This window comes from Agrobacterium tumefaciens (assembly GCF_005221325.1).
Taxonomy (GTDB): Bacteria; Pseudomonadota; Alphaproteobacteria; order Rhizobiales; family Rhizobiaceae; genus Agrobacterium.
The window spans coordinates 172,540-220,025 of sequence record NZ_CP039893.1 but is presented as its reverse complement, the minus strand read 5'-3'; the positions used below and the strand labels follow the sequence as shown (position 1 = coordinate 220,025).

At 54.3% G+C, this 47,486-nt stretch carries 37 protein-coding genes and 3 pseudogenes (1 of these 40 running past the window's edge); 26 read left to right on the top strand and 14 right to left on the bottom strand.

Annotated elements, in window-relative coordinates; all coding sequences use genetic code 11:
* Positions 1 to 365 precede the first annotated feature (365 nt).
* The 13 genes from CFBP5499_RS29820 (at position 366) to CFBP5499_RS29760 (ending at position 12,323) form a co-directional block, all read left to right on the top strand.
* On the top strand, positions 366 to 1,004 hold the full coding sequence (locus CFBP5499_RS29820) for an acyl-homoserine-lactone synthase (RefSeq protein WP_080830769.1): 639 nt from the start codon (positions 366 to 368) through the stop codon (positions 1,002 to 1,004).
* Positions 1,001 to 1,972: a P-type conjugative transfer ATPase TrbB gene (trbB, locus tag CFBP5499_RS29815; protein WP_080830770.1), complete on the top strand. Its 972-nt coding sequence runs from the start codon at positions 1,001 to 1,003 to the stop codon at positions 1,970 to 1,972. The genes CFBP5499_RS29820 and trbB overlap by 4 nt, the downstream gene beginning before the upstream one ends.
* Positions 1,962 to 2,366, top strand: coding sequence for a conjugal transfer pilin TrbC (gene trbC / locus CFBP5499_RS29810; protein WP_080830771.1), 405 nt, complete (start codon positions 1,962 to 1,964; stop codon positions 2,364 to 2,366). The genes trbB and trbC overlap by 11 nt, the downstream gene beginning before the upstream one ends.
* Positions 2,359 to 2,658, top strand: coding sequence for a conjugal transfer protein TrbD (locus CFBP5499_RS29805; RefSeq protein WP_080830772.1), 300 nt, complete (start codon positions 2,359 to 2,361; stop codon positions 2,656 to 2,658). Before trbC ends, CFBP5499_RS29805 begins: the two co-directional genes overlap by 8 nt.
* 10 nt (positions 2,659 to 2,668) lie before the next feature.
* Positions 2,669 to 5,137 carry a conjugal transfer protein TrbE gene (locus tag CFBP5499_RS29800; protein ID WP_080830773.1) on the top strand — a complete coding sequence of 823 codons (2,469 nt, stop codon included), beginning with the start codon at positions 2,669 to 2,671 and terminating at the stop codon, positions 5,135 to 5,137.
* Between the two features lie 16 nt (positions 5,138 to 5,153).
* Positions 5,154 to 5,918 carry a P-type conjugative transfer protein TrbJ gene (gene trbJ, locus CFBP5499_RS29795; protein ID WP_371507051.1) on the top strand — a complete coding sequence of 255 codons (765 nt, stop codon included), beginning with the start codon at positions 5,154 to 5,156 and terminating at the stop codon, positions 5,916 to 5,918.
* The gene (gene trbK / locus CFBP5499_RS29790) at positions 5,915 to 6,124 is read left to right on the top strand and encodes an entry exclusion protein TrbK (protein ID WP_080830775.1); all 210 of its coding nucleotides are present in this window, start codon (positions 5,915 to 5,917) and stop codon (positions 6,122 to 6,124) included. The genes trbJ and trbK overlap by 4 nt, the downstream gene beginning before the upstream one ends.
* Positions 6,118 to 7,305, top strand: coding sequence for a P-type conjugative transfer protein TrbL (gene trbL, locus CFBP5499_RS29785; RefSeq protein WP_080830776.1), 1,188 nt, complete (start codon positions 6,118 to 6,120; stop codon positions 7,303 to 7,305). Before trbK ends, trbL begins: the two co-directional genes overlap by 7 nt.
* 14 nt (positions 7,306 to 7,319) lie before the next feature.
* On the top strand, positions 7,320 to 7,982 hold the full coding sequence (locus CFBP5499_RS29780) for a conjugal transfer protein TrbF (RefSeq protein ID WP_080830777.1): 663 nt from the start codon (positions 7,320 to 7,322) through the stop codon (positions 7,980 to 7,982).
* Between the two features lie 17 nt (positions 7,983 to 7,999).
* Positions 8,000 to 8,854, top strand: coding sequence for a P-type conjugative transfer protein TrbG (gene trbG, locus CFBP5499_RS29775; RefSeq protein ID WP_080830797.1), 855 nt, complete (start codon positions 8,000 to 8,002; stop codon positions 8,852 to 8,854).
* The gene (gene trbH / locus CFBP5499_RS29770) at positions 8,854 to 9,330 is read left to right on the top strand and encodes a conjugal transfer protein TrbH (RefSeq protein ID WP_080830778.1); all 477 of its coding nucleotides are present in this window, start codon (positions 8,854 to 8,856) and stop codon (positions 9,328 to 9,330) included. Before trbG ends, trbH begins: the two co-directional genes overlap by 1 nt.
* 11 nt (positions 9,331 to 9,341) lie before the next feature.
* Positions 9,342 to 10,643 carry an IncP-type conjugal transfer protein TrbI gene (gene trbI, locus CFBP5499_RS29765; RefSeq protein WP_080830779.1) on the top strand — a complete coding sequence of 434 codons (1,302 nt, stop codon included), beginning with the start codon at positions 9,342 to 9,344 and terminating at the stop codon, positions 10,641 to 10,643.
* Between the two features lie 582 nt (positions 10,644 to 11,225).
* Entirely contained in the window at positions 11,226 to 12,323 is a 1,098-nt protein-coding gene (locus CFBP5499_RS29760) for a LacI family DNA-binding transcriptional regulator (protein WP_080830781.1), read from the top strand.
* Between the two features lie 415 nt (positions 12,324 to 12,738).
* Here the strand turns inward: CFBP5499_RS29760 and CFBP5499_RS29755 are convergent, their stop codons facing one another.
* The 6 genes and pseudogenes from CFBP5499_RS29755 to CFBP5499_RS29730 form a co-directional block, all read right to left on the bottom strand.
* Positions 12,739 to 13,395: a methionine ABC transporter permease gene (locus CFBP5499_RS29755; protein WP_080830782.1), complete on the bottom strand. Its 657-nt coding sequence runs from the start codon at positions 13,393 to 13,395 to the stop codon at positions 12,739 to 12,741.
* Complete coding sequence (locus CFBP5499_RS29750; protein WP_137066569.1) at positions 13,376 to 14,446, bottom strand: methionine ABC transporter ATP-binding protein; 1,071 nt, start codon at positions 14,444 to 14,446, stop codon at positions 13,376 to 13,378. Before CFBP5499_RS29750 ends, CFBP5499_RS29755 begins: the two co-directional genes overlap by 20 nt.
* A 77-nt stretch (positions 14,447 to 14,523) precedes the next feature.
* Positions 14,524 to 15,357 (bottom strand): MetQ/NlpA family lipoprotein, encoded by an 834-nt coding sequence (locus tag CFBP5499_RS29745; RefSeq protein WP_080830638.1) that lies wholly within the window; start codon positions 15,355 to 15,357, stop codon positions 14,524 to 14,526.
* A gap of 313 nt (positions 15,358 to 15,670) precedes the next feature.
* Positions 15,671 to 16,727: pseudogene (locus CFBP5499_RS29740) on the bottom strand (aldo/keto reductase).
* A 67-nt stretch (positions 16,728 to 16,794) separates the two neighbouring features.
* The gene (edd, locus tag CFBP5499_RS29735; protein WP_080830639.1) at positions 16,795 to 18,609 is read right to left on the bottom strand and encodes a phosphogluconate dehydratase; all 1,815 of its coding nucleotides are present in this window, start codon (positions 18,607 to 18,609) and stop codon (positions 16,795 to 16,797) included.
* A gap of 28 nt (positions 18,610 to 18,637) precedes the next feature.
* Complete coding sequence (locus tag CFBP5499_RS29730) at positions 18,638 to 19,384, bottom strand: SDR family oxidoreductase (protein WP_080830640.1); 747 nt, start codon at positions 19,382 to 19,384, stop codon at positions 18,638 to 18,640.
* Between the two features lie 210 nt (positions 19,385 to 19,594).
* Between CFBP5499_RS29730 and CFBP5499_RS29725 the strand changes: the two genes are divergently transcribed.
* The 7 genes from CFBP5499_RS29725 to CFBP5499_RS29695 all read left to right on the top strand — a co-directional run bounded on the left by CFBP5499_RS29725 (position 19,595) and on the right by CFBP5499_RS29695 (position 26,760).
* Positions 19,595 to 20,485, top strand: a complete 891-nt coding sequence (locus CFBP5499_RS29725; RefSeq protein ID WP_158523314.1) for a GntR family transcriptional regulator — start codon at positions 19,595 to 19,597, stop codon at positions 20,483 to 20,485.
* A 280-nt stretch (positions 20,486 to 20,765) separates the two neighbouring features.
* Complete coding sequence (locus tag CFBP5499_RS29720) at positions 20,766 to 21,815, top strand: ABC transporter substrate-binding protein (protein ID WP_080830642.1); 1,050 nt, start codon at positions 20,766 to 20,768, stop codon at positions 21,813 to 21,815.
* Between the two features lie 86 nt (positions 21,816 to 21,901).
* Positions 21,902 to 23,035 (top strand): ABC transporter ATP-binding protein, encoded by a 1,134-nt coding sequence (locus CFBP5499_RS29715; RefSeq protein WP_233284303.1) that lies wholly within the window; start codon positions 21,902 to 21,904, stop codon positions 23,033 to 23,035.
* Positions 23,032 to 23,928: an ABC transporter permease gene (locus tag CFBP5499_RS29710; protein ID WP_080830643.1), complete on the top strand. Its 897-nt coding sequence runs from the start codon at positions 23,032 to 23,034 to the stop codon at positions 23,926 to 23,928. The genes CFBP5499_RS29715 and CFBP5499_RS29710 overlap by 4 nt, the downstream gene beginning before the upstream one ends.
* Positions 23,925 to 24,740: an ABC transporter permease gene (locus CFBP5499_RS29705; RefSeq protein ID WP_080830644.1), complete on the top strand. Its 816-nt coding sequence runs from the start codon at positions 23,925 to 23,927 to the stop codon at positions 24,738 to 24,740. Before CFBP5499_RS29710 ends, CFBP5499_RS29705 begins: the two co-directional genes overlap by 4 nt.
* 71 nt (positions 24,741 to 24,811) lie before the next feature.
* Positions 24,812 to 25,795 carry an SIS domain-containing protein gene (locus tag CFBP5499_RS29700; protein ID WP_080830645.1) on the top strand — a complete coding sequence of 328 codons (984 nt, stop codon included), beginning with the start codon at positions 24,812 to 24,814 and terminating at the stop codon, positions 25,793 to 25,795.
* Positions 25,796 to 25,920: 125 nt separating this feature from the next.
* The gene (locus CFBP5499_RS29695; RefSeq protein WP_080830646.1) at positions 25,921 to 26,760 is read left to right on the top strand and encodes a PfkB family carbohydrate kinase; all 840 of its coding nucleotides are present in this window, start codon (positions 25,921 to 25,923) and stop codon (positions 26,758 to 26,760) included.
* Between the two features lie 1,641 nt (positions 26,761 to 28,401).
* Here the strand turns inward: CFBP5499_RS29695 and CFBP5499_RS30980 are convergent.
* The 3 genes and pseudogenes from CFBP5499_RS30980 to CFBP5499_RS29680 form a co-directional block, all read right to left on the bottom strand.
* Positions 28,402 to 28,618 (bottom strand): annotated as a pseudogene (locus CFBP5499_RS30980) (IS3 family transposase); the annotation flags it as partial.
* A gap of 99 nt (positions 28,619 to 28,717) precedes the next feature.
* Positions 28,718 to 28,930, bottom strand: a complete 213-nt coding sequence (locus CFBP5499_RS30975) for a hypothetical protein (protein WP_371507042.1) — start codon at positions 28,928 to 28,930, stop codon at positions 28,718 to 28,720.
* A gap of 725 nt (positions 28,931 to 29,655) precedes the next feature.
* Positions 29,656 to 30,948: an SDR family NAD(P)-dependent oxidoreductase gene (locus CFBP5499_RS29680; RefSeq protein WP_080830648.1), complete on the bottom strand. Its 1,293-nt coding sequence runs from the start codon at positions 30,946 to 30,948 to the stop codon at positions 29,656 to 29,658.
* A gap of 912 nt (positions 30,949 to 31,860) precedes the next feature.
* Between CFBP5499_RS29680 and CFBP5499_RS29675 the strand changes: the two genes are divergently transcribed.
* Positions 31,861 to 32,898, top strand: a complete 1,038-nt coding sequence (locus tag CFBP5499_RS29675; RefSeq protein ID WP_158523315.1) for an SIS domain-containing protein — start codon at positions 31,861 to 31,863, stop codon at positions 32,896 to 32,898.
* Between the two features lie 482 nt (positions 32,899 to 33,380).
* Here the strand turns inward: CFBP5499_RS29675 and CFBP5499_RS30970 are convergent, their stop codons facing one another.
* The 4 genes from CFBP5499_RS30970 to CFBP5499_RS29655 all read right to left on the bottom strand — a co-directional run bounded on the left by CFBP5499_RS30970 (position 33,381) and on the right by CFBP5499_RS29655 (position 40,134).
* Entirely contained in the window at positions 33,381 to 33,908 is a 528-nt protein-coding gene (locus CFBP5499_RS30970; RefSeq protein WP_158523316.1) for a RolB family protein, read from the bottom strand.
* Positions 33,909 to 34,466: 558 nt separating this feature from the next.
* On the bottom strand, positions 34,467 to 35,432 hold the full coding sequence (locus CFBP5499_RS29665; RefSeq protein ID WP_233284557.1) for a RolB family protein: 966 nt from the start codon (positions 35,430 to 35,432) through the stop codon (positions 34,467 to 34,469).
* Between the two features lie 479 nt (positions 35,433 to 35,911).
* Positions 35,912 to 36,610 (bottom strand): RolB family protein, encoded by a 699-nt coding sequence (locus CFBP5499_RS30965; RefSeq protein ID WP_080830652.1) that lies wholly within the window; start codon positions 36,608 to 36,610, stop codon positions 35,912 to 35,914.
* A gap of 3,023 nt (positions 36,611 to 39,633) precedes the next feature.
* A complete protein-coding gene (locus CFBP5499_RS29655) occupies positions 39,634 to 40,134 on the bottom strand; it encodes a LysR substrate-binding domain-containing protein (RefSeq protein WP_272869006.1) in 501 nt (166 codons plus the stop codon).
* Between the two features lie 3 nt (positions 40,135 to 40,137).
* Between CFBP5499_RS29655 and CFBP5499_RS30750 the strand changes: the two are divergent.
* A pseudogene (locus CFBP5499_RS30750) lies at positions 40,138 to 40,466 on the top strand (glutathione ABC transporter ATP-binding protein GsiA); the annotation flags it as partial.
* Positions 40,467 to 40,871: 405 nt separating this feature from the next.
* The gene (locus CFBP5499_RS29650; RefSeq protein ID WP_080830654.1) at positions 40,872 to 42,431 is read left to right on the top strand and encodes an ABC transporter substrate-binding protein; all 1,560 of its coding nucleotides are present in this window, start codon (positions 40,872 to 40,874) and stop codon (positions 42,429 to 42,431) included.
* A gap of 74 nt (positions 42,432 to 42,505) precedes the next feature.
* On the opposite strand, the gene CFBP5499_RS29645 is transcribed toward CFBP5499_RS29650, so the two are convergent.
* Complete coding sequence (locus tag CFBP5499_RS29645; protein ID WP_080830655.1) at positions 42,506 to 43,408, bottom strand: LysR substrate-binding domain-containing protein; 903 nt, start codon at positions 43,406 to 43,408, stop codon at positions 42,506 to 42,508.
* 436 nt (positions 43,409 to 43,844) lie between these two features.
* Between CFBP5499_RS29645 and CFBP5499_RS29640 the strand changes: the two genes are divergently transcribed.
* The 3 genes in view from CFBP5499_RS29640 to CFBP5499_RS29630 are tightly spaced (each overlapping or abutting the next) and all read left to right on the top strand, a layout consistent with a single transcriptional unit that may run on beyond the window.
* Positions 43,845 to 44,786 (top strand): ABC transporter permease, encoded by a 942-nt coding sequence (locus CFBP5499_RS29640; RefSeq protein WP_080830656.1) that lies wholly within the window; start codon positions 43,845 to 43,847, stop codon positions 44,784 to 44,786.
* Positions 44,783 to 45,661, top strand: a complete 879-nt coding sequence (locus tag CFBP5499_RS29635; RefSeq protein ID WP_080830657.1) for an ABC transporter permease — start codon at positions 44,783 to 44,785, stop codon at positions 45,659 to 45,661. The genes CFBP5499_RS29640 and CFBP5499_RS29635 overlap by 4 nt, the downstream gene beginning before the upstream one ends.
* A protein-coding gene (locus CFBP5499_RS29630; protein ID WP_080830658.1) for an ABC transporter ATP-binding protein crosses the window boundary here: on the top strand, positions 45,658 to 47,486 show its 5' portion. 19 nt of this gene lie beyond the right edge of the window; only the first 1,829 of its 1,848 coding nucleotides appear in the window; it begins with the start codon at positions 45,658 to 45,660; its stop codon lies off the right edge, out of view. Before CFBP5499_RS29635 ends, CFBP5499_RS29630 begins: the two co-directional genes overlap by 4 nt.

The following is a 47,486-nucleotide window of genomic DNA, read 5'->3' as shown; positions in this document are numbered from 1 at the left end:
GACTTCCTCTCGTACACACGGTAATTTTCGTAAACACACCTATTTATCGTGGATAGCACAACCGATTCCAGCACGGTTTGCAAGATATTTAAAGTTAATCAATAGTTAACACGTTTTCGTTGTATCAGAGACCTATCCCGATTCTTTGATTTGAATCTGTCACTTACACCTGTTTGCGCAAGTCGATCTCGTTGCGACGACATGCAGATTTGCACATGAATCTCCTCCGCCTAGCTCACCACGCGCTCACACTCTAAGAGCCGGACCAGCGACTCGCTAGAATCACCTGAGGTGCAGATCTGCACATAGGCACACGCGTCGCGGCGTGATTTCCTTTCGCACGACCGGTTCATGCGGAGATTATGATGCGGATACTGACAGTCTCGCCCGACCAACACGAGCGTAGTCAAAGCCTCCTGAACCAGATGCACCGTCTTCGTGCGGAGGTATTTGGCGGTCGTCTCGATTGGGACGTCTCGATCACAAGAGGGGAAGAGCGCGACCGGTACGACGATTGCAAACCGACGTACCTTCTGGCTATTGCAATGTGCGGATTGATCGCTGGTTGCGTTCGACTTCTTCCGGCCTGCGGGCCCACGATGCTGGAACAGACCTTCCCTGAGTTGCTCGAAGCGGGCTCACTCGGAGCACATTCCGGGATGGTCGAAAGCTCACGCTTCTGCGTCGACACGACATTGCCGACCGCGAGGGCAGGGGGCCAATTGCATCTCGCGACGCTTACCATGTTTGCCGGCATCATCGAATGGTCGATGGCAAACGGCTACGACGAAATCGTCACGGCAACCGATCTTCGCTTCGAGCGCATCCTGAAGCGCGCCGGTTGGCCGATGACGCGACTGGGCGAACCCGTCGCGATCGGCAACACTGTCGCCGTCGCCGGACGTTTGCCCGCCGACCGAACGAGCTTCGAACGAGTCTGCCCGCCGGGATACCGTTCAATCATCGCGGACGATAACGGCCGCCCGTTCAGGAGCGCCGCGTGACCCAGCTTCGCTCCCATCCGCGCCTTGTCCGCAAACTCCAGGACGCGCTCGGCGACCAGCTTTGCGTCGCCCTTGATGACTCGACGGTCGTCGAGATCATGCTCAATCCCGATGGTCGACTGTTTATCGAGCGGCTCGGTCATGGGGTCGTATCAGCCGGCGCAATGACGCCTGCCGCCGCCGAAGTCGTGATCGGCAGCGTCGCCCACGCCCTGCAGTCAGAGGCTGACGATGAACGGCCGATCATATCCGGCGAATTGCCGATCGGCGGACACCGTTTCGAGGGCCTGTTGCCACCGATCGTATCCGGGCCGGCATTCACGATCCGGCGGAGGGCGTCACGCCTCATACCGCTCGACGATTATGTGACGTCAAAAGTGATGACCGAGGCCCAGGCATCGGCAATTCGAAGCGCGATCGACGCACGGATGAATATCGTCATCTCCGGTGGCACGGGGTCCGGCAAAACGACGCTCGCCAATGCCATCATCGCCGAAATCGTGACTGCGGCCCCGGACGATCGGATGGTCATTCTCGAAGACACCGCCGAAATTCAATGCGCGGCCGAGAACGCCGTGTCGCTACATACCAGCGATACGATCGACATGGCGCGCCTGCTCAAAAGCACGATGCGTCTGCGTCCCGACCGCATCATTGTCGGCGAGGTCCGCGACGGTGCGGCACTGACGTTGCTCAAGGCCTGGAACACGGGACATCCGGGCGGCGTCACGACGGTCCATTCCAACACGGCGATGTCTGCCCTGCGCCGGCTTGAGCAGCTGACAGCGGAAGCCAGCCAGCAGCCTATGCAGGAGGTGATCGGCGAAGCCGTCGATCTCCTCGTCTCTATTGAGCGAACGGCGAAGGGGAGGCGGGTCCGTGAGGTGATCCACCTCGAGGGATACCGCAACGGCCGCTACCAGACCGAACATTATGCCCAGATCGATGAGGACAGCCATGTCGCGTAGAACCAATATATTACTCACCTGTGCGGCACTGGTCGCCGTCTCAATTGGTCTTGCAGAACCGGCGCTCGCTTCCTCGGGTGGAGGCGGCCTTCCCTGGGAATCGCCGCTGCAACAGATCCAGCAATCGATCACCGGACCTGTTGCCGGGTTTATCGCGCTGGCCGCTGTCGCCATTGCTGGCGCCATGCTGATCTTTGGAGGCGAGCTGAATGATTTCGCGAGACGGCTTTGCTATGTCGCGCTGGTGGGTGGCGTGCTGCTCGGAGCCACCCAGATTGTCGCTCTCTTCGGCGCGACCGGGGCCTCGATCGGCGAGGCTCAAGCACAGGCCGAGCAAAACACTCCCGAACCAACGATGACGCCGGCCACAGTGGGGGAGGGGGCTCATGGCTGACGCCGGCTCTTCTCTGGCACGCTCTCGGGTACACCGGGCACTCTCCCGGCCAAACCTGCTCATGGGCGCTGACCGCGAACTGGTGCTGCTGACAGCGCTAGCGGCCATCATCCTGATCTTCGTTGTGCTGACCTGGTACGCGGCGCTGTTCGGTATCGCGATCTGGCTGGTCGCTGTGGCGGCACTGCGCATGATGGCGAAAGCGGATCCTCTGATGCGGCGGGTCTACCTCCGGCACATTTCGTACAAGACGTCTTATCGCGCGACGTCATCGCCGTGGCGCAAGTTCTGAGGGATGTGAGATGGTCGCCCTCAAATCCTTCCGTCATTCCGGGCCATCCTTCGCCGATCTCGTGCCTTATGCCGGCTTGGTGGACAAAGGCGTCATCCTGCTGAAGGACGGCTCACTTATGGCGGGCTGGTACTTCGCGGGGCCGGACAGCGAAAGCTCGACCGATGCCGAGCGCAATGAGGTGTCGCGACAGATCAACGCCATCCTGTCTCGCCTGGGCTCCGGCTGGATGATCCAGGTCGAGGCCTTGAGGGTACCGACGATCGACTATCCGGCAGAGAACACCTGCCACTTTCCTGATCCCGTCACAGGCGCGATCGATCGGGAACGGCGGTCTCATTTCCAGAGGGAGAGCGGGCACTACGAGAGCCGGCACGCGCTGATTCTGACCTGGCGGCCACCGGAGCCACGGCGATCAGGCTTGACGCGCTATGTCTATGCCGACGCGGGGAGCCGTTCTGCATCTCACGCCGATACGGCGCTCGACACCTTTCGGACCGCCATCCGCGAGGTCGAACAGTATTTCGCCAATGTCGTATCCATACGCCGCATGATGACGCGGGAGACGGAAGAACGCGGCGGTTTCCGGATCGCCCGCTACGACGAGCTGTTCCAGTTCATCCGCTTCTGCATTACCGGCGAGAACCACCCGGTCCGCCTGCCCGATATTCCGATGTATCTTGACTGGCTGGTCACAGCCGAGCTGCAGCACGGTCTGACCCCGACGGTCGAGAACCGCTTCCTCGGTGTCGTCGCCATCGACGGCCTCCCCGCCGAGAGTTGGCCGGGGATCCTAAACAGCCTCGACCTGATGCCGCTCACTTATCGGTGGTCATCACGCTTTGTCTTTCTCGACGAGCAGGAGGCTCGGCAGAAGCTCGAGCGTACCCGCAAGAAATGGCAACAGAAGGTGAGGCCGTTCTTCGACCAGCTTTTCCAGACGCAAAGCCGATCTGTCGATCAGGACGCCATGATGATGGTGGCCGAGACCGAAGACGCGATCGCCCAGGCGGCGTCGCAGCTTGTTGCCTATGGTTATTACACGCCGGTCATAGTCCTGTTCGACGAACAGCAACCGCGTCTTCAGGAAAAGTGCGAGGCTATCCGCCGTCTCGTCCAGGCAGAAGGATTCGGCGCCAGGATCGAAACGCTGAACGCAACCGACGCCTTCCTTGGCAGCTTGCCGGGCGTTTCCTACGCCAATATCCGCGAGCCGCTGATCAACACCCGCAATCTTGCCGACCTCATCCCGCTGAACTCGGTCTGGTCGGGCAGCCCCATCGCGCCGTGCCCGTTCTATCCAGCCGGGTCACCGCCGCTGATGCAGGTCGCCAGCGGCTCGTCGCCGTTCCGGCTCAACCTGCATGTGGACGATGTCGGCCATACGCTGATCTTCGGCCCGACGGGGTCCGGCAAATCGACGCTGCTGGCGCTGATTGCCGCGCAATTCCGCCGTTATGCCGATGCCCAGGTGTTCGCTTTCGACAAGGGTCGGTCGATGCTGCCGCTGACGCTGGCGGTCGGTGGCGATCACTACGAGATCGGCGCCGACGGGGCCGGGGCCGGAGAAGGCGGCTCGCCGCAGCTTGCCTTCTGCCCGCTGGCCGAACTTTCGACCGACGGCGACCGATCCTGGGCGGCCGAGTGGATCGAGACGCTCGTCGCGCTGCAAGGCGTCACTGTTACACCCGATTTTCGCAACGCCATCTCCAGGCAACTTGCTTTGATGGCGGAATCCCGCGGTCGCTCGCTCTCGGACTTTGTCTCCGGCGTGCAGATGCGCGAGATCAAGGACGCACTCCATCACTACACGGTCGACGGCCCGATGGGTCAGCTGCTCGACGCGGAGGCGGACGGATTGGCACTCGGCGCATTCCAATGCTTCGACGTCGAGGAGCTGATGAACATGGGCGAGCGCAATCTCGTGCCTGTCCTGCTCTACATGTTCCGGCGGGTCGAGAAGCGTCTGACCGGCGCTCCAAGCCTGATTATCCTCGACGAAGCCTGGCTGATGCTCGGCCATCCAACATTCCGCGACAAGATCCGCGAATGGCTGAAGGTACTGCGCAAGGCCAATTGCGCGGTCGTGCTCGCTACACAATCGATATCCGACGCCGAGCGCTCGGGTATCATCGACGTCCTCAAGGAGTCTTGCCCGACCAAGATCTGCCTGCCCAACGGTGCAGCGCGTGAGCCGGGTACGCGTGAATTCTACGAGCGCATTGGCTTCAACGAGCGGCAGATCGAGATCGTCGCAACAGCCCTTCCGAAGCGCGAATATTATGTGGCCTCGCCGGAGGGCCGCAGGTTGTTCGATATGTCGCTTGGTCCCGTGACGCTCTCCTTCGTTGGCGCGTCCGGAAAGGAAGACCTGAAGCACATCCGTGCCCTGCACTCACAATACGGGCCCGACTGGCCCATCCACTGGCTCCAGCAAAGGGGGATCGCCCATGCCGAAACACTCTTCCCTGCCGCTTGATGCGGCGCACGCCGTCATGATCGCAGCCGTCGTCATCCCGGTCGCTTTCCCAATTCCGACCTATGCGGGCGGTGTCACCGGTCAGGCTACGGAATGGACGCAGATTGCCAACAATGCGGAACTCATCAGTCTCGTCGGCAAGTCGGCCGAGCAGGTCAACAATCAGATCAAGCAGATCTCCCAGCTTGCCGAGCAGATCCAGAACCAGATCAACATCTACAACAACCTGCTGCAGAACACCGCCCAACTTCCGGATCATATCTGGGGGCAGGTCGAAAACGACCTGAAGAAACTGCAGAGCGTCGTCGCCCAAGGCCAGGGCATCGCCTTCTCGATGGGCAATGTCGACGACGTTCTGAAGCAACGCTTCCAGAGTTTCGCCGACATGAAAAGCAATCTGCCGGACGGCCAGAGCTTCTCGTCAAGCTATCAGGGTTGGTCCGACACCAATCGCGACACGATCGCCGGCACGTTGAAGGCGGCCAGCCTGACGTCCGATCAGTTCTCCAGCGAAGAATCCACCATGTCGTCGCTGCGCTCGATGTCGGAATCGGCCGATGGCCAGATGAAGGCACTGCAGGTCGGACACCAGATCGCAGCCCAGGAAGTCGCGCAGATGCAGAAGCTGCGTGGGCTGGTTTCGCAGCAGACGACGATGATGGGCACCTGGTTTCAGTCGGAACAGGCACAAAAGGATCTGGCACAGGTCCGGCGCGAACAATTCTTTAACGCGCCGACCAATGACATCCGAGGCGGACAAACGATGGAGCCACGCTGGTGAGCCCGCGCATTCTGATTGCTCTCGTAGTGGCGGGTGGCATCGGCTTGGGAGGCGGTTTTCTCGTCTGGCTGATCGTTCAGCCGGGTGCGACGTCCGCTGAATCGTCAGGCTCGGGTGAGGCGCGGCGCGAGTATCGCGAGCGCTTCTTCAGCGGCGATCCGGATCGCGACGTGCGCGGCGGACAGGAGATGAAGCCACGATGGTGATCGTACGCCCCTCCCGCAAACTGGAGACTGCCATTATTGGCATCGCTATCCTGCTGATTGCAAACGCGCCGGCCTTCGCCCAGCAAGGGGCGGTCCTGACTACATTGGAAAACCAGGTTGTCACCGCCGCTAAAGGCTGGGAGACGACGGTCATGAATGCGGCGAGATCACTGTTCTGGATCCTTGCCGGCATCGAAGTCGGGATCGCCGCAGTATGGCTGGCGATCAATGCGGCGAGCCTTGATGCGTGGTTCGCTGAACTGGTCCGCCGGATCATGTTCATCGGTCTGTTCGCCTTCATCCTGGATGGCGGTCCGGCCTTCGCCAAGGCTGTGGTCGATAGTCTTTATCAGATCGGTGCCGGCGGCGGCTCGGCTTCACCCGCCAATATTTTCGATGCCGGGATCCGCGTCGCCTCTAAAATGTCCGAGCAGGCGAAGTTCGGCCTGTTCGAGGACAATGCGCTTGCCATCGCGGCTGTCTTTGCCATGGTCGTGGTTGTGGTCGCCTTTTCCCTGGTCGCCGCGATCTTCGTTGCGGTCATGGTCGAAATGTATGTCGGACTGCTGGCCGGCATGATCATGCTCGGGCTCGGCGGCTCGTCCTATACGAAGGATTTTGCCGTTCGGTACCTGGTCTACGCCTTCTCCGTCGGCTTGAAACTGATGGCTCTGGTGATGATTGCCAAGATTGGTTCGGACATTCTGCTAGGCTTGGCTGAGGCGCCGACGGCAACCTCTGACCAGTTTATCACAACGCTCGCGATCGCCGGCATCTCAGTCGTCGTCTTCGTCATTGCTATGTACGTGCCCCCAATCATGCAGGGTGTCGTCCAGGGCGCGTCGGTCGGTGGCGGCATGGAAGCCATCCGTCACGGCGGGCAGGCGGCCGCTACCGCTTTAGGCGCCGGCTTCCTCACCATAGGTGCTGCAAACCGGGGGTTTGAGGCAGCGAATGCTGCGAGAGCTGGCGGATCGTCACTTGCCGGCGCGGCGATGCGCGGCATGGAAGCCGCCGTTGGTGGTGCAGCCGGCGCCGTCGGCTCCGCTGCAAAGGACAAGGCGATCGGCTCGCCCGGCGCCTATGCCGGATCGCTGCTCGGGCTTGCCAATGCCAAGCTCGACCAGACGCAAAAGTCCGGGGCGCCGTCCCTACCCCCGCCAATCAACGATAAAAAGTAAAGGGCTGATCACACATGGCCGGACCCACCCCGCCCGACAATCCCTACATCGCTGCGAGAAATGAATGGAACGAGCGCTACGGCTCTTATGTCCGGGCGGCATCCGCGTGGCGCATCGTCGGTATCACCGGGATGACCATGGCGGTGATCGGCTTCAGCTACGCGCTCTTCCAGAGCACGCAGGTCAAACTGGTGCCGTATATCGTCGAGGTGGACAAGCTCGGCACTTCCTCGAGTGCCGGGTTTCCGCAACAGATCGAATATGCCGATCCGCGTGTGGTGCGCGCCACGCTCGGCAGTTTCGTATCGAACTTCCGGTCTGTGACGCCCGATACCGTCGTTCAGAAGCAATATATTGATCGCACCTATGCGCTGCTTCGGACCTCGGACCCTGCGACCGAAAAGGTCAACGCCTGGTTCCGCTCCTCATCGCCCTTCGAGAAGGCGAAGAACGCCACCGTTGCCATTGAGGTCAACAATATCGTCGCACTCTCGAACCAGAGCTACCAGATCGACTGGACAGAATTCGAGCGCGACCGTCGCGGCAAGGAAACCGCCGTCCGCCGTTTCCGCGGCATTGCCACCGTGACCCTGACGCCACCGCAGGACGAGGGTGTCATTCGATTGAACCCGATCGGTCTCTATCTCCGGGACCTCGACTGGACTGCGCAGCTTTGAAAGGCATGGCCACGAACATGAGTAATCGACCCAGACGTTTTCCGGCCTTGCTGACGGCTGCCACGATCGTCACCGCAATCGGGCCGCTGTCGACCTCCCTTTCCTCGCGCGCTTTAGCGGCCGATGGCGTTACCGCCAACGAGGCGAAGGGAATGGGTATTTCCACCCAGTGGCGCGGATCACGCGGACTTGTCACGAAAGGACCGGACGGCAAAGTGATCTTCCTCTACGGCGAGGTTCAGCCGTCCGTCGTCTGCTCACCGCTGCAGGTCTGCGACATCGAGCTTCAGGGCGGCGAAGTGGTCCGCGACGTACTCGTGGGCGACACGGTAAGATGGAAGGTGGAACCGGCGACGTCGGGGGCGGCCGGCGGGCAGGCGATCCACCTGATCGTCAAGCCGTCCGAGCCGAACCTCGTCACCTCGATGGTGGTGACAACCTCGCGCCGCACCTATCATATCCAGCTCAAGTCACATGCAAACCAGTACATGGCCCGGGTTGGGTTCGAATATCCGGAAGATATTTCGGCGAAGCTGGCTGACATCAACGCCCGTATCGAGGCGAGCACCATCCCGGGTGCCGGCGTCCCCGCCGAGCGCTTGAATTTCTCCTATTCCATCTCCGGCAATGCCGGCTGGCGGCCGACGCGGGTCTATTCGGACGGGGAGAAGACTTACGTCCAGTTCCCGCGCTCGATCTCCGGCCAGGATGTTCCGGTGCTGTTTGTCGTGTCGGGCGGGCAGAACCGCATCGTCAACTATCGGATGAAGGGCGATATGATGGTGGTCGATTATCATGTCGACCGCGCTGTGCTCGTCTCAGGCGTTGGCTGGAAACAAGAAAAGGTGACGATCAGAAGGGGAGGGCGGTAATGCGAAGCTTGCCAGCCCTCCCGCAGACCTTGCACCTTCTCCGCAGCCTTACCGCCGCCAGCACCCTTACCATCTTCCTTTCCGGATGCCAGTCGCTGGGCACGGAGGGGCTTACCACCAGCAACGCACCGCCAGAAATCTCCGGTCCTGCCGCCAGCGCCATCGCCGGCGATATGGTGAGCAGGCTCGCCGAGCAGATCGGCCCTGGGACCGCGACCGTCTCGTTAAAGCAGGACAGTTCGCCCTTCGGCCAAGCGCTCGAGACAGCCCTGAAGGGCTGGGGCTATGCCATCGTGACCGATCATAAGACGGATAGTACGGCGCGCACCGTGCCACTCGCCTATGTGGTTATTCCCTTCGAGGGCCAGGTGCTTGCGCGCCTGTCGACCAACAGCGTCGAACTCGGCCGCGCCTATGTTGTCTCAACGACAGGCGCTCAAGCTGCGAGTGCGCTCTCGGTCATGAAGCGCGGTTAGGGGAGGCGGTCATGGTTCAATCGCTCAAGCTCGGCGGTTCCCAAAACGAGGGTGCAGGCTCCGGCATGCGCCGGATCAACCGTTTGCCGATCATCGTCGTGGTCGTGCTGATCGTCGCGTTCCTCGGTGTCATCTTCTATGGCCTGACCTCGCGAGGACTATTTTTCCGCGACACCGGACCGGAGACAAGCTCCGGCAATCCGGCTTCGACCTACGCCGATCAGATCAAACGCGGAGTCTCGGACGGCATCATCGGCGAGCCACAACAGGTGACAACATTGCAGCCGACGCCTGTCGAAACTCAAAGTGAGAAGAGCTCCGTCAATCCGTTCACACCGCAACCCGGTGAAAGGGAAGAGGCAAGGCCAGCCGAGACGCTGGAATCCGAACAGGTCTGGCGCGCCCGTCTGGCACGCGAGCAGGAAGAGCAATATCTCCGTGAACGGCAGCGCCAGAGAATGGCCCGGCTGCAGGCCAATGACGCCGCTTATGATTCGCCGATCGCTGTCGATCGCGGCAAGTTCACTGGGCGAGGAGCGGATACAGCCGACACGACGACAAACGGGGTCTCCACCGCAGTGACACCTGGCGCGTCCGACCTGTACGCTGCAGCCCTTCGCTCGGGCCTCGCTGGGCAGAACGTTGATCCAAACGGCCAAAAATCCAAGGAGGATTTCTTCAACGCTGACCTCAAGGAGCTCGGCTATCTGCCCAACCGAGTTGTCCCCCAGCAGTCGGCCTTTGAACTCAAACGTGGCTCGGTCATCCCGGCAACGCTGATCACCGGCATCAATTCCGACCTTCCCGGCCGGATCGCCGCCCAGGTGAGCCAGAACGTCTTTGACTCAGCGACAGGACATCGGCTTTTGATCCCGCAGGGGACGAAGCTGTTTGGCCGCTATGACAGCAAGGTCTCATTCGGTCAAAGCCGCGTGCTCGTCGTCTGGACCGACATTATCTTTCCGAACGGCTCGACCCTCCAGATCGGCGGCATGTCGGGGACGGATGCGCAAGGCTATAGCGGCTTCCGTGACAAGATCGACCGCAAGTGGCTGCAGACATTTGGTTCGGCAGTCCTCGTTGCAGTGATCGGCACAGGGATCGACATGGCCGTGCCTGAGAGTTCGACGCTCGCCACGCAAGATACGGCATCAGATGCGGCGCGGAGGAATTTCGCGGAGACCTTCGGTCGCGTCGCTGATCGCACCATCCAAAGACACATGGACGTCCAGCCGACGCTGGAGGTCCGGCCCGGTTACAAATTCAACGTGCTGGTGGATCAGGACATTGTTTTCCCAGGATCATATCGGTGAGACGCGCGCCAAGTCCCAACAACTCTGTTACGTTCGGACCAACGATTCTCCGTATTGCAACGATCCTCAGATCCATGAACTGCTCGACAAGGGCAGGGCAACGGTCGACAAGGCGGAGCGGGCGAAAATCTACGTTGCTTTCGTGGACAGAGTGCTGGAATTATCGCCGCTTGTCTATTTTATGTGGCGAGAACAGAGCTACGCCATTAGGAAGGGCGTAACCAGTTATACAAACATGCTTGGCTATCTGGCTTTTCAGTCCGGGTAGCATCAAAACTACGAAGATCGACTGAACGACAGGCTGCCGAATGAAACGCGGCTGGGGGATAAGACACTTCGGGTGGCAGCGCTGGAGGGCCTTGAGCCGCCATCGACGAGGAGTATATTCCGGCCGCCGCGTTGGTGCCAGCCTTCGACTGCCAGGACGTAGCGGAGACACATGAGCGTCGTCGCGCCGTGCCGCCGAACAAGTATAAAGTCGATGTCGGCGGGAAGGAAAATCGCAATGTCGTTCAATAAGACGGGGAATGCCGAGGTGATACCTCCCCCCTCCCAACACGTTCATCTCAGAGCAAACTGATTATGAAAGACGGCGATAGCTGCAACGCCGTTCCGACCATCACCGATGTTGCACGCGTCGCGGGTGTGTCAAGGGCCACGGCCGCAAGAGTGCTGGGTGGGTATGGCACCGTCCGTGAAAAGACGTGCGAACGCGTTCTGGACGCCGCAAAGCACTTGGCGTACCACCCAAACCAGCTCGCGCGTAGCATGGCGACCGGCCTCAGCAAAACGATCGGCGTCATTATCCCGGATATCCAGAATCCGAATTTGGCACGGGCTATTCGGGCCATTATGGATACGGCCAGTGCGCACAGTTTTACCGTGATCCTGGCGACGACCGATGAGGATATCGCGCTGGAGCGTGACGCTATTCGATCTCTCCTAGCCAAGCGGGTTGATGGATTGATCATCACGCCAACCTCAAGCAGCGAGATAGAGCACCTCGCAAATGCGTGGCAAAGAGGCTACCCGGTTGTCCTCCTTGAGAGAAGAATCGCTACCCTACGCGCCGACACTTTCGCCGTCGACAATTTTGGTGCAAGTTATGAGGCAGCCAAGTCGCTCATTCTTCGAGGCCACTCGAATGTCGCATTGGTGTCGGAAGTTTCCGCCCACGTAAGTCCGCAGGCCCTGATCTCGCCCGTGCGCGAGTGGATCGAAGGGTATCGCGCAGCATTGCACGACGCTGAAATCCCGTTCTCGCCCAATCTTGTCGTTCTGGGCGGTTGGGATCCACAGAATCTCGCCCAGCAAGTGCGTGTGCTCTGCGCGTCCCCCGACAGACCCACGGCATTTCTGGCAACGAACAGTTCCGCCGCCCTCTTGCTCCTTGGGGTGCTGAGGAACATGAACCTTTCGATCCCAGAGGATGTCTCTCTCATCTGCTTTGACAATGCAGATTGGACTGACGCTGTAGCGCCCCCACTGACCGTGATTTCTCAACCAGTAAGAGATCTCGCCGTAGCCGCCACAGAGCACCTGATCGGCCGTTTGAAGGGCAAGCCGTCAACCTCTGCCGTTGAAACCCTTATGTCGGCGGTCCTAATACACCGGGCTTCCGTGGGAGATGCTTTGCATAGCGAGACCGTCTTACCAAAGTCGAGAGATTTTCGCTGCTAAATATTTCAGCTTTGATTGCATAGGCAGGTAGCTCACTCATAGTACACAGGTCGCCGAATTAGATGCAAGAATCTCTAACGTAGTTCAGATTTAACTGAAAAGTTGATTTGATCTCGGGCGGAACACGCGCGGTCCGTCTTCGACTGCGCGTGCCTGAATGAACGCCCTGTACTTAAGAAAAGTGGTGTAACGTCATGGCGTTTCACTCGAACTCCGTGCTTTCCCTCAATTCCCGGATTCGAGCAAACTTCAATTAAAAGCATTTCCGAGATGTGCTTTTCGCCAAAACAGTGCAGGGGACGCCTAGTCACCGAGTCTGGTGTGTCTTGAGTCTGGAAGAGATCTGGCCGAACCTATCATTCTGCACGTGGAGGCGTTTCACAAGCTAGAACTCCCCAGATCCTCCCTCAATCCTTCAGGCTCGATGGTCCAACCGCTTGACCATGCGGTCACCAAGCCACTGGATTCCGCAGACCAAAACAATCAGGACGGCGACGACGGCGATCATCACTGTGGTTTCAAAACGCTGGTAACCGTAACGTATTGCTAGATCCCCTAGTCCGCCGGCACCGATGGCGCCTGCCATGGCTGAAGCGCCGATCAGAGTGACGATCGTTACCGTGAAACCGCTGACGATACCGGGTAGGGCTTCCGGAATGAGCACCTCGCGGATAATCGTCCAGCGATTGCCGCCCATTGCCCTCACGGCTTCGATTAATCCGCGATCAACCTCCCGCAATGAAACTTCAGCGATGCGGGCGTAGTACGGTGTCGCCGCGATCGAGAGCGGCACGATCGCTGCCCAAGTGCCAATCGAGGTACCGACGATCAGCCGGGTGAGTGGGATGAGTGCAACCAGCAGAATGATGAACGGCAAGGAGCGAAAGGCGTTGATGATGGCGCCGAGGACGCTATTAAGCCAGAGGCTTTCGGCGATGCCGCCCCGCGACGTTGCAACCAGTGCCAGCCCGAGCGGTAGGCCGAATGCCAGCGAAATGATCCCGGATGCGGCCGTCATCAGCACCGTCTCCCAAACCGAGCGGATAAGAAGTTCAATCATGATTGGTGACATAACCTAGCACCTCCACCTGTGCGCCGAGACGCCGTGCGAATGACACCAGAGCACCGGCAGAGCCGGCGCTCACGGCAATGAAGAAGCGGCCAACGGGCTGCTCGCGAATGTGATCGACACCTCCATGAATGAGACGGAAGCTGTTCGGAAACTCGGTCGAAAGGTCATGCAAGAATGGCCCGGCCGCCGTAGGCCCTGCGATATCGATTGCCAGAACAGAATCGTCTCGCACATCCTGCGACAATGAATCGGCGATGTGAGCAGGCAACTGCGGGCGGATACCACTGAGCAGACTCCTAGTGGTTTCAGCCTTCGGCTGGGAAAACACCTGCCATACAGGTCCCTCTTCCACGATAAGGCCTGCATCCAGCACGGTGACGCGGTCGGCGATATTGCGCACAACTTCCATCTCATGGGTGATGAGCAGGATGGTCAGGCCCAGCTTGCTATTAATGTCCTTGAGAAGCGCCAAGATCGAACGCGTCGTTTCAGGATCGAGCGCCGACGTCGCCTCGTCTGACAAAAGAAGTGCCGGACTTGCCGCGAGGGCACGGGCGATGCCAACGCGCTGCTTCTGGCCGCCGGAGAGCTCCGACGGATAGGCCTTCCCCTTGCCGGATAGACCGACGAGTTCCATGAGTTCGGCGGCGCGTGTCAGACGCTTTGCTTTGGACCAGCCCTCGATCTTCAGCGGCAGGGCAATATTCTCTTCGACGGTCTTAGCCGAAAGCAGGTTGAAGTGCTGAAAGATCATGCCGATGTTTCGACGCAGCGGCTGCAGGCTGGCTTCGCTGAGGCCGGTGATCTCGCGCCCGTCGATCTCGATCGTTCCGCTGTCTGGTCTCTCCAGCCCATTCAGGCAGCGGATCAGTGTGGATTTGCCGGCACCACTTCGTCCGATGATTCCAAGGATTTCGCCACGCCGGACGCTGAGCGAAACCCCATTGAGCGCGGCGGTCTCACCAAAGCGACGGCGAAGATCGGTGAGCCGGATGACGTCGCCGTCCGTTTCCTCTCTTTCGTGCGCTGTCAATAACACATGTTTGTTCATTAGTATCTTTCGCAAAACGACGGTCGCCCGCGCACTTCATGAGTGTCGCGGGATATATTGGATTTGTGTGCCTCAAATCAGTAAGCGGTGATGCCGGTGCCCTTGAAGACGCGGTTGAACTCTGCCTTCACAGCGTCGTTTTGGTAAGACGCGACCAACGGCTTGACCCATGGCTCGTCCTTCGATTCGTCCCGCACCGCAATAAAATTTCGATACGGATTGTCGGCGATCGGCTCTTGGGCAATGCGGTTTGCGGGCGTCAGACCGCTCTTTACCGCCCAGTCTGTGTTGACAACAGCGGCGTCGAGGTCCTCGACCGACCGGCCGACGATACCAGCGTCGAGTTCCTTGATTTCTACCTTCTTCGGGTTCTCGACAATGTCGGCGATGGTCGCCAGAATGCCGGTGCCATCCTTGAGCTTGATCAAGCCCTCGTTCTGCAGCACCCGGAGTGCACGGCCTTCGTTGGACGGATCGTTCGGCACGCCGATGATTGCGCCATGCGGCAGCCCTGCAACGCTCTTGTACTTCTTGGTGTAGAGGCCAATCGGCCAGACACCAGTGTAGCCGACCGGAACGATCTTGTAGCCCTGCGTCTTGATCTGGTTCTCCAGATACGGAAGATGCTGGAAGGCGTTCGCATCGATTTCGCCGCGCGCGAGAGCTTCATTCGGCTGGGTGTAGTCGTTGAACACGACCGTCGTGACGGTCAGTCCCTTCTTGGCGGCTTCTGCCGCCACCACGCGCCAGACATCTTCATCTTCACCCGCGATGATTCCGACCTTCAGTTCCTTCTTTTCGTCAGCGAACGCCGGAGCTGAAACGGATAGCGTTGTCACAGCAAGTGTTGCAAGGGATGCGAGCATGAGGCGTCGCGTGAAATGGTGGGTGTTAGGGAATGTTTCAGACATTGGATGACTTTCGCGATTGGGAGGATCGGATGAAACGGAAGTGTTTCAAAAAGCACTGTCCCAGATGCCAGTTTTACAGGCAACATCTGCTAATTTATTTGTCACATTGAACATAAAATGTATTTCCAAGTAATAATTGGAATTAAGAAAATGATTTCAGCTACGAGTTGTTGTCGTATTTTAATAATAACATTATATTACTTTGACATAATAATAGATAAAATTGCGCACTGCCAGCGGTAGTGCGCCAAATTAGCTCATCAATACTTTATTTTCGTAAATATTGTAAGTTATTTCACAAGAATCATAACTCCTACTTCAAGTGCGCAGAGAGCAATTCAATATCCGCTTTGCTCAGCCTGTCGGTTGCCTCATTACGCTGATGCCAATAAGGATAGAGCAGCGGGGGGGAGGCTCACGTCGTCCAGAAGCTTGCGTTCTTGGGCGCTCAATTTCAGTTCTGATGCTGCGAGATTGTCCTTGAATTGAGCTTCAGTCCGGCCCCCGATAACAACGGAAGTTACCGCCGTTCGACCAATCAGCCACGCCAGCGCGACCTGCGCCGCCGAAACGCCACGGCTACCGGCAATCGATACAAGAGTCTCAACGATGTTCCAAAGACGGTTTTCGTCACGGATCGGCGGTTCGGTCCAACCGGCGAACTGGCGGCTACCTTCAGGTGCAGCCTGGTTGCGGCGATGTTTTCCAGAGAGTAGACCACCAGCGAGCGGGCTCCAAACCAGCACGCCGAGGCCTTGGTCGACGGAAACCGGCAGCAACTCATATTCGGCGTCGCGCGCTTCGAGCGTGTAGTGGATTTGCTGGCTGACGAACCGTTGGCGCTTATCCCGCTCACTCACACCAAGCGCCTTCATGATATGCCAGCCCGAGAAGTTGGAGCAACCGACATAGCGTACCTTGCCTTGGCGTACGAGGGTATCGAGCGCTTCCATCGTTTCCTCGAGAGGCGTCTGGCCGTCCCATTCGTGCAGTTGGAAGAGATCGATGACGTCCGTCTTCAGACGCCGCAGGCTGGCTTCGCAAGCCTCGATAAGGTGATAACGCGAATTTCCGGCGTTGTTCGCGCCCTTGCCCATTGGGAAGCGGGCCTTCGTTGCGATCAGGACGCCATCCTTTCGTTTCCCACCGAGAATGTTACCGATGATCTCTTCGGACATGCCGTCGGAATAGACGTCGGCCGTGTCGATCAGATTGACACCGGCATCGACGCAAATATCGACAAGGCGTTGTGCTTCGGGGACATCAAGATCACCGGTCTTACGCGCCCACCCGACGCCGCCGAATGTCATCGTCCCCATTGTTAGAGATGATATTCTGAGGCCCGAACGGCCGACCTGACGGTATTCCATGATTCCTCCCTTTGGAATTGAAGCTTCTCTGAATAGGCGACGATAAAGGACGCGTTCTTTTCAGGCGCTATCCAAACACGCTCGCACCGCGGTCGGCGGAACTGACCATGGATCGACAGCGGGCGAAGAGTTCGCGACCCATGCCGAAGTGCTGCGACCTAAGATCGTGGCTGACGGAAACACGTGACAAAAACTCCTGTTCGTCACCAAGGAATGTCAAAGTTCCCTCGTTTGCATCTAGTCTTATGAGGTCGCCATCTCGAATTTTGGAAATGGGGCCGCCATCGGAGGCCTCTGGCGTCATGTGAATTGCGGCGGGGACCTTGCCCGATGCGCCTGACATGCGACCATCGGTCAGCAACGCCACCTTGAAACCCCGATCCTGTAATACACCAAGTGCGGGCGTAAGCTTATGCAGTTCGGGCATGCCAATTGATTTCGGACCCTGAAAGCGAACGACAGCGATCAGATCACCGTTGAGCTCTCCGTTTTTGAACGATTGTTGCAACTCATCCTGCGTGTGAAATACGCGCGCTGGCGCCTCGATCACCCGGTTCTCAGGCTTGACTGCGGAAACCTTCATGACCGATTTGCCCATGTTCCCCGACAGAAGTTTCAATCCGCCGTTTGCTGAGAACGCGCTTTCCACCGGAGCAAGGACTTTTGGATCGCCAGAAGACTGAACTGTCTCCTCGAATACCAGCTCATGGCCCGTCAGCCTGGCTTCGACGGTGTATTGCCTGAGCCCACGCCCCCAGATCGTATTGACATCGTCGTGCAGAAACCCGCCGTCAAGCAATTCTCGAATGAGGAATCCCATGCCGCCGGCGGCATGAAAATGGTTCACGTCGGCAGAGCCGTTGGGATAAACACGGGCAAGCAGAGGCACGACGTCGCTGAGATCGCTCATGTCTTCCCATGTGACATTGAGGCCAGCCGCGTGCGCAATGGCGATAATATGCAGCGTGTGGTTCGTCGAGCCACCGGTTGCAAGCAGGCCGACAATCCCATTTACGATCGCTCGTTCGTCGATGATGTGGCCGACTGGGGTGTAATTGTTACCCTGTGTGGTGATCGAGAGCGCACGGCGTGCGGCCTCGCGCGTGAGCGCGTCGCGCAAAGGGGTGTTCGCATTGACAAAGCTCGAACCCGGAATATGGAGGCCCATGATCTCCATCAGCATCTGGTTTGAGTTGGCTGTGCCATAGAAGGTGCATGTGCCGGGAGAGTGGTAGGACTTCGCTTCCGCGTCGAGCAACCCGGCGCGATCAATTTTGCCTTCGGACGACAGCTGCCGGATCCGGGCTTTTTCATCGTTTGAGAGGCCGGACGTCATCGGCCCCGCAGGTATGAAGACTGCGGGAAGATGTCCGAAGGCAAGTGCTCCGATCAGAAGACCTGGGACGATCTTATCGCAGACGCCGAGATAGACGGCAGCATCGAACATGTTGTGACTGAGCGCAATCGCCGTGGACATCGCGATCACATCGCGGCTGAACAGGGACAGGTCCATCCCGGGCTGCCCCTGGGTTACGCCGTCACACATGGCCGGCACGCCGCCGGCCACCTGGGCGCTTGCACCAATCGAGCGGGCCACCTCCTTGATGATATCAGGATAGGCGGCATAGGGCTGATGGGCGCTCAACATGTCATTGTAGGATGTGACGATGCCCAGGTTCAGACTATGAGCGCCGGCAAGTCTTTTCTTGTCGGAAGTTGCGCACGCCGCAAAACCATGAGCGAGGTTGCCACATGAGAGCGCGGCCCTGTGAACCCCCTTACTCGTCTGCTCCACGAGACGGTCGAGATATTCCCGGCGCGATTGAGCGCTCCGACCCACAATGCGGTCGGTAACGGCCTGGATTGACTTGCTAACACTCATAACAACTGCTCCCTGGGCACCTGATCCATTAGATACCCGGCTTCAAGAAAGCTTCCTTGGGGCGCGGCTTCATTGCCTGCGGGACAATCGACACCTCTTCGATGTAGACCCGGTGAGGTCGAGTTAGAACGAACGCGACGTACTCGGCAACATCGTCAGGCTGAAGCAAGTTCGCGGTATCGTCGACGTGGTTTTCCGCACGCTGCTGAGTTTCGGCTGCTCCTGGGCAGACGGCTGTTGCCTTAACTCCGAACTGCAGACCTTCCGCGTCGGTTGTCTGCGTGAAGCCCAGCATGCCGAATTTCGATGCGGCGTAGGCTCCGAATTTAGCCGACGCGACTTTCCCGGCTCGGGAAACAATATTCACGATATGGCCGCTTCTTCGATCACACATATGCTGGAAGAAGGCCTGTGTGGTGAGGAACGTGCCTTTGAGATTGATCGCCATCGTCCAATCCCAGTCCTCTTCCTTGATATCAGGAATGGCATTGTGGATAGCGACACCCGCATTGTTGACGAGGATATCAACGCCGCCAAAACGCTCGATAGCTGCTTTGGCCAAGGCCTGAACATCGGCCTTGTGCTGGATGTCGGTCCGCACAGCAAGTGCCCCGGCGCCCAGTGCCTGAACTTCTGCTGCCACAGCTTCGATCTGGTCGGCCTCGATAGCAGCAACGACGATGTTGCAGCCTTCCTTGGCCAGTGCCAGAGCCGTCGCGCGACCGATTCCGCGTCCAGCGCCTGTGATGACGGCGGTTTTACCTTTGAGTTTCATGGTCTTCACCTTCTTGATGAGCTAACTTCGGGCCGCCTTAGCCAGAGCAACGGAGCTCCAAGCGGACATTGTTTGGGATGGCTTTACGCGCCTGCATCGACCCGGCCAATGCGTCAACAATCATCCTTGGTATATACCAGTCTGTCAAGCAAGTTTAAATGGCCTACTAATTTCTTGATCCAACAGCGTGCATTCGCAGCAAATCGCCCTTTGACCACAATTCTGATAGCCAACAAGAAAACTTTGCCGATAATGGAAACCATGAACCTCGACATGCATACCAATTGGACTGGAAAGCCCTTGGACACCGAACCAATGTATATTCAACTGCAGCAGGAGCTGCTGCAGTCGATTCAACGACGCGAGTTTGAGCAGGGCAGCCGCTTTCCATCGGAAAGGGAGCTATCCCAGAAATTTGGAACCAGTCGGGTGACGATGAGAAAGGCGATTGACCGTCTCGTCCAGAGCGGCGTGCTGGAGCGCCGCGGAACGAGCGGGACATATCTTCCCGATCGCCTTTTTGACCGGCCAATCAGCGACTACGTGGCCTACAGCATTTCCGACGTTGTTGAGAAAGCGGGCCACGTCCCCGGCTCGAAGCTGCTCTTTTTCGAACGCAAGGTCGCAGACAAGGCCGTAGCCGCCAAGCTCAGCATAGCCGTTGGGGACCCTATCATCTCGATCCAGAGGCAACGCACCGTGGACGGCATCCCTGTTTGCGTTGAATTCAGCCAGATCCCGGCGAAGATGGTCCCAGGCCTTTCCGCCGCTGACGTCATCGAAAACAAGTCGCTCTACGCTCACCTGCGAAACACGTACCAACTCACGCTGCACAAACTGCACAACAGGAGTTCACGCATCAGCATCCACAAAGCGACCGCGTCAGAGGCAGAGTTCCTGAACCTGCAAGCGGGGGCATCGGTCTTGAAATGGGAGAGCGTCAGCGTCACGTCGGATGAAACTCCCTTCGAGCATCTCCGCTCCCTGAATCACCCCGATTATGTGAGTTTCTCTATCGAAAACCGTGGAGAAAGAACCGCTGAGGCCACCTCCCCAGTTACGATGATGGTCGAGGGAAAGCTGCCTGGCAACGGCGCTTAGCAGCGTATCGACGGCATATTTTACCTACAAACCTCTCCTTCGCGAAAAATCTTGTTGACAGCAAATCGTTCGGTCCGTAGCTTGGTATACACCAACAGGTCAAGCGAGATAGACCAGTTGTGTGTTGGCACTGCTGGTTTTGTCGGCAATCGTCGCCAAGTACCGATATTCAGGTGCCTGAGCTATGAAATCGTCCTCCTTTAAACGGGAGTGGAGGGCGGCGAGTATCTCATTGGTATAGGCCACCCGGCACACATATCCATAAAGGGGAGTTCAAATCATGAATGCCATACGCCATCGCCTTGCGGCTCTTGCCGCATCTGTTCTGATCGTTTCCGGCTTGGCCGCCTCCGCACAGGCTGCGGACGTCGTCATCGTCGGCCCCGGCGGCCTATCTCAGGAAGCCTCGAAAAAGGCACTTTGGGATCCGGCAGCCAAGGCGCTCGGTTGGGACGTCGAACAAGATACTTCGCAGAGCTGGACTGAGGCAAAGGCGCAGGTCGATGCCGGTGCGGTCAGCTGGGATATCATCTCGCTCAGCATGGGTGAGGTCCAGCTCGCTGTCGATGCTGGCACTATCATCAAGCTTCCTTCCGACATCGTCAACCGGGCAGACTTCGTTCCGGGATCGGTGAACGATTATTGCGTCGGAAATAGCGTGTACTCGACCGTGGTTGCCTACAACACCAAGAAATACGGCGAGGGCGCTATCAAAACCATCCAAGATTTCTGGGATGTCAAGAAGTTCCCCGGCAAACGAGGTCTGTTCCGTAGCCCTCGCGGCAATATTGAAGCGGCAGTGATCGCCCTCGGTCACAAGCCGTCCGAAGTTTACGACTTCCTCTCGACCGACGAAGGTAAAAAGGCCGCGTTCGATAAAATCGCGGAGCTCAAGCCTTACGCCATCTGGTGGGATAGCGGTGCGCAAGCTACTCAGCTGACAAAAGACGGCGAAGTCGACATGATCTACGGCTGGAACGGTCGTCTTCAAGCTGCGATTGACGCCGGCGCGCCCTTCAAAATCAACTACCAGGACGGCCTGCTGGAAAACGATTGCTACGCGGTCGTGAAAGACGCGCCCCACACCGAGAATGCCATCAAGTTCATTAAGGAAATCTCCAAGCCTGAATACATCAAGGATCTTCCGAAATACATCGCATATGGTGGCGCGAACCTAAAGGCCTACGCCACGTATGACGAAAAGACACTCGCTCGTCTGACGTCTTCTCCGGAAAATACGAAGCTCCAGTACCCGGCGAACGTCGACTTCTGGGGCAAGAACGGCACGGCCCTCTCTGAACAGTTCGACAGCATGCTCCTGGCCAAGTGATCAGATCGAGGTGGCGGCGGCCCGTCCGTCGCCACTTCGAAACCAAGTCATTTGGCGTAGCACCACGAGAATTGGGAGACGGTCCATTGCCGCAACCAGATAATATAGCTCCACCCAAAGCGGGCGTTGTTGATGGGCAGTCGTTGCCGATTTCCATTACGGATATCACCAAGACGTACGGTCCTGTGACGGCCCTCAACAAAGTCAGCCTCGACATCAAGAGCGGCGAGTTTATGACGTTGCTCGGCCCTTCGGGATCAGGAAAGACCACGCTTCTGATGGCGCTCGCAGGGTTCATTCGGCCCGATCATGGATCGATCAAATTTGGCGAAGAGGAGATCGTCCTCAAGCCACCGCATCGCCGCGGTATCGGCATGATGTTCCAGAGCTATGCGCTCTTCCCGCACATGAACGTATTTGCCAACATTGCATACCCATTGAAGATCCGTGGTCGCTCGAAGTCCGAGATCAAAACGGCAGTGGATGAAGTGCTCGAAACAGTTCAATTGCAAGGATACGGTTCGAGGAACATTGCGGCACTTTCCGGCGGCCAGCGGCAGCGCATCGCACTCGCCCGCGCCGTCGTGTCGAAGCCGAAAATCCTGCTCATGGATGAGCCACTGTCGGCGCTCGATAAGAACCTTCGCGAGTTGATGCAGGTTGAACTGCGAGCCATGCACGAGCGCCTCGGGATGACAACCGTTCTGGTCACGCATGACCAGCGGGAAGCTCTGACGATGTCCGATCGAGTTGCCGTTCTTCGGGGCGGAGAGATCTCCCAGATCGACACACCGGAGCGCATCTACAATGCTCCGAAAAGCGCCTTCGTCGCCGCATTCATGGGCGAGTCGTCATTCTTACCCGTCGGCATAACAGACTCCACGCATACCTATGCCGGCAGTGCACTCAAGATTGCCTCGAGCACAGCGGTCGGCAAGGCAGGTCTCCTGGTAATTCGTCCGGAGAAACTGGAGATCGTCAGCTCTCCAGAGCAACATCATGGGTGCAATCACTTCGACGGAACCCTTGAACGAATCCTGTTCCAGGGCGACAGCTGTTTGATTTTCGTCCGGCTTAAGGACGGGATTTTGATCACCATTCGGCGCCATCTCACTCAGGCCGGCTACGCAAATCTTCCGGAGGTCGGTGCAAAAATCACAGTCGCACTTCCTGAAAGCGAAACCATTATTGTCGCGAACGATGAGGAGGCAGTAGCATGACGAGTGCCTCGCTTCCTGTCATTCCACGCCAGAACGAAGCTGCACTGCATCGCGCAGGTCGCCTCGAACGGTTCGGACTCACTTCGCTGGCCTTGCCCGGCGCAGCGTTGATTTTGGCCGTTATTGTGTTGCCGCTCGGAGTGATGGTTTATCTGTCCTTCATTGATAAGGGCGCTTTCACATTCGAAAACTATGAGCGTCTTTGGACGACACCGATCTATGCCGAAGTGTTCAGAATGACCTTGTCGGTCTCGCTCTACACAACGCTGATCGTGGCCGCAATCGGTTACCCTCTCGCATATCTTTTCGTTCAACTTCCCGAACGCTATCAAAATGCAGCCCTTCTCGTCGTCTTGCTTCCCTTCTGGACCGCGGTTCTGGTTCGGACTTATGCATGGCTTGTGCTGCTGCAGAACCAGGGCGTTATAAATCACGCCCTCATGCAGATGGGGATCATCGACAGCCCACTTGAACTGAGCCACAACCTTTTCGGTGCGCTTATCGGCATGGTGCATATCATGCTGCCGTTCATGGTGCTTCCTCTGTATGCTTCAATGAAGGCGATCGACGTCGATCTGATGGCGGCGGCGTCAAATCTTGGCGCCACACCTGCTCGGGCGTTCCGCGATATCTATTTCCCGCTCTCACTTCCGGGCTTCCTTTCTGGAACACTTATCGTCTTCGTTTTATGCCTGGGCTTCTATGTGACGCCCGCGGTTCTTGGCGGCGGTCGCGTGATCATGGCGGCAATGCGGATCGATGCGAACGTTCGACTGTATTCGAGTTGGGGTGCGGCGAGTTCGCTGGGTGTCGTACTGCTCCTGATCACTGTCATCCTCATCATCGTCGCATCGGTTATCGCCAAGAAGGCCGGTCAGGGGGTGCTGCGATGAACTGGCTGCTTCGACCCGCTTCGAGAACACAGATCACCCATCTTCAGCGTCTGTGGCTTTATGCGCTTGCCATCGTGACCGGAATCTTCCTGGTGGCTCCGACGCTGATCGTGATCCCGATGTCCTTCTCAGCCTCGGACTATCTTGAGTTCCCTCCACGTACGCTGTCGCTGCGCTGGTACGAAAACTACTTCGGGTCCAGCGAGTGGATGCGATCGACCTTCATCTCCGTTCGCGTCGCTTTGCTGTCCATGACCTTCGCCACGATCATCGGGACAGCGGCCGCCTATGGCCTCTGGGCTGGCAAGATACTCGGTCGCACCATTCTGTTCGGGCTTTTTGCTCTGCCGATGGCAGTCCCGATTATTCTCTTAGGCATCGGATCACTGTTTGTCTTTGCAAGGATCGGTCTGGTCAATACGACACTGGGTCTAACGCTCATGCACACCGCACTTGCGCTCCCATTTGTCATGATCGTCGTGACAGCCGGGCTTGCGTCGTACGACGCTACACAGGAGCTGGCCGCAAGAAGCCTCGGTGCATCCCGTACCTACGCGTTCTTCACGGTGACCCTACCGCAGATCAAGTTCTCGGTGATCTCCGCGATGCTCTTTTCTTTCTTCGCATCCTTCGACGAGGTCGTCGTTGCGATGTTCATATCGACCGGCTCCGGGGCAACCCTCAACCGGCGAATGTTCAATGCACTTCGAGACCAGGTGGATCCGACGATTGCCGCTATCTCGACGTGCCTGATTGCCGTCTCGATCCTTTTGATCGTGATCGGACAAATCTTCAAACCGCGTCAACCCTGACTGGCCCGAATGAGCCAGCTGACGCCCGAAGTGTGCCTTCCAACCTGTAGTCAACTAAAAGGAAAATCCAAATGACCACGAAGACAACCGACAGCCTGATCGCAGATGCACTGCGAGCCGTTGCAGCGCGCGACAGCGTCACGGACATTTTCTTTGTCGCCTGCGGTGGGTCCTATGCTCATATGTTGGCTAGCCAGTACGTCGTCGAGCGCGAAGCCGAACAGATTAACGGTATCGCTCTCAACGCCGCCGAATTCAAGGCCCGCTCTCCGAAGCGTCTTGGAAAGTCGTCGGTAGTGATCCTGTGCTCCCATTCTGGTAATACGCCTGAGACAGTAGAAGCGGCTGAGATTGCCCGCAAAGCTGGCGCATTGACGATCTCTCTCACCCACGTTCTGGGGAGCCCGCTTGATGTCGCATCCGAATACACCGTCACTTACACCCATGAGCCGACGACAATCTCGTCTGTTCATTCGGCTGCCGTTCTCGTTCGTCTCACGTTTGGTATCCTCGAAGCGCGTGAAGGCAACAAGAAGGTTGGTGATCTGAACCGGGCGCTTGCGGCCATCGACGACATCGCCGCAACGGTCGTCAAGGAGCGCGCCTCTGCAATCGCCGATTTCGCGGAAGCGCACAAGCGAGAAGCCGTTATCTACACGATGGCCTCCGGCGCCAACTACGGCACGGCTTACTCTTATGCCATCTGCATCCTGCAGGAAATGCAATGGATCCACTCGGCTGCGATCCACGCCGGCGAATACTTCCATGGCCCGTTTGAGGTCACCGACTTTGACGTACCGTTCATTCAGCTGATCGGTGTCGGTCCTTCGCGCGTCGTCGATGAGCGTGCCTTGGCATTCGCCGGGCAGTACAGCAAGCGCGTGACTGTCCTGGATGTAAAAGACCTCGGTATCTCGAAGGTGCCGGAAAGCGTGCAGGAATATGTCGCACACCTCATCTTCCAGCCAGTCCTGCGTGCCTATGCAGTAAAGCTCGCTCACGCAAAGGGACATCCACTGACCGTTCGCCGCTACATGTGGCAGCTTGAATACTAATGATCAGTTGGTGGGCCGTTTATCGGTCCACCAAACACTTCCGTCGTTAAGTTGCAAATCGAGTTCAGTTTTGAACCCCAACAGCCTCTAATTAAGCGCCGTGATTTGAGGTGGGAGCTTTCGTAATGTCCAACACCAATTCCCGTCGTCCAGGACTCGTCGGTATCGGCGACAATGTGGTCGATCTCTACCTCGACCAAAAGGTCTACTATCCCGGCGGAAACGCGCTGAATGTTGCAGTTCTCGCGCATCGGTTTGGTCTTGATGGGGTCGATTATATCGGAATCATCGGCGATGATGAGGAAGGCGCACATGTTCGATCCTCTCTCCTTAAGGAAGGCATACCCGACACGCATCTTCGTCAGGCTGTCGGTGAGACAGGCAAGGCAAAAGTAAATATCGTGGACGGCGACAGGGTCTTTCTGGAATCCAATAAAGGCGGCCTCCGCCGGCGTTTGATGCTACGCATGGATGTCGACGACCTTGATCTGATCTCGCGTCGTGGACACGTCCATTCCTCCTGCTTCAGTTACCTCGAACCAGAGTTGCCCCGTATCCGGGCTGTATCGAAAGAGCTGTCTTTTGACTTTTCAACGGGACGCGATCGTGAATATCTGGCTGCCATCTGCCCGGTGACGACTCTCGCATTCTTTTCTGGCTCCGATCTTTCAGATGCTGAAACAGAGACTTTCATCAGAGAGATCCACTCTCTGGGCGCCTCGTCGATCTGCGTAACGCAGGGCGAGCGCGGCGCCGTCTATAGCGATGGCGAGCGCGTAATCCGTCAGGGCATCGTGCAGGCTAAACTGGTCGATACCATGGGAGCCGGAGACGCCTTTATTGGCGGTTTTCTTGCTGCCCGGATCAACGGCGCTGGCCTGGATGCGGCGTTGGCCCACGCGGCGGCAGCCGCTGCCAAAGCATGTGAATGGGCCGGAGCATTCGGATATCCGCATCCGGCCTGAACGGAATTTGCGTCGATCGCATCGGTGCGAATGAGCACATGTGGCACATCAAGTGCCACCATCTTCCTCCCCGGGAAGGTCCACCGGACGCTTTTGGGCGGACCCGTGTGAAGGCGTCCGGTGGCCTTCTTGGGAGGAACTTCGAGGCCTTGAGTTGCAGCGTTCACTGTCTATGTCAGAGACAACCCACGACTATTGATCACCGGTGCGATGCCCGTCGTGCATTGTAAAGGGCGCGGTGGCGACATACCGGGATCGTGGCTTTCAAACATACCCACGCGAAAGCCACGCATGCTTCTAGCTATAGCCATGGCGGACAAAATGGTAGGATCGGTCTCGGCAACTGTCCTTATTTGAAGTGTCAGCGATGCGGGGAGGACATGATCCGCATGAAAAAATGATCGAACAAATCGGGATTGGGTAAACCAGCACTTCTCAGTGAGCTTTTAGCGCGTTTCTTCGGACTGCGGCATTTCATGGCCGCAAGGTGAGGTCTAAAGACAACCGGCCAAGTCTCCTGATTGTCAACGAGATCGGTATGCTTGTATGCGTGACGCCAATCTGTCCTTCCAACCCTTGAACGCGCGGTATGTCCGCGGCGCGACGATCAAGACGTCAAAATCGCAGCTTTCCTGAACGTGGTGGTGCTTTGGTAACCCCGTCCTCGCTCGGCGCTGCTCGAGAGATTGCGTCACCACGCCGTCGTGGCGTAGGTAGAGGGATCCAACATAGCCTCCGGCAGCACGCCCCTGTCTGATGCCAGCACATTTACTAAAAAGCTCACATCGGGTTTATCCCTCGTCAAAAGATAGACGGACGACCGTCGAAAAGTACTCAATTCTCTCTGGCGGCAAATCGGATAATTGGCAAATTTCGCTTCGGTTTTCGAGAAAAAGTTGCTTGGCTTGACATAGTGCAACATGTCCGAAGCTGTCGAAAACAGCAGCTTTCCTAATGTCATTGTACGACAGTGATGCGACGACACAAAATAAGACCGAAATCACTCGCCATTCTCATCATAGATCGGGCAGGCTAGCGCTTCCAACTTACTCTTGGTGCCCCAAAACAAGCCATTGTGCCACCCCTGCCGAAATCGCCGGAGCTTAACCTGTAGTTAAGTCTGTCACTTCATCCGCAATATTTCGCCTTGGCGTATCAGGTGTATCGAATGCATAGATATGTTACTGCACGATTTAACATGTTAACAGAAAAACAAATGCAGAAATGTGTTCACGCAACCTAATTACAACTACATATATCCTGCCAGCCGGATACATCAAAATTCCTGTGAAATCATTTGGCAAACTTCACGCTGAATAGTCTTCGATGCGTTTTCGATTCCCCGTTAAGACTATTTTTAAGTAGTAGACAAAGAAGGCTCGAGAGAACCGCACATCAGAGCTCATCAAAGCATTTTTTCAATAGCAGCTCTGTCGGGCGAAAAGCAGGGAGCCCCACGCTCAATCCGAAAAGCGTGAAAATATATTACCAAAAAAACGATTGGTGATTGATGGCGGCGATTTACCACAGGAAAAATGCTCAACAATAATCCTGTTTGTCGATATGATCAGCCCAACTTCGTTTGGAGTTGCCCCATAAACACCATCGGAAAGATCAATTTTTCTGTATGAAATTTAAGAACTAGCGCGGTGACTGATATCCCAAAGCTTTGTGGTGGTGAAGCGTGTTGTAATGCTCTAACCACTACCAAGTTGGGCATGGAATTGACCGCGACGTCATCACGTTTTAAAGTTTTGACTAAGGCTACTGCCATTACGTTTGACTAAGGGCTGCGGACCGGGGTCGTGCAAGGCTCCATTCCGATGTCCATCAGCAACGATTTCGTGTCCCTTCTGATGACACGAGCTGTTGTCGGTGATCCATCCGATCGTCGTGTGTGGCGTTGAAAAAGCAAGCTGTGTACATTCATCACCCAATAGACGCGTTTAGCGTTGGATCATGGTTGGCTTTCATTGTGGGCTTTAATGCCTAAGACCGCATGAACCCGACGATATCCATAGGTCTTCATCTCGGAAATGATTGCTTCGATTTCCATCAATGGGATCATCGTCCACGAGCGGCGGCTGACCACGGAACCTTCGAGGGGCTGTTTGACTCGCTCAGTCTTGTTTGACCGGGCAATACCTAAAGTCTCGGACACGGCCGTCATAAGGAACTTTCCTTCGGCAACGACAGCGAGCGCAATAGGTAATTTTTGGGCCTGTGGCGATCTCAAGCCCCGCTTTAAGAGTCTCGCCTTGCATCGTTTTCTTGCCTAACAAGCGCTACAGTCCCTTGACCTGGTTGTAAAGGGCACGATATTCGGCCGCCTGAGCGACATCGTTTCTCGCCGCATTGCTGTCAGAGCCCCTTGGGTAGCAAGCTTACGCCAAGTAAACAATTGGTTTGGCTAATTGCCACGAGCAACAATGATCATCGTAGGACCGGCTGATATGTTTCCTGGATGAGGGTAAGCTTTTCTTCCGTCGACCAGCAACGGCGGCGGTCCGGCCCGTCGAGAACTTCTGTCTTTGGATTTTAATAGTCATAATGGGCACAATATCTCGCACAATTGTTAATTGGGTGGTCGTGTCCAGATAATTACGGGGCCACTACAGCAGCCCATTTGTTTAATCTATGAAGTAATACAAATTGAAATAATTATTATGATTTATCGTTTAGGGCCAATATGGTTTCTCTTGAATGTTAACCTCCTTGTATCATTGCTGTTTTAGTATTATTTAATCTATATTTAAATGCTCAATATTTATTGTGATAAACTAAGAAAAACACGAAATACATAGTTTTGTCGCACAATGCAAATCGACGCGCGATCACAAGATACCGACATTATTGTTTTGGATATATGGCGTCATCGCCTTACAAAGATAAAAATTAACGAGTTGCTTCTTTCATGCATAGCACTTCAGCCTTGGGGACATAGGCACGATTGGGGCGCTCAATTGCTTCGCGAACGAGCTTCGCGATATCCTCGGGTTGAATCATGTTTTCGCGCTCAACTAGGTTTGTCCAGCGGCTCATGTTAGTGGCGACAAAACCCGGTGATATATCGGTTGCTCGCACTCCATGCTCCCATCCCACATATTGAGTTGTTTTAGTAAGCCCTCCCAAAGCATGCTTGGTCATATTATAGCCAACCAACGAATTTAACACACGGACACCGGACATGGAGTTGATGTTGACTATGCGACCGGAACCCGCTTTCATTAGGTAAGGTAGGCACAATTCAGTCATACGGAGAGGAGCCACACAGTTAGTTTCCCACTGCTTTGAAAGCTGCTCGTAGTCGATTTCTTTCTCTAGGTTCACGTGTTCACCAGATCCAGCGTTATTGACGAGGCCGTCGATCCTTTTAAATTTCTCGTAGGTCTGGTTCACCCAATCTTTCATCATGTTATGATCCTGTGCATCAAAAAGCGCGTAGATAAGCGCTTCATTCTGATCTCCAAAAGCATCTTCTAGGTCTTTTACGTTTCGCGCGCCAAGGCTCACGCGGTAGCCATGCTTGATGAGGTTTTCCGCAATAGCCTTTCCGATACCACGCGTTGCGCCACTGACCATGATCACGGGACTTTGAAGGAGATGCACTGACCAGTTCCCAGCATCCAATTTGAAGTGAAGGACCCGCCCGTTTGCTGTATGCTCATCAGTTAGATCAACACGGAGCAACGCTGCAATCACCCTGAGTACACATCCGTGAGCAACGAAAAGAACGTTTTCACCACGTGCATAGTGGAGGGCATTGGCTACTCGGATAGAGAAGGTTTGAGTATCTTCACAGTCGGGGTAGTTCTCCTCGAACATCTGACGTGGACCATAGCCACCTTCATTGATGCCGAAATGGCGCTCTCGAAGATCGGTTCCAATTTTGAAATTGGTGCAACCTGGGTTAGCGAGAAAAGCGGTTTGTAGCGCACGCAAAAGAGGTGAACACACGATCTCGCCAACTGGAAGAGTACGGAGGACATTGCCCGCCAAGAGAGCTTGGAGTTCCCCCTTTTTGTTGAGACCTATATTCGTGCCAGAGCCTTGTACGCCCCATAGCTTCTCACCACCCTCCACCCTGTGTTGCTCATTGAGGTCAGTCGCACCATGGCGCACGAAAAAAAAATTTTGGATAAGAGTAGGGGCCTTCGCGGAGCCGAGAAAAGCCTGAGATATCGTCATTTCGGAGTATTAAAAAATGGCAGTTTCCAATGGTGTAGAGAAAAAGTGCTCAATATGAAAGGTTTAAATTTTTCTTATTTCTGTGACCTATTTATTCAGAGATCACCACTGGCGGTACGTAATGGCTGACGCAAGTTTGAAAGCGAGAAGTACATTATTCCAAATTTTGTATTATTTATTTCCTTTCGTTGGACAACAATCCGCCCCCACAATTCCACGCCGATGTTTTTTTCTCGGCCCTTTTAGAATTTGGGCGCTGACGTTTTTGACTAAAAGTGAGCAGAAATAATAGAGCAAGAAATGATTGTAGACGGCGTGCCTGTCCTCCAAAGGTGAAAAGAAAATTGGCGTTTACAATTAAAAAAATGGGATATTAAAATTTCGTAAAATCTACATCTATTATTTTGTTGGATTTTATTTTAAAAACTAACCAACGCGTACAATATTCGTTTATGATAGTTTTGTATTGTTCTTCGCCGTCGCAATGACTTAGGAGTCTAAGGTTGATTGCGTAACCCGAGACACAGATCGTCACGTAAAGCTGCTTTCTTAATTTCAACTAATTTGCATTCGTGCATCTACAAATAAAACTCTGTTCCCGCCATTTATTTTTCTTTCTTCAATGCTGTCTAGTAAGCAGTCATTCTTGACTAAAGGTTATACAAAGTAACACGGAATGACACATTAGTCAAAAAGCGCGCGAATATCGCAAAAGCAAAACGAAAAAGAAGCACGCGCACCATTGAGCAGTGGACACATTTTACATTTCTAACACTATAAATATCTGTCTGCTTGGATTAGATATCCATAACCATCCGATATATAAAACAATATTATAAACGCTGCTATAATCAACCAATATTTCACCCAATGGACTTACTCTATGCACCTCACTCCAACGGCGCGGAAGAGATGGCAAAACAGTTGGGGCCCATCCTGACGCAACTTGAGGGAGCTGCAAATGCTGGGCGCTTGGCCTCATTCGGACTCAATCAGGTGCTGTTCGTCTCCGCTGGCGCAGGGCTGGCCATCGCTAACAGTCTTAAGGCCTATGCTGTTAATGTTGCAAAGAACCTCCACTATGACAGTCACGCCTCAGCTGCGTTCGTAGATATGCTGACCACCAACTCCTCAATGGCAGGTGCTTCAGATACTTTAGTGGTCTTATCCTCCAAATCTGGAAGGACTCGGGAGACCGTCGAAGCAGCCAAGCTTTTGAAAAGGAGGGCTTGCAGAACTGTCGTTATCACGATGTACAAAGACGCACCTCTCGCCTCATTTGGGCACCCTGCGTTCTTCATCGGAGAAACAACCCAAGCCTTCCACGCAACCCACATGCTGATGTCTTCATTTCTGGGTGGCATTTTGGAAATGAAGGAGAGTTGGAGCTTTATGCCAGCTTTGGCGTCATCTCTAAAAGCGCTACCCGCCGCCCTGTTTCACGCGGCAAAGAAAGGAGTGACAATGGGGGAGGAATTTGCCAAAGATTTCGAGGAGCAAGTCCCCCTTTACTTCATATCTTCAGGATCTGCTGTACTTGCTTCGCATGTGCACGGGCTTTGTGTGCTGCAGGAAAAGCTAGGACTTGATGTTCATGTCGTTCAGGCGAGTGACTTCTTCCACAGTGTCTTGGAGACCGTGCGCCCAAATACTCCTGCGCGTTACATTCTGATCATTCCAGAAGATGGAAGCCGAGGTAGGATGCTCGATGTGGAGACTTTTTTCGAAACAGTCGCCCAGGATCTTGAGGTGAGCTTTGAGATAATAGATACAAAGCACCTAGACTCCTCAGGCATAGACCCTGAAAGCCTGAAGATCTTGGGTCCACTGCTGTGCCAAGCCTTTCTGACGCCTTGGGCTCCGGCCATAGCGAATGCAACTAACAAAACAATGAATGATCCGCTCCTGCACATGGGAAAATTTGAGTACTACAACTGCTACAAGGGATAAGAGAAGATCTCCTCCTCAACCAAATCCGCCTGTCCGGCCCAAACTATGATAAGTTACGTGACAATAAATTTTTCCCTACTGTGTCCTTTGTATTTGTGGTTTTCGTTGTGTATGTGTTGTTCTAGCAATCCTTATAATGGTTGCGCTTTGTTATGTATTAATTAAATAATCATTACTGTTGAGACCATGTTATTCTAATCGTAGACGCACTTTTGATAATTATTTTCCGACAGAACGTTTTACTAATTTCATGCTACGACATTTCTTGTATCGCAACCAAATAATCCAGAGTGAACTTTAATCGATTAACAATGTCGTTTCATAAACTAGAAAAGGGAAACCAACATCCGATTCTTAGAAATTTGGATTATCGCAGGTAAACCAGAAAATAATTCTACATAATATAAACAAGACATCAAATTATTAAAATAGAATCGCGTCTTAACATACAGTATTATTAAATATCCGGCCGCACTGTCAATCTAACACTGGAAACAATTAAAGTAGTCCCACCCAGAGCGCTTTGCAAACTTGACAAAGCTAGCAGTTGGTCGGACCTCAGGCGGCGGGGGAAACGCCGCTCCAAACGCGACAACTTCACCTCTAAACCATGAACCTGGTGTCGGACAAACAAACTTTCGAACTCTTGCGCCATGGATTTCGACCACGGTGTGGATCGTTCTGGAAAAGGATACACTCGGGAGAAACGCGAAAAACGCCCCCACATCATGCAATGAAAGCCGAGAACCTGGTAAAATCCTGTTATACCAATTGTGTATGAATTGGGCTGTTACTCCCTCCGCGTACGGCGATTCAGTACACGCCACAAATCTTAAGACGTCTGCGCACAGAAAGTTTCCGCACTCCACAAATTGTTGAACTTCGTGTGACGTACCGTAAAAATATAGTAGGTCACTGTCAGGAAGAACAGAATCTAGACTGTCGAAATCGGGACCGTGCAAACATGGCACTTGAGAAAAATGCTCTAATTTCACGTCGGCTGTCTTCACCCATCTCTTATGACGAATTTCGCCCACGATTTCTGAGCGCTTGCCAGGGTTGAATTTAGATACACTAAATACGCTTCCTTTGAGCCGGTAAGAATGGAGTTGGCTAGCTGAGAATCGGATAAGAAATTGACATATGTCGGTCGGAAATGTGGACGATTATACTCCATTGTTGAGTTTCCAAGTTAGGTCTGAAAACCTCAATTGATTTATAATGTGTTAGTTTGCTACAAGATCCCAAAATTGCAGCTATGACCTTCTTAATCATACAAAAAGTCGCGGCGGCAGCGGCCCACAAAAGAAAAGTCTGGCAAAAATGTCAAAAGCGAGCCGAAAGCTTTCACGCTTGTCGGGATGTGGGCCTCCGAATATTGACATAAATTCGATTTGAAACTTTAAAAGTAATCATTAATGCGGTGCGGATGCTACACAACGCTGGCAAAAAGTTTTGGTTCATTTAATACTGCGGATTACATTTCAGATATAACAAACTTAGTATTGAAACTGACGAAAGCGTAACCAGCGTCATTCTCAAACGAAATACATTCCCTACTGCTCTGATCAAAGAGAAAACAATTTTGAAAAGGATCTGCGTTTTTCCTGAATCTTTTTCATGAAGCGCTTCCAAGCTTTATGACGAACACTCGGCTCCAAATTTCCGGAAAGCAGTGGTTGGCAAGAATAATCGTGCATTGGAGTCATATTTGAAGGACGCACGGGGTGGACAAATCCGTATCTCATGCCCTCTACACGCCAAGCATCAGGTGTTCTCGATTCTCGAACGGTTATTGGAATTTTGCCTCTCGATGAAGCAGTCTCACCACGTTCCAAGCAGGAATCCTCCCCCGCGCAATTCCAGTCGCATGACAATCCGTCGGCCAGCTTTCCAATGAATAACGCTTTGCCAAACGCAAGAATGTCGTGGCGGAACTCCACACCTCCCTCTCTCCAAAAAAATTGAACAGTTTGGCCTCCGAGGTGAAACCGCGGCCCATCCCGGAAAGAGGTAGTGGGAAGGATGGCCACAAAATGACTCAAATCGCCCTCACCGGAGTCGTCCCCAAAACAATTTTCACGGCGTAAACACTCGAACAAATGTCGTACTGTTTTGATTGAGACTTCTGACTGGTATGGAGCCAATGTACATGCAAGCACATTTGTCTTACCAAATCGGCAGACATCCCCAGATTGCACATAGCTCAGTACGGCGTCCCTTGAGGAATAGATGTAAATCGGCTTCGCGTTGCTACAGATCACCTCCGGATAGACGGGGGACTGAATCTCCAGCACCTCCAGCGGATGCGGAAATGGAAAACGGAGATACATCGCGGCGATCTCGCTCTTCAGTTCGCCCTCTTTAAATTTGCTCACCCAATATTTTACCCAGATCTCCTGATAAAGGAGGAGATTATCTCGAATATAAATACGATATAGCGAGCAAATACACCCGATTAGGAAGCACATTTCTCGACAATCGCCGATGGATAGGAGATTAAAAGGCTCAAAGTTCGGCCTTGAAGGAACCATTATGTCGAGACAGACACGATTTACGTTGTGTAGATCACACTTCTTTGTTCTATCAACTTATTACATTTATAGACATTTGCACGTAAATGGTTTGATTTTATGAGCACACTACAGTGGCTTATTTGACTTTTTGCAACATCTGGTGCATGCGTGTAGTATTCTTGTAGCCTGTTACAAAATATTGGATTATGTGTTTTGATACAGTAATACGATTAAGCAGAACTAGAACAATACTTCTCATTAAAAATAATTCAATATTTTACAGACTATTTATTCAAACATAAAAACAACGTTTACAGCAGAGATACAGAAAATAAACAAGGCTATGATATTACATAGGCATCCATTAATAATAGCGCAAACCCCATATACTCTGATAAGATGCTTGCGCTCGGGATACTGATTTTGAGTCAACCTTCTGGCTTTATTCTCGGGAATGCCTCCTTGGCTCTCCCTTGTAGGGCTGCAGATATCTCTTCTTAATTGATGCAACAACACAGCCGCCCCCGAGGGCGATTTTTCGCATGGGTTGGCTTGTTAACTGGTCTTTCCGTGTCCGCGGAAGGAAAAGCCAAACCAACCGCTACGACTTCACACCAAAAGTGGTATCCGGGTTGCAGGGCGAAGTACTTATGAACATAACCTTTGTGGACCTCAAAAACAGAACAGGGCAACTCCAGAAATGACCTGCTTGGGAAAAAAGCAATATAAGCTTCTAAAGCATCCTCAAAAAGGCAGGAACCTGGGGATATCTGATTATGCCTATAGCGTAGGCTCTGGTACGTAACACCCTCAGCATACGGCGCTACGGAACATGCCACAAGGCCAATCGTTGCATGAACGGAGATGAGGGAATTTCTCGTATATTGTATAATCTTCTCGCGAGGACCATAAACGAAAAGGAGAGGATGATCGGTAAAGATTGTGTCAAACCGCTCCAGCCTCGGCCCGTGCAGACAGGGACTTTTTGCAAATCGCTCTAGGATTATGCCAACAGCATCGTCCGGATCGTCATGACGCGTCAGCGAGTCAACCCAAGATTTTTGGGCGCTGGCTAGGGTTTTCTCCACAAATTCACGATATACTGCCTCCGCTCCGATTAGAGCGGACTTTGCAAGGGCATGATCGCTTACATCACGCAAATCGATCGTTTGGAAAACGGGACGTGTATAGCCCATACTTGTGGTATTTTTTCTACAAAGGTAGAGAACTTAGTTTCTTAACGCTCCTGAGAATGAAGCGTACTTATAGTGGTAAAGGTGAGCCACATGATTGCTGCCAATAATTGGTACGGCTCGGGATTGTTGTGAGTTATTGTCACTTGAATATGCAACAGGGTTTCCCAAACAATTGAACAAATGGGGGTCCGGCGCCGCATTAATCATTCAGGTGAATAATTAAAGTTCTACGTGGAATATCGAGGCGTTCGGTTCACCCCAAGTCAAAAGGACAAGACCAATAATTTCCAAATTGCAAGGATATACACGCACCGCTTGTCTCCCCGACCCTACACATAATTGAGTGCTTGACTTTGCGTAACGCGTCTCCGCGTGAAAATTACGGCGTGGATCCCACACGCATTATTTCGCTTGTTAAACATACAAAAAGTCGTGGCGGCAGGGACCCACAGAAGAAAAGTTTGGCACAAATGTCAAAAGCGAGCCGAAAGCTTTCACGCTTGTCGGGAAGCGGCCTCCAAATATTGACTAAAAATCGATGTGAAAAGTCTCATTTAATCGGCAATTGTCGGGGGTGCGGATGCTACACCACGCTGGCAAATTACGCTAAAGAGGATGATAATAGCGAACTAATGTGTAAGATGAAAGCGAGGATACTGGACATTATCAGATCAATTTTCAATTCCACATTTTCATCAGTTTTACTGTTCTCGTGTTTGAATTTTACCAATTTATTTCTCAATGTCGAAATCGGGGAGGCCCTTCTTTCTTAATTCTCGCAATTTAAAAATTTAAAATTTTTACTTATCTACGATGGGATAATTTTTAGATTTTTATAATAAAGACGCAACATTTTTACAAAATATTTCTGTAGGAATTTCGATTAACTTCATCTGCAAATATCTAAAATGGCGTGCTCAAATGTTATTAATTCCATTATTATTAAGGAGGCAACATTACAACATTTAAGTAGAGACGGTACAGTCACGAAATGATGTAAATAAGCTAGATAACAAGAGATTTATCGTTAAGGCGTCTCGCTTGATAGTACTGCGATCTAGCTCTGATTTTGTCATCGCGTGTTACGGGAGCGACCCGACGGCGACGACAGGATAGTTGACCTTAACCGCGCAGCGCGAGTATTTGACAAAGTCGTGATTCTCAGCTTTGAACAGGTTGCTCTTGAACAGCGCAATGTAGGTTGTGAAGTGGTTTGCAGTCACGAAGCCTAACGGCAACCTCCAGGGGGCTAAGTCAGACACCCCCCACGTAGCATTTTCATCCATCAGGAGAGAACCAGTTTGCTCATTGAAATTTGTGAGCAATTCGCTCGACCCATATAGAAAGTATAACTCGCTTGTCTCAACAACTTCGCTGGTATCCAGAATTTGAGATTCGCTACTCCAAGTGCCTTTAAGCAAATTTTGCTGGTGATCTATTAAATTTTTTACGCTTCCGGCGGGCATGCCCCTTAAGTCTATCCAAGTACAACTCATTGCTCGATGTTTAGATGGCGAGTGTGAGGACAGAGGTTCCAATACTTATAGAAGCCCGCTCAAAATGCCAAAAGAGTGAATTGAGAAATTAAGAGGCAATTTCCATATATTGAGGCGTTACCTACTCAACAGTGGAATTAGTGGACCTAAAGCACATTTTCACCCGCAAAAAGGCAATTGAATACTTCAGTGGATGCGACTTTGGACCGACTTTGTCGGTGGTTGGCGTCTTTTCCACATTTGTTAGGTAGTGTTTTATATCATCCGTGGGTCAATCGCGAAATGGGCGCCTAAAGTTCCGCCTAAATCTCCTTTAATTATTCGCGGCGATAAAGTCATACAGCATAAATATCCATTTTTAAAGATTAGAAATTCAATTTGGAAACCGCATTAAAAAATTCGAAAGGAGTGAAGCGTTGATTTTTCAATCCGTGATTAGCGGGTCGAAAGGAAAAACTTTACAAGACAATCAAAACAAAATGTATTGGCACAAAGTCGAAATTGCTGGATTATCTCTTAAGAGAACAATATCTCTAATAATTCGGAAAACAGGCCAATCTTACATAAATTAAGTGAAAATTCCAAATTTGCTAGATTCTTATGCCGCGCCCCTAGAACTCCAGGTAGGGTATGTGAATTCTCAGATTTGGGCTCGGATTAATGATCGTAAAACTTTACGGCACCCAGCCTAGCGGGTACGAATAACTGAAACTGAACCGATTAGCGGAAAAGTAAAACATCAAGTAACTCTTTATGATTAATACCCTAATGATATTTTACACCTCGATATATCCTGCCACCTTTTCTCAAAGTCCTAGCAAAAAAGCGCTAGATTTGGGGGGGCTCTTTCGGACCTTCGGTCGCTATTCCCGGTAACTGCGGACCGGCGACTGGCGTCGTGGTCTGGCGGTGCCTGCAGCAATAGCCTGTTACCTGTTTCTCGTATCCAATTCCGATTGTAAGTAGCGCTACATGAGTAGATGAAGGAGAGAGGCGACAATTGCAAATGCTAAGGCCGCATCGATATGGCTAATACAACGAAGGCTCGTGAGCGGAGCCCCGCGAACTTTCCCACGCAACAAGATTCTGCGCAAAGTTTCGGCTTCTTTCAGGAAGGCGCTGATGGCCCGACTCTTCAAGCAGTCATCTAGTTCATCAACGAAAATCTTCGTTCGTCCGGCGTCGAGCCGTAGACTACTGCCAAGCCGACGCAGCAGATCAAGAAGCCCATCGATAATGTGACAAAGGAAATCAATTCGAGCGCGTAGCCTGTCCCTGAGATCGGCAGCGTGATGCCCAGATCGCCACGGGCAGCCAACACGTGGGGATGATAGGTAGGCCGATAATAATCCGTCAGATGCTTGATCGCTCCAAGAAAGACAAAGTGACCCCTTGCTTCTCCGTACTTACTTGCTGAGTAACGCACCACTCCTGGCGGGCTTCAGCCCCTCGAAGTCTGGAAGAATTCACGTCGACGGACATGTTCCGCACATTCGAACCTTTTCGCCAAAGTAGTGCTAGAACAGGTCAGCTTTCCAAGCAGCTTTTTGCCATCAACGCGTCATGAAAGTTCCAAAATTCAGTTCCGAAACGATCCACGATTATAGAGGTAGCACCGTTCACTGAACGGACTTCGAGGAACCCCGCATCGATAAATATCGAGAATGGCCGCAGCACGATCCTGTCTTTGAATTCGATGGCTGCGGCAGGATCGATTATTGCGATCCCCGCGCCCTCGCGGACCAGACTGAGTACCGCATGCGACAAGTTCACTTCGAGGAAGGGACGACGGAGGATACCGCCAATGGCCACCTCGACCCGCATGGCGAACAGTGTGCCTGTTTCCTGTTTTATGATCCGTTTGCCAGCCAAATCCTGAGGGGTAATCCGCTCGAGACCGGCCAGCCTGTGTCCCATCCGTATAGCGACGATTGCGGCAAGCGAGCGGGTTTCCAAAAAAAAGCCGGGGCGATCTGAGGGGCCATCGGCGTAGCCTATGTCGGCCCGACCGGAAGCGACAGCTTCCATCACCATGTCTTTGTTTCAGATGACACTGCAGCCGTCGAACGCGTAAGTCACCGCGTTCTGGTGATGTATCTTGGCGAGATTGTCGAGATAGAACCGCGGCAGGCAATTTTCGAGAACGTACAATACCCTAAACCAAACGCCTTCTATCTGCCGTCCCGGTTGCTGACCCGGCACGCCGTTATTAGATTCGCCCGGCCTCGAATGACGAGCTCAAAAGTCCGATCCGTCCGGCGGACTTGAAGCCACCGGTCTGGCAATATAGCGAGGTCTTGCTAGGTCATTGCGGTCATGATCTGCGACATGAATGGGAAGCCCGGCAAATCACAGCCTAGCAAGCAATTCGGGGTGCCTCCAAAAGGCGGCGCACTCTTATCGGCTCAGCCCATTCGTTTGCGAGCATGGTTCTTCATCTGAGAGGCAGGAGAGAGAGAGGATCCGTCGGCGATCAGCGCACCGTGCCCTGTGCGTCAAGATTTCCTTGAGATCAATGAAAGGCCGACGATGATAATTGCGCGCAAAACCGGAGAACCTACACTCGACAAACATCTCGAAATCAACGACTTCCAGCTTTTCTCAGTCTTGCTCCAACAGCAGTGCCAACTGGAAAGGTCACGGTTGAATAATTGCACACACCGTGGAGGGTAAATATAACCCGTGCGAATACCACGCCCAAATCAGCGACTTTGACACTTATACGCCTTTGAAATTTAGTGGAAACAATAACAAAGGAGGCGAACATGATATCTCACACTGGGAAATTGAACCTTTCCGCGCTAATCGCAACTTTTCTGTCGACAGCTGCACTTCCGTGTGCCGCAGAGGCAGCCACGCTACGCGTCGGTGCTGCCGCCGAAAACGTCGCCACGCTTGATCCGACCAGGGCCACCGCCACCGTCGATGTCGGTGTCGTCTCATGGATGTTCAACGGCCTTGTTCGCTTCCCCCCCGGCAGCGCGGACCCGACAAAGATCGAGCCGGATCTTGCCGAAAAGTGGGAAACTACGCCGGACGGTCTGGTCTGGACTTTCCATCTGAGAAATGGCGTCAAGTTTCACGGTGACTACGGCACGGTGACGTCCGAGGACGTCGTCTACTCCCTGGAGCGTGCAAAGAATCCGAAAACGTCATCTTTTTCGAACGACTTCACCGAAGTCAAATCGATCGAAGCGATCGACCCACTGACCGTGAAGATCACCTTGAACAGCCCGGTTCCAGGCTTCCTGGGCCTGATCGCAAACTACCACGGCGGCAATATCATCAGCAAAAAGGCAGCTGAGAAGCTGGGAGCCGACTTCAAACTCCGTCCGATCGGAACCGGGCCTTTCATGTTCGAGAACGCGGTCACGCAGCAATCGGTAACGCTGAAGGCTTTCCCGGACTATTTCCGCGGCAAGCCGAAACTGGACGGCATCCAGTACAATCTCATTCCCTCGGACGCGAGCCGCGAACTTGCGTTCCGCTCCGGTGAGCTCGATCTTATATACGGCAAGCGCGAGCAGCGCTGGGTCGATCAGGCCAAGGCATGGGATGGTTCAACGGTCGATATCTTCGCACCGGGCGAATATCGCACGCTGTTCCTTAATCAGGCTCACAAGCCCCTTGATAACGTCAAAGTGCGTCAGGCAATAGCACATGCTGTGAACGTCGATCAGATCGTTGAATTCGTCGGGGCGGGCGTCGGACAGAAGGGTTGCTCGGTCGTCCCACCGGGTTTTCTTGGTGAAGACTGCACCTGGAGCTATAAGTACGATCCGGAATTATCCAGGAAGCTTCTCACGGAAGCCGGTTTGGGCAACGGCTTGACGATCAAGGCCATCGTCTCATCGGCCACCGCGCAGCAGCCGATCATGCAGGTCGTGCAGGGCCAGTTGTCGGAGGTCGGCATTAATATGGACATGCAGGTGGCCGATCACGCAACCTATCAGGAACAGAGCCGCAAGGATCTCAGCGACGTCGTCTTCTATGGTGCCGCGCGTTATCCCGTTGCCGACAGCTATCTCAGCCAGTTCTACCATTCCAATGCCTCGATCGGAAAGCCGACGGCAGTCACCAATTTCTCGCATTGCGATGCCGCCGATGCGGAGATCGAAGCAGGCCGCAAGGCTGCAACCGATCCTGAACGTTTGAAGGCTTGGTCGGACGCGCAGCACAAGATCTATGATCAGGTCTGCGGAATCCCGCTTTTCAACCTGATGCAGGTTTGGGTTCGTAAGAACGAGCTTGACTATGGGTACGAACTCGAAGGCGCGTTGAATCTGGCGCCGCCGATCACGGAAAACACGACGTTCAAGCAGTAGCCCGTCTCAAGCCTCCCCACCTTGCCCCGGCCTACGTTTCCTCCTCTTGGAGAGTTGCTGGCCGGGGTCTTGTTTTAGATGGCAAGTGTGGTGTTGGCTGCGGCCAGATGCACCTCTCGAGAAAATTCCAGCACCAGATCCGTGTGCCGGGCTCGTGCCGGGCGATAAAGCCTGTACTCGGCATCAATGCTTGGGAGAAATGGACGCAATGCAACGCGTCCCTTGACGCATTCCATCGAAATTGGATCCGACACCGTAACGCCCAGCCCAGCAGCAATGAATTCCGCGACATTCGGCGCTGTCGCTGCTTCCAACGTAATTTTTGGCTTCAAGCCGTGCGCCTCGAATGCCGCATCGACTTTTATGCGCGTTCGGCTTGAGTCGCCGAACGCGACGAAGGGCTCTGAGGCAAGTTCCACCGGGCTGAGCTCAGACTTTTCCAACAAGTGGTGGCCTAACGGCAAAACTGCCGCCATGGGCGGGCTGTCTATGGGTTCAACAATGATCGTCGGATGCTCCAGTCCACTCTTGACCAGCGCGAGATCAATACGTCCCAGAAGAACCGATTCCGTCAGAAACTGAGACGCTTGCGTCTCGATTTCCACAAATACGTCCGGATAACGGGATCTAAAACCCGCGACGACCCGACCGAGAAAAGGACCCGACAGGCTCGGCATCACGCCGATCACGAGATGGCCAGATTCCTCTCTCCGCATCGCTTCAACGGCGCGGGCGACCTGATTGACACCACCAAAGATGCGCTTGATTTCCTCGTAGAGACGCATTCCACGACCCGTCGGGACAAGCCGCCCGCTCTCTCTCTCGAACAGCTTCAAACCACTGTCCAACTCCAGGTCCTGGATCAGCTTGCTGGCCGCGGGCTGGGAAATCCGCAGGACCTCCGATGCACGGCTCACAGTCCCGGTTTCAACAACCGCTATTAAACCTTCGAGTTGCCGAAGGCTCGGATTTCTCATGAACTATAACCCACGCGAATATGAAGCCAAATTTTTCGACTTTGACTTTCTACCCCTGCGGGTTTGAAGTTACAATAATAATATGGGGAACTACCGCCGTGTCTATCGAACTTTTCCCGCCTGAAACAGGCGTCGGTGAGGTCGCAATAATATCGCGATGTCATCACCCGACCATTGGCCGCCCACGCACCTGTGACTCTGGGTGGCGCGTGTTGGCCGTCGCCAATATGTCATCTCATTCGCTGAATTTCAGACGTATCGGTCGGACGAGGCCAAGCCCAGCCTTCGCGTGCCCTATACCGCGTCTTTCCGGGCTAGATCTCCGATTGTTCACCTCGTCGACCAAGCGTCACGATTTTTCGATCGACGCGGGTCCAATTTCCAAAAACCTTGACGAAGAGTTGGTGAGCTGCATCGATGCTGAAAGGGCTGCCATATGACAACCTATGTAATCCGAAGACTCCTTTTGGCCATACCGACTTTGCTCGCAATGCTGACGGTGGTTTTCATCCTCGTTCGGCTGGTGCCCGGTGATGCCGCCGTCGCAATGCTTGGGGATCGCGCCAGTGCCGAAGCGCTCGCCGCACTGCGCGCGCAGCTCGGGCTCGACCAGCCGTTACCCGTTCAATACCTCCGCTTCATGAGTGACATGGTGACCGGTAATTTCGGGCTCTCCGCCGTCAGCGGCCGTACGGTACTGTCCGAAGTCGCTGTTGTCTTACCTTATACTCTCGAACTCACCGCCGCCGCGATGATCATCGGTGTGGCATTCGGTATCCCCCTCGGCATTGTCGCAGCTATTCGCCGCAACAAATGGCCGGACTATGCAAGCCGTCTTCTTTCACTCGTCGGCCTCTCGTTTCCCGGGTTCGTCTCGGCAATTCTGATGCTCCTCGCATTTGCTGTCTGGCTGCATTGGTTCCCGGTGATGAGCCGGCCTACGGCCAATCCGATTGATCATCTGCGAAGCCTGGCTTTGCCGGCTCTCAATCTCGGCCTGATCATGACCGCCTATATCGCCCGCGTCACCCGCTCCTCAATGCTTGACGTTTTGGGTGAGGACTATATCCGCACCGCGCGCGCCAAAGGTGTCAAGACCAAGAGCATCATCATCCGGCACGCCCTTGGCAACGCTCTTATCCCGATCGTGACGGTGGTCGGGCTGAACTTCGGGACGATGATCGGAAACTCTGTTCTTGTCGAAATCGTCTTCACCCGACCTGGTCTGGGCAAGCTCATTCTCGGAGCACTTCAGTCACGCGACTACACCATGCTGCAGGGCCTGATGGTCGTGTTTGCAACCTTCGTGGTCCTCGTCAACATCTTGACCGACGTAATCTACGCCGCTGTCGACCCAAGAGTGAGTTACGCGAAATGACCGATATCATCTTGCAATCCGCAAAGCCTGAGAAGGCGCCAAATCCGGTGCTTACGGCACTCCGTCGCAACCGCCTCTCCTGGGTTGGCATCGGACTGCTTCTCCTGATCGTGCTGGCTGCCGTTTTTGCTCCGATGATCGCACCTTACGATCCACTGAAGCAAAACATCGTTCACCGCCTGAGCGCGCCATCCGCGCAGTTTTGGCTGGGAACCGACAGTTTCGGTCGCGACGTGGCGTCGCGCCTGCTCTATGGGGCCCGTATCTCACTCGCGATTGGCTTCCTTTCCGTGATGATTGCGATGGTCGTCGGTTCGGCGCTCGGAATTCTCGCGGGTTATATCGGCGGTCTCTTCGATCAGATCGTCATGGGCCTTGTGGACGTCACGCTGTCGTTCCCGACACTGCTCCTTGGGCTCATGGTCGCGGCAATGCTCGGCGCCAGCTTTGAGAATCTTATTATTGCAATTGCGATCACCGAAACGGCTCCCTTTGCCCGCGTCGCACGCGGACCCACAATTGCCGTCAAGCGACGCGATTTCATCGACGCTGGCAAGTCCCTCGGCTTCACGCCGATCAGAATCATGGGCGTCCACATCCTTCCGAACATCCTGTCCGACATTGTCGTCGTGGCATCGCTCTGGATGGCATCCGCTATTCGTACCGAGGCGTCTCTTGCCTTTATCGGTCTCGGTGTCGCTCCCCCCACGGCAACCTGGGGCGCAATGATCCGCGAGGGATTCGAAAACATCCTCAGCGCCTGGTGGCTCGTTGTCTTCCCCTCCCTTGCAATCCTTCTCACGGTCCTCGCGCTGAATTTGCTGGGTGATGCCTTGCGCGATGCGATCGATCCGAAAACGAGGAATGAGCGATGAACCAGATCGCCGATCAAATCAATCATGCAGGCTCTTCTGCCGCGCCCGTCCTGTCGGTCAGAAATCTCACCACCTCCTTTCGCGCTGGAGATGGATGGAACCCGGTGGTGCGCGATATCTCGTTTGATATCGCCCCCAAGGAGACCGTCGCCATCGTCGGCGAGTCTGGATCGGGCAAGTCCGTCACCTCGCTGTCGATCATGCGCCTGCTGACGGAAGCCTCGAGCAGAATCGAAGGCCGCGTAATCCTTGCCGGCAGGGAGCTTCTTTCTCTTTCGGAAGAAGAGATGCGACAGGTACGCGGCAACGAGATCTCAATGATTTTCCAGGAACCGATGACCTCGCTCAACCCAATCTTGCCAGTTGGAAAGCAAATTGCCGAAGCCCTGACCGTTCATCAGAACATCTCCGCTGAGGAAGCGAAGCGGAAGGTTCTTGGCCTCCTAGACAAAGTGCGCGTTCCGAACGCGAAGGGACGCTTCGACGAATATCCCCATCAGTTCTCCGGCGGCATGCGTCAGCGCGTTATGATCGCCATGGCGCTTGCATCGCGGCCCAAGCTGCTGATCGCAGACGAACCGACGACAGCGCTCGATGTAACAATTCAGGGGCAGATCCTCGACCTGATTAAGGAGCTTCAGGATGAGGAGGGAATGTCGGTACTTTTCATCACCCATGACATGGGAGTGGTTGCGGAGATCGCTGATCGGACGATCGTGATGTATCGTGGTGACCAGGTGGAAACCGGTCCGACCGAAGAAATCTTCCATCGCGGCAAGCATCCCTACACCCGTGCCCTGCTTGCCGCGGTGCCCAGGCTTGGGGCAATGGGAAAAAGCCACCTGCCTCTCCGTTTTCCCATCGTCGACCCGGAAAGCGGCGAATTAAAACCTCTCGCGGACGTCTGGGATACGGTGGCGAAGGACAGGGCGCCAATTGTTGAGGTGAAGAACCTCATCACTCGGTTCGGAATTCGTTCAGGAATATTCGGCCGAACGACCGGTGCAGTGCATGCCGTCGAAAAGGTATCGTTCAACCTCTACGAGGGAGAGACCTTGTCGTTGGTCGGGGAATCTGGATGCGGGAAGTCGACGACGGGACGCTCGATCACCCGTCTTACCGATCCGACAAGCGGAAGCATTACTGTCGATGGTCATGATATGCTGAAGCTTGACCAACGAACACTGCGCAAGGTTCGTCAGTCGATTCAGGTGATTTTTCAGGATCCTTACGCATCGCTCAACCCGCGCATGAATATCGGCGATGCAGTTATGGAGCCGTTCATCCAACATGGTCTCGGAAGCAAGGCGCAGGCACGCGACAAAACCGCCGCCCTTCTGGAGAAGGTCGGTCTCTCGGCCGAAATGATGAAGCGCTATCCACACGAGTTCTCAGGCGGGCAAAGGCAACGTGTGGCGATCGCGCGCGCCCTTATGCTCGACCCGAAGGTGATTGTCGCCGACGAAGCCGTTTCAGCGCTCGACGTCTCGATTAAGGCGCAGGTCTGTAACCTTCTCCTCGACTTGCAGCAAAGTCTGAACCTGGCATTCCTGTTCATCTCGCACGACATGGCAGTCGTCGAACGAGTCAGTCACCGCGTCGCTGTCATGTATCTCGGCGAAATCGTTGAAATCGGGCCGCGAGCAGCTGTGTTCGACAACCCCCAGCACGCTTATACCAGGAAGCTCATGTCCGCGGTGCCTGTGCCGGATCCGGCAAGGCGCCGGATCAAGAGAAACAGTCAGATGGACGAAATCAAGAGCCCTGTTCGTTCGATCGACTACGTGCCTCCGCAGCGGAAGTATGTCGAGGTTTCTCCCGGACA

Coding starts and splice junctions, on each gene's coding strand:
- CFBP5499_RS29820 (WP_080830769.1), top strand. CDS start 366: ATGCGGATACTGACAGTCTCGCCCGACCAACACGAGCGTAGTCAAAGC.
- trbC (WP_080830771.1), top strand. CDS start 1,962: ATGTCGCGTAGAACCAATATATTACTCACCTGTGCGGCACTGGTCGCC.
- CFBP5499_RS29805 (WP_080830772.1), top strand. CDS start 2,359: ATGGCTGACGCCGGCTCTTCTCTGGCACGCTCTCGGGTACACCGGGCA.
- CFBP5499_RS29800 (WP_080830773.1), top strand. CDS start 2,669: ATGGTCGCCCTCAAATCCTTCCGTCATTCCGGGCCATCCTTCGCCGAT.
- trbJ (WP_371507051.1), top strand. CDS start 5,154: ATGATCGCAGCCGTCGTCATCCCGGTCGCTTTCCCAATTCCGACCTAT.
- trbL (WP_080830776.1), top strand. CDS start 6,118: ATGGTGATCGTACGCCCCTCCCGCAAACTGGAGACTGCCATTATTGGC.
- CFBP5499_RS29780 (WP_080830777.1), top strand. CDS start 7,320: ATGGCCGGACCCACCCCGCCCGACAATCCCTACATCGCTGCGAGAAAT.
- trbG (WP_080830797.1), top strand. CDS start 8,000: ATGAGTAATCGACCCAGACGTTTTCCGGCCTTGCTGACGGCTGCCACG.
- trbH (WP_080830778.1), top strand. CDS start 8,854: ATGCGAAGCTTGCCAGCCCTCCCGCAGACCTTGCACCTTCTCCGCAGC.
- trbI (WP_080830779.1), top strand. CDS start 9,342: ATGGTTCAATCGCTCAAGCTCGGCGGTTCCCAAAACGAGGGTGCAGGC.
- CFBP5499_RS29760 (WP_080830781.1), top strand. CDS start 11,226: ATGAAAGACGGCGATAGCTGCAACGCCGTTCCGACCATCACCGATGTT.
- CFBP5499_RS29755 (WP_080830782.1), bottom strand. CDS start 13,395: ATGTCACCAATCATGATTGAACTTCTTATCCGCTCGGTTTGGGAGACG.
- CFBP5499_RS29750 (WP_137066569.1), bottom strand. CDS start 14,446: ATGAACAAACATGTGTTATTGACAGCGCACGAAAGAGAGGAAACGGAC.
- CFBP5499_RS29745 (WP_080830638.1), bottom strand. CDS start 15,357: ATGTCTGAAACATTCCCTAACACCCACCATTTCACGCGACGCCTCATG.
- edd (WP_080830639.1), bottom strand. CDS start 18,609: ATGAGTGTTAGCAAGTCAATCCAGGCCGTTACCGACCGCATTGTGGGT.
- CFBP5499_RS29730 (WP_080830640.1), bottom strand. CDS start 19,384: ATGAAACTCAAAGGTAAAACCGCCGTCATCACAGGCGCTGGACGCGGA.
- CFBP5499_RS29720 (WP_080830642.1), top strand. CDS start 20,766: ATGAATGCCATACGCCATCGCCTTGCGGCTCTTGCCGCATCTGTTCTG.
- CFBP5499_RS29710 (WP_080830643.1), top strand. CDS start 23,032: ATGACGAGTGCCTCGCTTCCTGTCATTCCACGCCAGAACGAAGCTGCA.
- CFBP5499_RS29705 (WP_080830644.1), top strand. CDS start 23,925: ATGAACTGGCTGCTTCGACCCGCTTCGAGAACACAGATCACCCATCTT.
- CFBP5499_RS29700 (WP_080830645.1), top strand. CDS start 24,812: ATGACCACGAAGACAACCGACAGCCTGATCGCAGATGCACTGCGAGCC.
- CFBP5499_RS29695 (WP_080830646.1), top strand. CDS start 25,921: ATGTCCAACACCAATTCCCGTCGTCCAGGACTCGTCGGTATCGGCGAC.
- CFBP5499_RS30975 (WP_371507042.1), bottom strand. CDS start 28,930: ATGACGGCCGTGTCCGAGACTTTAGGTATTGCCCGGTCAAACAAGACT.
- CFBP5499_RS29680 (WP_080830648.1), bottom strand. CDS start 30,948: ATGACGATATCTCAGGCTTTTCTCGGCTCCGCGAAGGCCCCTACTCTT.
- CFBP5499_RS29675 (WP_158523315.1), top strand. CDS start 31,861: ATGGCAAAACAGTTGGGGCCCATCCTGACGCAACTTGAGGGAGCTGCA.
- CFBP5499_RS29665 (WP_233284557.1), bottom strand. CDS start 35,432: ATGGTTCCTTCAAGGCCGAACTTTGAGCCTTTTAATCTCCTATCCATC.
- CFBP5499_RS30965 (WP_080830652.1), bottom strand. CDS start 36,610: ATGGGCTATACACGTCCCGTTTTCCAAACGATCGATTTGCGTGATGTA.
- CFBP5499_RS29655 (WP_272869006.1), bottom strand. CDS start 40,134: ATGGAAGCTGTCGCTTCCGGTCGGGCCGACATAGGCTACGCCGATGGC.
- CFBP5499_RS29650 (WP_080830654.1), top strand. CDS start 40,872: ATGATATCTCACACTGGGAAATTGAACCTTTCCGCGCTAATCGCAACT.
- CFBP5499_RS29645 (WP_080830655.1), bottom strand. CDS start 43,408: ATGAGAAATCCGAGCCTTCGGCAACTCGAAGGTTTAATAGCGGTTGTT.
- CFBP5499_RS29640 (WP_080830656.1), top strand. CDS start 43,845: ATGACAACCTATGTAATCCGAAGACTCCTTTTGGCCATACCGACTTTG.
- CFBP5499_RS29635 (WP_080830657.1), top strand. CDS start 44,783: ATGACCGATATCATCTTGCAATCCGCAAAGCCTGAGAAGGCGCCAAAT.